The following is a 57027-nucleotide window of genomic DNA, read 5'->3' as shown; positions in this document are numbered from 1 at the left end:
CGAAGCAAACTTGGTGTCGGTCAGACCCGGCAGCAGGGCGTTGCAACGGATGCCGAATTGCGCGCATTCCTTGGCGAAGACTTTGGTCATGTTGATCACCGCTGCCTTGGTCACCGAGTAGATGCCCTGGAAGATCCCCGGCGAGATGCCATTGATCGAGGCGACGTTGATGATGCTGCCACCACCGTGTTCGCGCATTAGCTTGCCGGCTTCCACCGACATGAAGAAGTAGCCGCGAATGTTCACGTCGACGGTTTTCTGGAAGGCGCTGAGGTCGGTGTCCAGTACGTTGCAGAACTGCGGGTTGGTCGCCGCGTTGTTGACCAGAATGTCCAGGCGCCCGAACTGTTCGCGGATGCCGGCGAAGACTTGGGTGATCTGCTCCATTTCGCCGATGTGGCAGGCGATGGCGGTAGCCTTGCCGCCGGCGGCGATGATTGCGTCGGCGACGTGCTGGCAGCCATCGAGTTTGCGGCTCGAAACGATGACGTGAGCGCCTTGTTGCGCCAGCAGTTTGGCGATGGCTTCACCGATGCCACGGCTGGCGCCGGAGACGAAAGCGATCTTGCCGTCGAGGTCGAACAACTGAGTCTTGGACATGATTTTTCCTTGTTTTTGGGCCCGATCAGCGGCCGTGATCAGAGGCTGGATTTCGAGATGACTTGCAGGCTCATCTGCTCCAGCAGTTTGTTCATGTGAATGAACTGCGCGAAGCGTTTGTCCTGGGTCTGACCATGGAAGAAGCGGTAGTAGATCTGCTGCACGATGCCGGCCAGACGGAACAGGCCGTAGGTGTAGTAGAAGTCGAAATTGTCGATTTGAATGCCCGCGCGCTCGGCGTAGTAATCGACGAACTCACGGCGGGTCAGCATGCCGGGAGCGTGGCTTGGCTGGCGGCGCATCAATTGCACCGGCGCCGGGTCGTCGGCTTCGATCCAGTAGGCGAGGGTGTTGCCCAGGTCCATCAGCGGGTCGCCGAGGGTGGTCAGCTCCCAGTCCAGCACGCCGATGATCTGCATCGGGTTCTCGGGGTCGAGGATCACGTTGTCGAAGCGGTAATCGTTATGGACGATGCTCGACGTCGGGTGATCGGCCGGCATTTTGTCGTTGAGCCAGGCCTTGACCGCTTCCCACTTCGGCGCATCCGGGGTCAGGGCTTTTTCGTAGCGCTCGCTCCAGCCTTTGATTTGCCGTGCTACATAACCTTCGGGTTTGCCGAGGTCGCCCAGGCCAAAGGCCTTGTAGTCGACCTGGTGCAGTTCCACGAACTTGTCGATGAAGCTTTTGCACAGGGCTTCGGTCTTCGCTGAATCAAGGCCCAGTTCCGGCGGCAGTTCGGAGCGCAGGATGATGCCCTTGACCCGTTCCATCACATAGAATTCGGCGCCGATCACTGACTCGTCGGTGCAGTGCACATAGGCTTTGGGGCAATAGGGGAAACCGTCCCGCAGCTGATTGAGGATGCGGAATTCGCGGCCCATGTCATGGGCGGACTTGGCCTTGTGGCCGAACGGTGGCCGACGCAGGACGAATTCCTGTTCGGGGTATTCCAGCAGGTAAGTCAGGTTCGACGCACCGCCCGGAAACTGGCTGATTTTCGGCAAGCCGCTCAGGCCCGGAATGTGCGCCTTGAGGTACGGATCGATCAGGCTGGCATCGAGTTCTTCGCCGGAGCGGATACGGGTGGACTGGTCAGTAAGCGCCATGCTTATCCCTTCTGCTTATTTTGGAGGCCAGACATCATTGGCTAATCTAATGGTGCGCCGGGGCGGCCACAAGCGCGGCACGGTCTTATAGGTTAGCGTGTTGCCGGATAATCAGCGTTCCTGATGTGCACGAACAGGCTCGGCGGACTATGGTTTCAGGGGAGCGCCGCTTCCAGGAAGGAGATTCGACATGGGCTGTCCGCAAGTCTGCGCCACCGCGACCCTGCAATGCAGTTTCGGTGCGGCACCAGCGGTACTCAATGTGCTGCCGGTGAATCGCACGCTGACCGGGGGCATGCCGGCGGCGAACATCATGGACCACATTCCGCTGGTGAACGTCATGCCGTTCGGCACGTGCATGAGTATGGCCAACCCAATGGTCGCAGCCGCCACCGCTGCCGCGCTTGGCGTACTGACGCCGATGCCCTGCATCCCGGCCACCGCCACCCCCTGGATCCCCGGCGGCGCACCGACCCTGCTGCTTGGCGGCATGCCGGCCATCGATGCCAACAGCACCCTGATGTGCAATTGGGCTGGGGTTATCAAGATTGTGATGCCAGGGCAAATGCAGATGCTGATTCCCTGACTCACACGATCAAACTGTGGGAGCGGGCTTGCTCGCGAAGGCGGCGTGTCAGGCACCATCAATGTTGAAAGTGCCGGCCTCATCGCGGGCAAGCCCGCTCCCACAGGGGATTTCGGTTGAACACAGTATTGGTGTACTACTGCTCCCACAGGGGATTTTCTGTGAATGCAGTATTTGTGAACAACAGTGATCCCTGTGGGAGCGGGCTTGCCCGCGATGGGGACGTATCAACCAATACAGCGCTTCAGGCTTGCGCAGGATCACTCCAGCGCCTGAACCACCAGCGCACCCTCGAGATCGGCTTGCCTTCAGCATCCAGCGGTCGCCCATCGCTGGCAAAGCCCTGTTCCGGCTCCAGCAATTGACCATTGAGATATCGGGCCTCGACGGCAGCTTTACCATTGGGGTGAAAACGCTGATAGCGCCCGTCGCGCACGCCATCGCGGTAGAACTCGGCCTCGGCCAGTTGCCCGTCGGGAAAGTAATTGAACGCCTCGCCATGCAGCAGCCCTCGGCGGTAAGTCGCCTTGCGCTGCAGCCAGCCTTGCGGCGCATAGAAACTGGCGACTCCTTGCAGCTTGTCATGAACAAATGGCAGCTGCGCCGAGACCTTGCCGTTAGGGTGATAGAGCAGCGTAGTGCCTTGTAGCTCGCCCTGACTGTAGTGCAAATCAGCCTGCGCGCGCCCGTCATCCTTGATGTGCAACGCACCGTCGAGCTGGCCATCGAGCAAGCGACCTTTGAGGTGTTTATCGTTCTGCTGCAAGTCCAGCGGCGTGATGGCCATGGGTTCTCCTTGTCAGTTGACCTGCACCAGACCACCCTTGATGGTCAGCATGCCACCGCCATCCACGGTCTGCGAAGCGGCGGCCTTGTTGGTCAGGCTGATCCCGGCATCGTTGGTCATTGTCGTGCCGGCCTTGTTCTCCAACGAGGTACCAGCCTGATTACTCAGGGACGTACCGGCCTTTTGGCTGATCGAGGTGCTGGCCTCGGCGGCCAGATCGGCGCCGCTCTTGATCGTGAAACTGCCGCCACTTTGCAGGGTCAGGGTGCCGGTCACCTTGATGGTCAGATTGCCGTCCACTGTCAGGCTGTAATCACCGGTCACCTTGTGCGTGTAGTTGCCACCGGTGCTGTGGGTCTGGTCCGCGCCCACGGTCACCGTGCGACTGTCCTTCACATCGAGATTGTCGCTCCCCGTCTGGATGGTCACGCTACGTTTGCCTTTCTCCAGAGTGACGGTCTCGTCGCCTTCCTTCACCGTGCGCGTGCGGGCGTTCTGTACGGTCAGTGTTTCGTCGTGGCCGACAGTGGCGGTGGTGTCGTTGAGCACGTTGATCTTCAGATCTTTCTGCGCCTGGAGAAACACCTCTTCGGCGTCCTTCTTGTCCTCGAATCGCAGCTCGTTGAAACCGCCACCGCCCTTGGACGATTGGGTCTTGATCCCGGACTGGGTCTGATTGGCCGGCAACGCATAGGGCAGGGCGTTGTCGCCGTTGTAGACGCAACCGGTCACCAGCGGCCGATCGGGGTCGCCATCGATAAACGTCACAATCACTTCCTGGCCGATGCGCGGCACGAACTGCATGCCGAAACCCTTACCGCTCCAGGGCAATACCACCCGCACCCAGCAGGAACTGGCTTCGTCGTTCTTGCCATCGCGATCCCACGGGAACTGCAACTTGATCCGGCCGTATTCGTCGGTCCAGATTTCTTCACCCGACTTACCGACGACGATGGCGGTCTGGGTGTGCATTCGCGGCTTCGGTGTGGTTCTCGCCGGGCGAAAAGGTGTGGCCTTGGGGATGGCTTCGAAGCGGTTGCGATAACTGTCATGGCTGGCTTCGTGAGTCACCGCCGTCACCACCCAATCGATATTCAACGTCGAATCATCGTGCCCTGCGAGGGTGAACCAGTGCCCCGGCACCAGCCAGCGGCAATCGCTTTCACCGACAAAACGCTTCTCCTGACTGCGCAATCCATCGACACGCTGCTTGGTCAACGCATCGCCCCGGGCTTTGGCGTTGTAGCTGCCCGGGTGCTCGTACATCGACCGCGGCCCGGCGACTGCTTCGGCCTGGCTGTAGAGCGAGGTGGTCGGGGTGGTGAACTCGTAATCCGTCGCCTGATACACCCCGGCCACCGCCTGTACGCAAACCTGCCCGGAGCGGATGCCATGCAGCTCGCGTTCGCCCAACTGCTGGCCGAGGTAGCTCACCTTGGGTCCATTGGGGATTGGCACAAACGCGTCGTTGCTGTCACCCAGCACTAGCGTGTGTTTGCCGTCCTCGTGGGTGAAAAACCAGAAAATCCCTTCTTCCTCCAGCAACCGCGAAACGAAGGCGAAATCGGTTTCGCCGTACTGCACGCAGTATTCGCGTGGCGTGTAACTGCCGCTGAGCTTCAGCAGGAAATCGGTAAAACCATGAGCTTTGAACATCGTGGTGACAATGTCCGAAGTGCTGAGGTTCTGGAACACGCGGTTGTTGCTGGCCAGGGTTAGCCACCAGAGCCATGGCCGCAGTACAAGCTGATAGCGCTCGGCGGTGGCGTCGGCGGGGAGTTGGCGGATTTCGGCGACCAGGGCGTCAAGTGGACGAACTTGGGCATCGTTCTGCAGGGTGGCGGTGACGTGGGTGGCGACAGCGGTGGTCAGGGTGAGGGAGGTGCCGTCGTTGAGGCCGTTGAGGGTTTGTGTGCCCAGCGAATTGAGGGTTTCTTCGCCGGACAGTGATTCAGGGTAAAGCGCCGACAGCGAAACGGCGGTGAGGGAGAGAGTGGTGTTGCTGTCGGTCGTGCGGGGCATTGTTTAACCTTGGTTTCTGGTTATTGAAATGCAGTCTTTGAAAAAACTGTTGGTCAGCCGAACGTGCTCATTAACCGGTCTTCATAAGGTCGCGACAGGAAAAGATCTATTTCGGCGAGCAAGAAGATCTGTTCCTGGTTCCTTTATCATTGAAAGCAGTACTTCATCGGGCTAGTCGTTGAGATGGATACCGTTTATCCAATAGCCGTAAGTCATTCCGATCCAGGTTTGGCAGTTTGAGCAGGGCGGCTTTAAATGAGGCAGATAATTATGGTGCTTCTTGTACGGGCCGTCGTCTGGATAGAAAGCCATGAGGAACAGCCGATCTACGCGTTCGTCATAGGCCAAGGCGATAGAGACAGCGTTTGCTTCTGCGCAGTTAGCCAAGGGCCTCCGCAATGGGTTGTCGCCGCTACTGACGGCTGGACTGGAAATGTATTCGCTCAATCGATGCAAACGCCGATATGCCATTTCTGTATCGAGTGTTTCATGTTGTTTTTTTTGCTTGTCAAGCCGGGTGATACCTCCTGCTTCTCCGTTGTAGCCGAAGTAATAGACTCCAGAGTCCCGTGAGTAAGCGATGCACAAATCAGCATAGGCCCTGACCCAGACGTTGCCTCTATCATTGGTTTGCTCTTTAGAAGGGTCTTCCGCTCGTTGTTGTGCCGCTATATCGATAACGTGAGCTATAAACTGTTCATCCGAATAATCACTGTGTATAGGCATTTGCTTTCTCCAAAAAAGGAGTAAAACGATCGATTTATTCCGGAAAAGGGGACAAATTTTTGAGTAAAAACAAATCTGTCCCCTGTGGTCCTTTTTTTGTATTCACCAATAGGCGGTAAAGGCCGGAAGTGCGGGGAAACCCAAGGGTGCGTCTGCCACATTGTTGCCCGCGACCATTTTCGCTGTCCCGGCAGTGGTGCCTGGGTAATAGAAGGTGTAGGGCACCGTCACTGTTGCTACGCCCAGTTTTTTCTTGTGATCCAGGCTGTACGAACCTTCGTCGGCTTGAATATTGATAATGACTTTGCACGTCGCACTGTTGGCGATCAGGAAGTCGTGACAGGTCTGACAGGGAAATGCGTTTTGTGCCAGGTAGATAATGTTGGCACCTCCTCTTGCATTGAAGGCCAGCATTTCAGCGTGCTCACAGGGCTTTCTTTTATTCCCTGTTTCATAGGTTGTTTTGTCCTGTTTCCAGGTGGGTGGCGTTTTTTTTATCGCCGTTAACGTGTGAAGCACGACTTGAACTGTCATGTTTGCTCTCTCGAAATTCAGTGTTCGAACAGGGTTTTTTGACGTTACTCCAACACCCACTCCGCCAACTTCCCCGTCACCTGCGTCATCAACACATTCTCAACATCCCGTGCCCCGGCAGCACTGCACTTGGCCAACACCGCCTGCACAATCCCGGCATCAAATTCAAACTGCTTCCCGGTCGCAGCCTTGTAGCGCCCGCGCAATTTCTCCAGTTTCGCCAACACAATTCCTTCCAGCGTCACCTCATCCAACGGCCGATACGCCACCACCGTCATGCGTGCCAGAAATGCTGGCCGAAACGCTTTCAACAGAACTTTGTGCAACGCCTCGTTGAAAGCATCGGTGCCCAGTTGCGCGGTCGGTGTATCGAGCAGCAATTCAGCACCGACGTTGCTGGTGGCCAACATCACAGTATTTTTGAAGTCCACCACCAACCCGGTCCCATCCTCCATGACGCCTTTGTCGAAGACGTTGTAAAAGGCTTCGAGCACATCCGGGTGAGCCTTTTCGATTTCGTCGAGCAGCACCACCGAATAAGGTTTTCGCCGCACCGCTTCGGTGAGCACGCCGCCGCTGCCGTAACCGACATAACCGGGCGGGGCGCCTTTGAGTTGGCTGACGGTGTGGGCTTCCTGGTATTCGGAGAGGTTGATGCTGATCAGGTTGCGTTCGCCGCCGTAGAGCGCGTCGGCCAACGCATAAGCGGTTTCGGTTTTGCCCACGCCCGTGGGGCCGACCAGCAGGAATACGCCGACTGGTTTTTGCGGGTCGGTGAGGCCGGCGCGGTAGGCTTGCAGGCGTTGGGCGATGGTGTTCAGCGCAGTGCTTTGGCCCATGACCCGCAGGCCCATGCGTTGGCCGAGGGTGCGTACGGCGTGGGCTTCGTCGGCGAGCATTTTGCCCACGGGGATGCCGGTCCAGCCGGCAATCACGGCGGCCACGGTTTTTGCGTCGACCTGTTCCGGCACCAACGGATCATCCTGGCGAATGGCGTCCAGACCGGCCTCGAGTCGTACCAGTTCAGCGGCCAGATGATCGATGCGGCTGTCGGTGGCTTCGTCCGGTTTGTCGTTGTCGGCGCGCTCGCTCAAGGTGAGTAACTCGCGGCGGGTTTCCAGCAGTTCGCGCACGGCAATCCGCTCTTCGTTCCAGCGGATTTCGAGGTCGCGAATGGCTTGCACATTACCGACGGATTCGGTTTCCAGCAGGGTGATGCGTTCACGGTGATCGAGCCCTGTGGCCTGTTCACGACGCAGGCGTTCGACTTCGTCTTTGAGGCTTTGCTGGCGATGGCGCAGGCTTTCCAGCGGTGGCGGCACGTCGTGCTGGCCGAGGGCGACCCGGGCACAAGCGGTGTCGAGCACACTGATGGCTTTGTCCGGCAACTGGCGCCCGGAGATGTAGCGGTGGGACAGTTTCACCGCTTCGTGGATCGCCGCGTCGAGCACTTGCACGCCGTGGTGCTGTTCCAGTTTCGCGGCCACGCCACGGAGCATTTCCACGGCGGTGGTTTCGTCCGGCTCCTCGACTTGCACCAGTTGAAAACGCCTCGCCAGGGCCGGGTCTTTCTCGAAGTATTTTTTGTACTCAAGCCAGGTCGTGGCGGCGAGGGTGCGCAACTCGCCACGGGCCAGTGCCGGTTTGAGCAGGTTGGCCGCGTCGCTGCCACCTTCCGCGCCGCCAGCGCCAATCAGGGTGTGGGCTTCGTCGATAAACAGAATGATCGGTTTGTCGGCGCTGCGCACCGCGTCGATCACGCCTTTGAGCCGCTGTTCGAACTCGCCTTTGACCCCGGCGCCGGCCTGCAACAGGCCGAGGTCGAGTACTCGCAGGCTGACTTCCTGCAGCGACGGCGGTACATCGCCGGCGGCAATGCGCAGCGCCAGGCCTTCGACCACTGCCGTCTTGCCCACGCCCGGCGCGCCGACCAGGATCGGGTTGTTCTGTCGACGCCTGAGCAGAATGTCGATGCACTGACGAATCTCGCCATCACGCCCGACGATGGGGTCAATGCGCCCAGCATGGGCGTCGGCGGTCAGGTCCTGGGTGAACTGATCGAGTACCGAATCCTGTTTCGGCTGCGGCTTGCCGGCATTGACAGGCCGCGTGCCGCCGACGTGTTCGCGAGAGTTTTCGGTCCACTCCAGCAGGTTGCCGCGCAATGCTTCCCGCGGAATCTTCAACAGCGACGAAGCGCTATTGAGCAGCAGGCTGCGGCGTTCATCGCGGTCGAGCAAGGCCAGCAGCAGCAAGCCGGAGCGAATGCTGTCGAGACCGAGCACGCTGGCCTGAACCACTGCGTCTTCGAGCAGGCCGATGGTTTGCGCCGAGAGCGCCGGGGTGCGGGTGCTGCCGGATTTGAACAGTTCCAGGGCCTTGTTGATTTCCGCTGTCAGGGCATCGCGCTCCAGGCCGAAGCGCGGCAGCAGGTAGGCGAAGTCACCGCCTTCGATGTCCAGCAGCTCAAGCAGCAGGTGTTCGATTTCGACGTAATGATGACCCCGTTGCAGGCAGCGTTGCGCGGCCCGTTCGAGGGCGCGGCGGTTGTCCGGGTTGAGGCGTCCGATCAGGCTGGCCAGTTCCATGTTCAGGTGATCTCCAGCTGACGAAGGCGGGTTTCGATCTGTTGTACGGCGAGGCTGGTCTGGCGTTGCAGGCCGCCGTTCCAACTGAGCAAGGGCGGGGCCTGGCGACCGAGTTTCATCGGGCTGGCACCGCGTACCAACAGCACCAGGGTGCAATCCAGATCGGGGCCGAAATACAACGCACTGAGGCTGGCCAGTGCTGGATGGGACTCACCGTCCGGCAGAAATCGCACCGCCTGCGCCGAGGTCAGTGGGCCGAGGGTCAAGCGATAGCCTGCGTGTTCATCCCAGACCCGAGTGCCGGCCACGGCGCTGCGGCCCAGTTGCAGATTGCGTCCACCTGGTTGCAGGCGACTGCGACTGGCGGGTGGGATCTCCCGCCAGGCACCTTCATAGGCGCTGAGTGCGACCGGCAGTTCGAAGTGCTCGCGCACGATCGCGGCGAAGCCGGCGAGGGAGCGACGGCCGTCGGCAAACAACGCACTGCACGCCAGTACGGCGGCATCGGGAACGGCCTGACGTTCCTGCAAGGCTTTGGGTAACAACCCGGTCAGCGCCCGCAGTTGCGCCTGCACCGGGGACGCGCCTGGGGCCGTGAAGCCGACGGCAATCCGGTGTTTGCGCATCACTTTGTACAGCAGGCTGAGCAAGCGATGCTGGAACAGGTCGAGGAATTCGGCCGGTGCATGATCCTTGGCGCGGGCCCGTTGTTGCAGCCATTCCTGATAGGCGTAGGGAAGGGGGCCGTCGGGCCCGCCGAGACCAAACACCGGGGTACTGAGCGTCGGTTGCTGGCCCGCTTCCTGGGTCAGGCTTTCGATTTCGCTGGCGGAAAAAAGCGGCGTTAACGGACCGCGCAGGCGCAGGGCTTCCGCTTGAGGCGCGGTGCCGCTGCCCAGGGATTCGGCTTGCGGGTGTTCGCGTTCCAGCAGCAGCAAGGCCTGCAACAATTCGAACGCCTGTGGATCGCGCCGCAGCTTCTGACTCAGGCTCAGAGGGAGAGTGGCATGCCGGCTTGGGGTTGCCATGTCTTGACCTCCTTGTCTGACTGGACCAGGACCGTACGCACGAAGCGATTGGCCGTGGCATAGAGTGAAAAGAATTGCGCCAGCACCGCTGAAAACAACACGGCGCTGCTGCCGACGAAATGTTGCGGATCGAGTTGCAGCTGAACTTCCAGCCCATTGCGCCAGCCGCGCCACGCGTCTTCGCCGACATGGGCAATCACCCGTTCGCAGCCAAGGCTTAACAAGCCTTCAATCTGTCGCAGGGCGCTGGCCTCGTCACGCAGGTTATGCAGCTGGAGGATTTCCTTGAGGGCATCCAGCGCCTGCGGCCCCTCGACCAGTGACAAATGATTGAGGGTCAGTTGCGACACCAACCGCCAACGGGATTCGCCATCCAGTCGCGGCAGGCTTTGCGGGCTGGGTGGATTGCGCAGGCGAGCCCAGGCCACTGGCCCCGGTCGTTCAAAACCCAGTGGCGTCCCGGCGGGCAGGCTCTGAGCCAGGTGTCGGTTGGTACACAGCAATTCGGCGGTGAGGCTGTATTCGGTGGCCTCGGACAATGGGTCGAGCCGGGTATCCACCAGGCTCACCATCAGGTCGGTGCCCAGACGATTCGGGGTCATGCCGCTGACCCGTCGCGCGTGCCAGTAGCATTGCTTTTCACCGCCGATATGTTGGCTGCCGTAATAAGCGGGAACGCGCAGCACACCCTGACTGGAACTGGCACGCATCGCCCGGATGCTGTGGATCTCGACGCTATTTTCCCGGTGGCTGTCGGCGATCAGGCGGTACTCGCTGCGGGTGCCGTCCGGGCGCAGGGGCTCCGAGGTTCGTGGAAACAGATTGATCACCGGCGCACAGCCCAAGGCGAAATCGCTGGCTTGAAGGTGCAGGCGGTTGGCCGGGGCGCGGTCGAAAACGATGTACAGGTACAGCGTCTGGCTGTCGCTGGTGGCACCGGCCAACGGGATATCGAAGAAATTGAATTTGTCCGGAAAGGCAAAGTATTCGGCGAGCAGGCGCAAGCCCGGATGCACACCGTCTTCGTCCGGCAACAGCACTTCGTCGCTGGCAAAACCGACGATGTCTGGCAGCCCCGCCAGCACTTTCGGCACGCTGCCGACGGGGCCGGCCAGCACCTTCACGGCATGGGCGCCGAGCAGGTCATACAGGCAAGCGTTGATCACCGGGGAGGCGGCCAAGTGCACGCGCAACTGTTTGATCGCCAACGCAGGCCACTGGCTTTCACCGAGGCAACGCAGGCTCAGGCGCAGGGCCGAGCGCGCTTGCGCAACACCGGTCAGCGCCTGGGCTTCGTCGCTGCCCAGTAGCAGCGCTTCATTGATTTCCACCGGCCACAAGCGAACCGCGGCGCTGGTGCGAAAATGGATGCTTTCGCCTTTGCTGGTGGTGACGAACAGCGGCGTGTCCCTGGGTAACGGGTAACCGCCGGCCAGGTTGCCTTTGCTCGGGTCCGGCTCGAACTGCACGATCGCGCAGGACGGCAACGGCCGCATGGCCAGCGGGTAAAGCTGTTCGAGCAAGGCGTCGCTGAATTCGGCGTAGTCGTCATCTAGCCGCCGTTGCAGGCGTGCCGCGAGCAAGGCGAAACCTTCGAGCAGTCGTTCGACATGCGGGTCGGGGCATTCACCGGGGGACAATTCCAGGCGTCTGGCGACCTTGGGATAACGCTCGGCGAAAATGCTCCCGGCGTGCCGCAGCCAGGTCAGTTCGCGCTGGTAGTAATCGAGCAGTTGCGGGTCAATCGAGTCGCTCATGACGCACCTCAAGGCCATCGCTGACCTTCTCGATGACAAATGCCACGGGCCAGTGCTGCTGGCCGCTGCGCAACTCGCCCAGTAGCCGAATGCTCAGTTGCTGCGGATGGCCGGGGACCGGATTGACCTGAACCTCGCCCAATTGCAGGCGCGGTTCGAAGTGGGTGATGGCTTCGCGGACTTCCCGCGCCAACTGACGACGGTCATCGCTGCGCTGCTGTTGCAAGGCAGTCCAGTCAGCGATGCCGTAGTCGAGAATGCTCGGCGGGGAGGTCAGTGGACGTTGGCCGCGTCGGGTATTGAACAGGCGCAGCAACTCCGTGTGCACCGAGTCGAGCAACCCCTGGCGATCGAACACCTGCACGGTGTCGTCCTCGCTTGCGGCGAGGCGCTCGAACAACGGTGGGAGAATGCCGGTGCCTGCCATGGCCGACGCGTCCGCTTACTTGACGAGCTTGTTGGCGGCCATGTCCCAGGTCGAGGCGGCCGTGCCTTCCTTGGTGCCGTCGTCTTTCTGGGCAGTGAGTTCCCACTTGATCTTGGTGAAGTTCAGCGACAGGGTTTCCACCGGTTTGCCACCGGTACCGCCGCTGACGCTGACGTTGGACAGCACGACGTTGTTCAGGGTGTAGATGATGAACGGCATCAGCTGACCGCTGCCTTCGGCGGCGTTGCGGCCGATGGTGATTTTGGCTTCGGGGATTGGTTTGCCGGCGCAGCAATATTCGTTGAGGGAGGGCGTCGAGCTGTCGACGAATTTGGTCAGGGTGAACTCGCCGATGTGCGGCTTGCCGGAGGTACGCTCCGAGTTGCTGACGTCATTGGTCACCTGCATCGCCACGTTGTGGCTGTAGGACATGACTTCGATCTTGTCCTTGTAACCCTCGAGCAGGCTATCGCCTTTGATGTCGCCGCCGAGGTCGAGAATGATTGCATCCATCGCATGAAACTCCTGAAGATTATCGCTATAGACAAGTGGGTGAATGCCCAATGCCAATCAATTAAGCCGGACACTGAACCTGTCAAGCCGAACACTGAACCTGTGGCGAGGGAGCTTGCTCCCGCTGGACTGCGCAGCAGTCCCGTTTTTGGGGCCGCTTCGCAGCCCAGCGGGAGCAAGCTCCCTCGCCACAGGTTTCAGTGGTGCCACAGACTCCAGTGCTGCCACAGGTTTCAGCGGTCAGGCAGCTACCGGTGGCGGCAGGGTCGCGACCAGGCGGATCGACGCGGTCAGCTCTTCAAGCTGGAAGTGTGGCCGCAGGAACACCGTGGCCTTGTAGGCACCCGGTTTGCCGGCGACCTCGGTCACATCCACCCGGGCTTCACGCAACGGGTACTGCGCCTTGATCTCTTGCGGCGCGTTGTCGTTGATCAGCACGTAGTCGGCGATCCAGTTGTTGAGGTAGGTCTGCACATTGTCGCGGGTCATGAAGCTGCCGACCTTGTCGCGCATGATCACCTTCAGGTAGTGCGCGAAACGCGAGGCCGCGAGTACGTACGGCAACATCGCCGAAATCCGCGCGTTGGCGTTCGCCTCATTGGTGTTGTAGAGCTTGGACTTGTTGGTGGTCTGGCCACCGAAGAACACTGCCACGTCGCTGTTTTTCTTGTGGCACAAGGCGATGAAGCCGAGGTCGTTGAGTTCCTTCTCACGCCGGTCGGTGATCGCTACTTCGGTCGGGCATTTGAGCGACAGATCACCGGAGGTAGTACGGAAGGTATGCGCCGGCAGGCCTTCTACCGCGCCACCGCCTTCGGCACCGCGAATCGCCGCGCACCAGCCGTACTTGGCGAAGGCTTCGGTGATTCGTTGCGACAAGGCCCATGCGGCATTGCCCCACAGGTATTTGCCATGGTCGCTGCCGTTGACGTCTTCGACGTAGTTGATGCCTTCCACCGGCGACGTGTCAGGGCCGTAGGGCAGACGCAGCAGGAAATGCGGCAGCACCAGCGACACGTAGCGCGAATCTTCGCTTTCGCGGAACGAGCGCCACTTGATCAGCTCCTGGCTTTCGAAGACTTTCGACAGGTCACGCGGCACGGCCAGTTCGGTGAAGCTGTTCATGTCGAACAGCCGAGGGCTGGCGGCGGCAATAAACGGTGCGTGAGCGGCTGCGGCGACGTTCGAGAGTTTCTCCAGCAGGCCTATGTCTTGCGGGTGCCGGCCGAAGGTGTAGTCACCCACCAGCAGGCTGAACGGGTGGCCGCCGAAGGTGCCGTATTCCTCTTCATAGATCTTCTTGAACAGTGCGCTCTGGTCGAACTCGACGGCTTTTTCCAGATCGTTCTGCAGCTCTTTCTGGGTCACGTTGAGTAACCGCAGTTTCAGCCGGGAACTGGTTTCGGTGTTCTTCACCAACAGGTGCAGGCCACGCCAGGAGGCTTCGAGTTTTTGCAGGTCCGGGTGGTGCAACACTTCGTTGAGCTGAGCGCTGATCAGTTCGTCGATCTGGCTGATGCGGTCGTTGATCATCGCCACGGTGTCCTTGTCGATGGCCATGCCTTCGTCGAGTACCTGGGTGGCGAATTCCGCGAGCATGTCGCGGGCGTAATCCTGCTGGCTGTCGTCATGGGCCATGCGGCCTTTGGCGATTATTTCATCGAGCAGGGACAAGGTCTGGGCTGCACTGTCGCTGGCTTGGCTCTGCGCGGCGGATGAGGCGGGCATGGCGAATTCTCCCTAAGTGGATGAACGATCAGGCTTGCGGTTCGGCCGGTACTTCTGCATCGCTTGCGGGGGCGGGAGCGGCGGCTTCCGGACGGGCCGACTTGATCTCTTGCAGTCCCTCGGTATTGGCGATGACGTCGCGCAACAGCTTGTCCAGATCATCGTTGCCATCGAGCTTGGTCAGCAGATCGCGCAGACGCTGACGGGCTTCGAACAGACGCCGCAGCGGAGTGACCTGCTCAACCACCTTGACCGGGTCGAAGTCGTCGATGTGTTTGAAGTTGAGCTCGATGTTGAGTTTGCTGTCGTCGCCGCTGAGGGTGTTGGTGACCTGCAAGGTGGCGCGCGGACCGATCGAGGCGAGCACTTCGTTGAAGTTGTCGCGGTCGATTTCGGTGAAGCGCCGTTCATTCAATTTCGGGAGTGGCTCGAGAGGCTTGCCGGAGAGATCGGCAAGGATGCCGACAACCAATGGCAATTCTTTTTTCTCGATCGCGTTGCCGATTTCGACGTCGTAGGTAATTTGCACCCGGGGCGGGCGAACCCTGTCGAGCTTGTGCTGAGTACTTTCTGCCATGGTGGCTGACTCCGATGCATGAGGCGGGCGCAATGCATCGGGAGGCCCGTTTCATCGCATTCCCTTACTGGACCGTAGGTTAGAAAGGGAGGGCAGAGGACCTGTCATTCCTTTGACGAACCTTCCACATTCGTCGTGCCGACCGAACTACCCAAGACGCTAGAACAGGTCTATAAAAAAGCAAACAAAAAGCAATTTTGGACCGTGTCGAGAAAAGGAAAATTCATTTTGTACGCACGTTTATTTTCTTTGGTTCTAATCCTGTCACTCGCCGGGTGTTCGTTATTCGGGCCTCGTGTCGACCTCGATAACCTGACGCTGGACGTCGCGCCTCGCGCCAACGATGACACCCCGATTGCGGTGGACTTCATTGCGGTGAACGACGCGGACCTGCTCAAGCAGTTGTCGGGCATCACCGCCCGGCAGTGGTTCGCCGAACGCGAGCAGTTCCAGCGCGACTACCGACAGCTGATGACGGTCTGGGGACTGGAGCTGGTGCCCGGTCAATTCATCGACAAACAACCCTTCCCGCTGGGGGGCAAGCGGGCGGCTGGACTTTTAGTCTTCGCCAGCTATAACACTCCCGGAGCACACCGGTTACGGCTGGACGATCAGAGCAACGCCTGGCTCAAGTTCGACAGTCGCGAGATGACGCTGGTCAGTGACCATCCGAACTGAACACAGAGATTAGGATGCGCGAACAGACATGTAGGAGCCCGGCCGTATACCGGTCAGTTAAACGCGATCCATGTGGGAGCGGCGGTGCGACGATTCGACTTGCTCGCGAAGACGGCGGCACAGTCAACATTGAAGTCGCCTGACACACCGCTTTCGCGAGCAAGCCCGCTCCCACAGGTTCCGCGTCTTAACTAACAGACATTGGGCCAGGCCGCCATTTTTTGCGCGGCGCCACCAGAGGTCGAAGGGAATCGTATGAGTCTGCTACCTGACGCGGTTTGCTGGCATGAGGGCATGCAGTTATTGCCCCAGCATTTTCAGTTGCAAGGGCTGCGGGCCGAGGCGCTGGTGGCGCATTTTGCCCAGGCCTGTAATCCATGGTTCTGGGGCGTGACTCGCGTCGAGTTCGATCCTTCGGCATTGAGCGCCGGGCTCGTACGGCTGATCAATTTACAGGCGACCTTGCCGGACGGTTTGCCAGTCAATCTGCAGGCCGGTGTGGGGCCGATGCTGGAGCTCGACGTCAGTGAAGCGATCGACGCCACGGACAACGCCACCGTCACCGTTTATCTGGCGATCAGTCCGCTGTGGCGCGCCGGGCAGTTGCTGCCGCTCAAGGGCCGACTGCAATCGGTGGTCGGCGACGCGTTGCCGGATCTTACGAGCGGCGAGTACCCCGAATCGATCACGGTCTGGCGTCCGAACCCACGTTTGTGCACGCAGTTGAACAAGGCGGATTCCGTCTGCCTGCCGCTGCTGAGAATTCGCAAGGAGGGCGGCGGCTTTCTTCAATTGCCTTACACACCGCCGACGCCGTGCCTGTTGCCCGAGTCGGTAGTGGGTCGGAGCGTGGCGGCGCTGTGTGCCCGGGCGCGGGAGAAATGCATGTTCCTCGCCGGTCGTTTGCGTCAGGCGCAGCAGGCCGGCAATCAGGACGACGCGCTGGAAATTCGCCGCCAGTTGACGGCGCTCTGGGCGCGGCTGCCGGAAGTCGAAGGCCTGCTGAACAGTCGAGTGGCGACGCCTCAGGCGCTGTATGGCTTGCTGCTCGGGTTGGCTGGCGCCTGGTCGGCGCTCGATCCATTGGCCGGTGTTCCGGCGTTCGCTCCTTTGGATTTTCTTGAGTTGCAGCGCGGCTATGAAGCAGTGCTCGACTGGCTTGAAAAGACCCTCGAACTGATCCGCGCCGGTTATCGCAGCCTGGCGTTCGAACGCAATGAACAGACCTTCTCGATCCAATTGCCCGACGACCAGCCGAGCCAACGGCTGGTCATCGGTTTGCGCATGCCCAACGGTGCCAGCGAGCAGGCCGCGAACGAATGGCTGCGCGGGGCGATCATTGCGTCGCAGCCGCACATCGCACTGCTCAGTCGTCAGCGCATGAGCGGTTTGCCCCATCAGGCCATGAGTCGCAATGAACAAGTGGCCTACAGCGTCGGCGACGATACGCGGTTGTTTGTGGTGACGGCCGAAGGCCAATGGTTCGACGGGCAGTTGCCGTTGCTGATTGCCGCACCGGCTTCGAAACCGGTCAGCAGTCCATGGCAAGTGGTGTTGTTTGTCGCCCAGGCGAGTGAGAGTGCTTGATCAAGGAAGGAACGTCATATGTCTGAGGGCAATGTCGGGTCGGGTACACGAGGCCTCCACGAAGCGCCGCTGAGCAGTGCTTTTCGCCAGGCCTGGCAGCAATGGTCCCAGGATTGGAACCAGTTGCCCAAGGACAGCGAGGACGAGGCGCTGGTGGACGCGGTGGTCGAACTGTCCACGCAAATCTCCCAGCGACTCTGGCGAACCGCATTCGCCAAAGTCGGTGACGCCGCCACCGAGCAAGTCAAAGCGCTGGTCTATGCCTTTGTCGCGCTGGTCGATGAAACCTTGCTGTTCACGCCGTGGCCCGGCCAGTCGGCCTGGCAGGAAAAACCCTTGGAATCGCGGCTGTACGCCAGCCGTCAGGCCGGTGAGCGAATACCGCTGGCGATCAAGGAACTGCTGGACGAGCAGATCCCCACCACTCGCGATCTGGCCAATGTCTATTTGCAGTGTCTGGTGCTGGGATTTCAGGGGCGTCTGCGCGGCGAACAGAATCAGGCCCAGCATGAAAAATGGCGCCTGGCGTTGTTCACCTTTGCCTGGCAGCACGAGGCGGATTATGCCGACGTCAGTGCCCGGCTCGAACAGCCTTCGGCGGTGCCGCCGATGCAATTGCCGGTGCGCCTTTCGTTGCCCGACGGTTTTCGCCTGGGCTTGGGGATTCTCGCCATGGTGCTGCTGCTGACCGGGTTGGGGCAGTTGTTCTGGCGTGACATTCGTCTGGAGCTCGAACCGGTGTTGCAGATGACCGATTCTATGACCGCCTCGGAGCAAGACTCATGAGCACGCTGGGGATTATCGGCCTCATCATCGCCGTGCTGTTGGTGCTGGCGATTGTCGGGGTGGCGGTCTGGTGGTTGCGCACGCAAAGCGGTGCGGCGATTCGCAGTTTTTACCTGGCGGTGCGGCACATGGAGCAGGAGCAGGGCGCCCAGGACCGCTACCAGATTCCGTGGCTGCTGATGCTCGGCAACGAAACCCAGGGCACTCAGTTATGTACTCAGTGGCGCTTGCAGCCCACCGACAAACCCGCCTGGTTCGGTCGCTGGTGGTCGGACCCTGAGGGTGCGGTATTGGTGGTGCCACAGGCACTGTTTTTGCCGGATGAAGGCATGCACCTGCAACGCGGCGGCTGGTGGCGCTTGCTGGGATTGATCCTGCGCTTGCGCAGTCAACGTCCGCTGGACGGAGTGATCTGGACGGTGCCGGTCAGCCGACTGGGCAACGTCGAGCAAGCCGCGACCCTCGGGTTGGCGGCGCGTCGACGCTTCATCGATTTGTTGCAACGGTTCGGGCTGAGCTTGCCGGTATACGTGGTCATTACCGGCATGGAAGAGTTGCCGGGCTTTCAGGAATTGATCACCGCGCTGCCGGTCGAGGCCCGCGAACGCACGCTGGGCTGGTCGTCGCCCCACGGGACCGATGCGGTCTGGCAGGCGCAATGGAGCGATCAGGCGCTGGATCAGGTTACTCGGACCTTGGCGGATTCGATCATCGAAATCGGCGCCTTGTCCGGGCAGTTGAGCAGCGAGCTGTATGGCTTGCCGGAACGCTTCGAAGCCATGCGACGCCATCTGCAATCCTTGTTGGAACCGGTTTTCCAGGGCAATGCGCAAGGCGAGGCGCCGCGTTTTCGCGGTATCTATTTCACTGCCAATCAGCCCTCGGAAGACAGCGCCGACGGATTTTCTGCCTACGACACCGGGTTGCAGCAGAGCGCCTTCGCCCGGCAATTGTGGCAGCGGCGGGTGGTTGCCGAGCGCGGCCTGGCCCAGGTGGTGCCGCGTCTGTTACGCCTGCGCCAACGCTGGCAGCGCGTGACCGGAGCGGTGGCGCTGGTGGTCGCGCTGGTTTGGGGCGCGGGGATGCTGTGGGTCTGGCAGGATTCGGTCAAAGAGGCCCATGAACTGTCGCGCCTGCTGCAAGGGGCGCAGAAAAACTACGCGGCGGTCACCGATGAATCTCATCGGCTGGAGTCGACCCGGCGCAACGTCCAGGGTTTCTGGCGAGTGCTGGAAAAGGCGCCGGGCTGGAGCTTCACCTCAGTGGTATTTCCAACCTCCTGGTTCTCTTCGCTGGATGCGCAGTTGGCAAGCGAGTTGCGCCTGACCGCCCAAAGCCATTTGATGCTGCCGTTGCGCGACCTGTTGAGCGCGGAGCTGGCGCAACTCAAGACCATCCGCAACACCGAACGACGGGGCAACGTCGAAAGCGAAGATCCTGCTCAATGGCAAAACTACGTCAAGGCCAAGGATCTGGTGGAGCGTGCGGTGAATCTGGAACAGCAGAACCAGTGGTTCAGTCAGGCGCTGAACAACCCCAAGGCCCCCCTTGAAGACCTGGTGTTGCTGAGCAACAACGCGTTGTCGCTGAACCTAAACGTCGGCACGTTGCACCGCGCCGGTTTTTACAACCGGGCGTTATTCGATGCTGACGGCAGCGACTTGCGACCGCTGGATCTGACCGTCGAGCGTCCGGTGATCGAGGAAAATTTCCTCGGGCTCATGGAGCGCTGGCTGGACCAGTATTTCCTGGCCGACAATTTCGTGCGTCAGGCCGGTTATCTCAAGCTGCATCTGGAACGTCTGGAAGCCGGCAGTGGCAACTCCCTCACCGAACTCGAAGATTTGCGAGCACTGGTTGATGACCTGCAAACCGTGATCGGCTTGACCAATTCAGCGTGGGGCCGCGGCAAGGGCCAGGACCTGGTGCCTGGCTATCGCGAGTTGCTGGACAACGTGCGCAAAAGCGCCTTGCTCGGACCGCAACTGGAACAACAGTTGGAGATGCAGGCGGCCAAGCTGCAACAGAGCTTTCGCGATCAATGGATCGTCCAGGCCGGCTCCCGGGATAATCTATTGATTCAGCAAGGCAGCGGGCAACTGGTCTTGCAGGAACATGTGGTGCAACTCAACAACGCGGTACAGGCGTTGTTCAAGCGTGACTTTGTGGCCATCGCCTTACAGGCGGATCGCTCCGAAGCCCCGAATGGGCAAGGGCAGGGCGTTGATGGCGACGACCTCGACAGTGCGCTGAACTATTTCGCCAGCTACAAAAGTTACGCCGCCGAAGAATTGCCACGCATTCCCCCGGCGTATCGCGGGGCCTTGCTGCAAGCGGCCGAAGGCGCGGTGGTCAAGGCCATGTTGTCGAGCCTGCGCGAGCACAATGCTCAGGTCCATAGTGGCGTCTTCAATGTACAGGCCTCCCAGGCGATTGCCTTGCAGAAAGCCTTTATCGAGGTGCGTCGCAGCGATCTGGCCACGCGTTTGCAAACTGCGTTGAACCGCCGCGCCCTCGCCGAAATCGTCAGCGGCCTCGACGAAATCGTCGCCCAGCCGCTGTTCAGCGGACGCACTGAAATCAGCCAGTGGGACGGCTCCAAAAACCTCGGCCTGCAATTGTATGGCGCCAACGACGTGCCGGATTTGAAACTGAGCCTCAAGCAGCAATTCAACACCATGCTCGGCATCACCGAGCGACGCACCTCGGCGCTGGAATGGCTGAAAGTCCAGCAACAAAACCTCTCGGCGCTGGATTATGAACGCGTGACGCAGTTCAATGCGCTCAACGACGAACTGCTCAAATACAAGGAGCAGAACCCCGCCAGTTCACCGGCGCAGATCGAGCAATTGGTCAGTCGCGACTTCATCGAAATGGACGCCACGTCCTGCGGCCAGATCCTGCAAACCGCCAACCTGTCTGGCGGGCGCGGAACACTGGCGTTGCGGGCGGTGGACCTGCAACAAACCGCCATGCAACGCTGCCAGTTCCTGCAACAGCAACAGGCTGCTGCGGCGTGGAACGACCTGGCCAATTATTTCAATCAGTACCTGGCGGAGCGCTTTCCGTTTGCCAATGGCCTTCAAGCCGCCGACGCTGACCCGGCCAGGGTTCAGCATTTACTGGAGCTGATCGACAAGCGATTGCCGGTGGCACAGGCCGGATTGGTTCTGAGCCAAACCCCGGAGCGCCTGGCCGCCGAGGACTTTCTCAATCGTCTGAAGCAAGCCAGCACCTGGCTGGGCCCGATGTTTGTACGCGACAAGAGCGGTGTGTTGGGGCTGGAGATGGATGTGCGCTGGCGTACCGATCGAGAGGAAGAGCGCGGTGCCGATCAGGTGATTGCCTGGGGCTTGAATGCCGGCAATCAACAGCTCAGCTACCCCGGTGAGGCCCAGCAGAACTTGCGCTGGATGGTCGGCCAACCGATTCGGCTGACCTTGCGTTGGGCCCGAAATGGTTACCAGCGTCCGGCCAACGATCCGTTACAGCCGAGCCTGGTGGTGCGAGATCTGGAAGCCGGCTGGGAGTACAGCGGTCCGTGGTCGTTATTGCGCTTGATGCGTTCGCACGTGTCGGTGCAACGCCAGCCGAACATGGACTACACGGATTTTCCGTTGACCTTGCGCCTGCCCGTGACGACGCAGGCCAGCACCACCACCGCCGAGCAAACCCTGATGTTTGTGCGCCTGTCGTTGATGACCCAGGGCTCGAAATTGCCGCTGTCCATTCAGCCCTTGCCAACCCGGGCTCCACGCTCACCGTTCATGGTGACGAGATCGACCGCGGGCATTGAAGCCCATGACATCGAATCCCAAAAGGAGGGCCTGTGAATCAACCTTCAACGCCGTTGCCGGAACTGATCACCCAACTGCTCGAACCGATCAGCGTGGAGGCGCCCTGTGGCCAGGACCTGCGCTATGAGCCTGAGTTTGACCGGTTGCGCGAACTGCGCCGTGAGGACGACACCAGTTTGCCCACCGGGGTGTGGCAGTCGTCGATCAAGCGCGCCCAATGGCCGGAACTGGAAAAGCTGACCACCAGCCTGCTGCTCGAACGCAGCAAGGATCTGATGCTCAGCGCCTGGCTGGGTGAGGCCTGGCTGCATCAGGACGGGCTCGAAGGTTTGCCGGGCAGCCTGGCGCTGGTGGCCGGGCTATGCGAGCGCTATCCCGAGCACCTGCACCCACAGGCTGAGGACGGCGATCAGTCATGGCGGGTGATACCGCTGGAATGGCTGGCTCGACGCTACGCTGAAGTGTTGCTGACCCGAGTGCCGTTGTTCGAGCCGCGCAACAATGAATTCGATAGTTTCTGTCTGGATGCCTGGCGCCGGTTGCAGCTGCAACAGGTACAGGCCAGCGACAGTAAAACGGCCAAGACCTCGGCCGAGAACGCGCGCAACGAACAGAAGAAACTCACCGAACAGATTCGCGCCACCCCGTTGTCATTCTGGTTGCGCAGCCAGGGCACGCTGTTGCTCAGCCAACAGCACCTGCAGCGCCTGGAGGTATGGAGCGACGCGTATCTCGGCAATCAGGCCCCAGGCTTCAAAGCGCTGCAGGATGTGATCGAAGCGTTGTTGACGCTGGTTCAGGAGTTCATCGCCATGCATCCACGAAAACCAACCCCGGCGCCTGTCGAAACGCCGGCGGTGGCGACATCGAGCCCAGCCGCTGTGCCGGACCTCATCCCGGCCCCCCAGGTGTTCAGCGAGCCGGCGAATCGTGAAGAGGCGTACCGGCAATTGCTGTTGATCGCCGAGTACCTGGCGCGCACCGAACCCCACAGCCCGGTTCCGTACTTGATCAAGCGGGGCGTGGAGTGGGGCAACAAGCCTCTGAGCGAGCTGCTTGGAGAGCTGATCAGCGCCGATGCAGAATCCCGGCGACTGTGGACGCTGTTGGGCGTCCTTTAGTGCGTCCTTTAATGAGTGTTCCGGGCGGCTGCCGTCGGCGGCGGTAACGCAATCGGGGTCAGGACCGGTTGACCGGAAAAAAACGCCGCCAGGTTTTTGCCGACCAGTTCCACGGTGCCTTGGGTGGCCTCCGGGGACAATCCGGCGACATGCGGGGTCAGAATCACGTTGGCCAACCCCTTGAAGGCGTCCGGCACCTGGGGTTCATTATCGAAGACATCCAGCGCGGCACCGGCGATCCGTCGTTGTTCCAGCGCGCTGATCAGATCTGCCGTGACGATCACGCTGGCCCGCGCGATGTTGACGATGAACCCCTGGGGGCCCAAGGCGTCGAGCACCTGTCTGTTGATCAAGTGTTGAGTGCCGAGTCCGCCGGGTGCGGCGACTATCAGGAAATCCGAGTGGCGCGCCAGTTCGGTCGGCGTCGAGCAGAAGCTGTAGGGCACGTCGCTGCGATGCTGGCGGTTGTGGTAACTCACGCTCATGTCGAAGCCGTTGGCGGCACGTTTGGCGATAGCGATGCCGACGGCCCCAAGGCCGAGGATGCCCAGGCGTTTGCCCGCCAGAGAAGGGCGCATGATTTTCGGCCACTCGCCCCGACGCACGGCAGCATCGGCCCGGGGAATATCCCGCACCAGTGCCAGCAGCAGCGCCATGGCGTGGTCGGCGACGGAAGAGGCATTGACGCCGGCCCCGTTGGTGACAGTGATGCCGCGGTCGGCGGCGGCTTGCAGGTCGACGTGTTCGTACCCGGCGCCGATCACGCAGATGATCTTGAGGTTGGGCAGGGCGGCAATTTCATCGGCGCGCAGGCCCAATGGGCCGCGCGTCAGCACCGCTTCGATCTGACTGCCCTGTCGGGCGATGGCGGCGGCGCGCTCGGCCGGGGTCGGGGCCAGGATCAGATGAAACCCCTGATGTTCGAGAATCGGCAGGTATTCATTGATGGTTTCAACCAGTACCAGAACAGTTGCGGTCATGCTGGGCTCCTGCGGGCAGCGGAATGTAGGGGGCTCGAACGTCGCTTCAGATTGCTGACCTCAGAGCGGTTTGGCAATGGCCAGGGTTTTCGCTTTCGGTGTCGGAGCTGGCGGAGCCTGCGATCCTTCTAATGACAACACTAGATCAGAGCAGGGTAGATGGTGGGAGTTTGTCCGCAACTTGTAGGAGCGAGGCTTGCCCGCGAACCAGTCGCCTCGGTCCATCAGGCATTCCGCGTTATCGTTCTTCACGGGCAAGTCGGATCGCCGCACCGCTCGCTCCTACGGGCTAACCGCATCTGATCCGCACAACCATTGCTCAGCTAAGTCTTTGCTTCTGTAGCTTAATCCCGGACAATCGCGCCCCTGTTTCGGCCAGGGCGCTGCCTGTCGGTTTTTTCCGACTCGTCCTGACCGGGTGGCAAGTGACCGGAAAGCGGAGATCCGACCGGATGAATGATCAGGCCAATAGCGTCGACGAACGCTATGTAGCGGCGACACCAGCGAGCCTCGAAAGCTGGAATCGCCATGACACCACCTGGATGCTGGGCCTGTTTGGCACGGCAATCGGGGCCGGTACCCTGTTTTTACCGATCAATGCGGGGCTGGGCGGCTTCTGGCCGCTGCTGATCCTGGCATTGCTGGCGTTCCCCATGACGTTTTACGCACACCGTGGCCTGACCCGCTTTGTGTTGTCCGGCCGCGAAGGCGCCGACATCACCGAAGTGGTGGAAGAACACTTTGGCATCAAGGCCGGCGCGTTGATCACGTTGCTGTATTTCTTCGCGATCTTCCCGATCCTGCTGATTTATAGCGTGGCCCTGACCAACACCGTGGGCAGTTTCCTCGAGCATCAACTGCACATCATGCCGCCACCGCGCGCCGTGCTGTCGTTCGTATTGATTCTCGGCCTGTTGGCAGTGGTGCGCTGCGGTGAGCAGATGATCGTCAAGGCCATGAGCCTGATGGTGTATCCGTTCATCGTCGCGCTGCTGTTCCTGGCGGTGTTCCTGGTTCCGCATTGGAATGGCGGCATTCTCAGCACCGCGACCACGCTACCTGAGCCCTCGGCGTTGCTGCACACCCTGTGGCTGGCGATTCCGGTGATGGTGTTTTCGTTCAACCACTCGCCGATCATTTCGGCGTTCGCGGTGGACCAGAAGCGTCGCCATGGCGTGCATGCCCAAGAGCGCAGCTCGCAGATCCTCTCCCGCGCCCACCTCTTGATGGTGGTGATGGTGCTGTTCTTCGTCTTCAGTTGCGTGCTGACCTTGTCGCCGGCGCAATTGGCGGAAGCCAAGGCGCAGAACCTGTCGATTCTGTCGTACCTGGCCAACCACTTCAGCAACCCGACCATCGCCTTCGCGGCGCCGTTGATTGCTTTCGTGGCCATTTCCAAGTCGTTCCTGGGGCACTACATCGGCGCCAGCGAAGGCTTGAAGGGCCTGATCGTCAAGAGCGGCAAACGCCCGACACCGAAGACGCTGGACCGCATGACTGCGGCGTTCATGCTAGTGGTCTGCTGGATCGTTGCCACGCTGAACCCGAGCATTCTCGGGATGATCGAAACCCTCGGTGGCCCGGTCATCGCGGCAATCCTGTTCCTGATGCCGATGTACGCGATCCGCAAGGTTCCGGCCATGGCGCGCTTTCGTGGTCAAGCCTCTAACGTCTTCGTGACGGCGGTGGGCCTGGTGGCGATTTCGGCGTTGATCTATTCGCTGACTGCTTGAGTGCAAATCTTCCTGGCACGCTAAATACCCTGTGGGAGCGGGCTTGCCCGCGATGAGGCCGGTACATCCAACATCTATGTTGTCTGTCAGGCCGTCATCGCGGGCAAGCCCGCTCCCACATTTGTTTTGTGTGATGCATGGTTCGCGCAAATCCCTGTGGGAGCGTGGCTTGCCCGCGATGAACGATAACGCGGTCTTCCTGAAGGCATAAAAAAACGCCGCTCATCTCACGATGGGCGGCGTTTTTTATGGCGTTGTAACGTTAGGCTTGAACGACCGGGATGTTGGCGTTCGCAGCAGCTTCACGGAACTCGGCGATCTGGTCGAAGGACAGGTAGCGGTAAACATCGGCCGCCATGCTGTCGATCTTGCCAGCGTATTCCATGTACTCCTCGACGGTCGGCAGGCGACCCAGGATGGACGCAACGGACGCCAGCTCGGCCGAAGCCAGGTAGACGTTCGCGCCGTCACCCAGACGGTTCGGGAAGTTACGGGTCGATGTCGACACCACGGTGGAGTTCGGCTCTACACGTGCCTGGTTACCCATGCACAGCGAGCAGCCTGGCATTTCCATGCGTGCGCCGGCCTTGCCGTAGATGCCGTAGTAGCCTTCTTCGGTCAGCTGGTGAGCGTCCATTTTGGTCGGCGGCGACAGCCACAGACGGGTTGGCAGCTGACCCTTGACCTGTTCCAGCAACTTGCCGGCAGCGCGGAAGTGACCGATGTTGGTCATGCACGAACCGATGAACACTTCGTCGATCTTCTCGCCAGCAACGCTGGACAGCAGACGGGCGTCGTCCGGATCGTTTGGCGCGCAGAGCACAGGCTCTTTGATGTCGGCCAGGTCGATTTCGATGACTTCAGCGTATTCGGCGTCAGCATCGGCAACCATCAACTCAGGGTTGGCGATCCAGGCTTCCATCGCTTGAGCACGACGTTCCAGGGTACGCACATCACCGTAGCCTTCACCGATCATCCAGCGCAGCAGGGTGATGTTGGAGCTCAGGTACTCGGTGATCGACTCTTTCGACAGCTTGATGGTGCAACCGGCAGCCGAACGTTCGGCCGAGGCGTCGGACAGCTCGAAAGCCTGTTCGATGCTCAGGTTGTCCAGGCCTTCGATTTCCAGGATGCGGCCGGAGAAGGCGTTCTTCTTGCCTTTCTTCTCGACGGTCAGCAAGCCAGCCTGAATCGCGAAGTAAGGAATGGCGTGAACCAGGTCACGCAAGGTGACGCCCGGTTGCATCTCGCCTTTGAAACGCACCAGGATCGATTCCGGCATGTCCAGCGGCATCACGCCAGTGGCAGCGGCGAATGCGACCAGACCGGAACCGGCCGGGAACGAAATGCCCATCGGGAAACGGGTGTGCGAGTCACCACCGGTGCCGACGGTGTCCGGCAGCAGCATGCGGTTCAGCCAGCTGTGGATGATGCCGTCGCCCGGACGCAGGGAAACGCCGCCGCGGGTCATGATGAAGTCAGGCAGGGTGTGGTGGGTGGTCACGTCGATCGGCTTTGGATAAGCCGCGGTGTGGCAGAACGACTGCATCACCAGATCAGCGGAGAAGCCCAGGCACGCCAGGTCTTTCAGTTCGTCACGGGTCATTGGACCGGTGGTGTCCTGGGAACCGACGGTGGTCATCTTCGGTTCGCAGTAGGTGCCTGGACGCACACCGGCTACGCCGCACGCCTTGCCGACCATTTTTTGCGCCAGGGTGAAACCCTTGGTGCTTTCGATCGGGGCATCCGGTTTCTTGAACAGGTCGAACGCTGGCAGACCCAGTTCGGCGCGAGCCTTATCGGTCAGGCCACGGCCGATGATCAGCGGAATACGACCGCCGGCACGGACTTCGTCCAACAGCACAGGGGTCTTCATTTTGAAGGTGGTGATGACTTCGTCGGTACCGTGCTTGCAGACCTTGCCAGCGTGCGGGTACAGGTCGATCACGTCGCCCATGTTGATGTTGGTTACGTCGAACTCGATTGGCAGAGCGCCGGCATCTTCCATGGTGTTGTAGAAGATTGGAGCGATCTTGCTGCCGAAGCAGAAGCCGCCAGCACGCTTGTTCGGCACGAAAGGAACGTCGTCGCCGAAGAACCACAGCACCGAGTTGGTGGCCGATTTACGCGACGAACCGGTACCGACCACATCACCGACGTAGGCGATCGGGAAGCCACTGTTGCGCATTTCTTCGATCTGCTTCATCGGACCGATGGAGCCTTGTACGTCCGGCACGATGCCGTCGCGAGCCATTTTCAGCATGGCCAGGGCGTGCAGCGGGATGTCCGGGCGGGACCAGGCATCAGGAGCAGGGGACAGGTCGTCGGTGTTGGTTTCGCCAGTCACCTTGAACACGCGCAGGCTGATCTTGTCGGCCAGCACAGGGCGGTTCTTGAACCACTCGCCGTCGGCCCAGGATTGCAGCACGCCTTGAGCGTGAACGTTGCCGTTCTTGGCGCGTTCAGCGACGTCGTGGAAGGCGTCGAACATCAGCAGGGTGTGCTTGAGTTCTTCGGCGGCTACTGGTGCCAGTTCGGCGTCGTCCAGCAGATTGACCAGCGTCACGATGTTGTAGCCGCCCTGCATGGTGCCAAGCAGTTCAACAGCGCGTTTCTTGTCGATCAGAGGGGATTTGGCTTCGCCTTTGGCGAGGGCAGAGAGGAAACCGGCCTTTACATAGGCCGCTTCGTCCACGCCTGGCGGAACGCGATTGGTGATCAGGTCAACGAGGAAGGCTTCTTCGCCAGCCGGGGGATTCTTCAGCAGCTCGACCAGGCCTGCAGTTTGTTCGGCGTTAAGCGGCTGGGGAACGATACCCAGTGCTGCACGCTCTTCGATATGTTTGCGGTAGGCTTCAAGCACAGTTATTACCCTCATCAGTGGTCCCAAATGGGTGTCCGGGACGCTCATCCCGAAATTGCCGTACTCATGCGCTGCGTGGCGTTGTGGGCCGCTTAGCCAGAATTACCGGCAATTCCTTACAGAAGCTGCTTTCAAAGTTTTACGCCTGCAGAACGGGGAGCTGATGAGGGTTGGCGTCAGGTTTTTCACCGCTGAAAAACCCTTCGCCAACACCGCTCTGAAGGAACGACTGTGCTCGTGACGCTTTGAAAACAGCTTCTAACGGACATTGGCGCCTTAAAAGGCTGGCTGATTCTACGGCAAAAAAAAATTAAAGGTAAGTGAGGGTCTATTGGACTTTGGTGGCGAGGCGCGTTGTGGGCCTACGTGTGCGAGGCAAGGCGCGGGATGCTGCTAATGGTTGTTCCCTTGGCAAATCCCGCAACGCAGCCTCGCGCACGTAGGCCCACAACGCGGCCGTCACTAAAGTCCAATAGACCCTCCGCCCTGAATTTTGAGGGGTGATGAATGTTAGACAAAGGGCTAACATGCCAACCTGTTCTGCTTTCCCGTGTTTTGCCTACCTATGCCCAATCAGACCATCAAGACCCCCTGCGTCGGCCTCTGCTCCACTGTTTACGGTGATCTGGTGTGCCGTGGCTGCAAGCGTTTCCACCATGAAGTGATTCACTGGAATGGTTACAACGAGGAAGAAAAACGCGCGGTGTGGCTGCGTCTTGAGCAACTGTTGTCACAGGTTATGGCCAGCAAAATAGAGATTTTCGATCCCGCGTTGCTGCGTCTGCAGCTGGAACAGCGCAAGATCCGCTTTGTGCCGCATCAGTCGGAGTATTGCTGGGCATACCAGCTGATCGCCCGGGGTGCGCGGGTCATCAATAATCTGGAAGCCTACGGGATGGTGCTGCTGCCGGAGTTCCGCGACTGGAACCTGCCGGAACTGCGCGACGCCATTGATCGGGAATTTTTCCTGCTGTCTGAGGCGCATTACCAGCGCTACATTGCGCCGGGGTTTCTCAAGGATGCCTTTGGCGGGTAACCCTTAAAAGCATCGCGGGCAAGTCGAATCGTCGCACCGCCGCTCCCACAGGTTCTTCATCGAACTTGTGGGAGCGGGCTTGCCCGCGATGGCAATCTACTTGACGCCGAAAATCTCAATGCTGGGTCACGATCTCCTCCAGATGATCCATGACAGTATCCGGCTTCAGCACCAGCACATCGCTTTCCAGCGTATCCAGCACCACTTCCGCCGTATTACCGATCAGCGCCCCGGACAACCCGGTCCGCGCCACGGTGCCGATCACCGTCACCGATGCCCCCAATTTATGGGCCATATACGGAATCAACACATCCGCCGGACCTTCCGCGATATGCAGGTGGTCGTCATCAATGTCGAACTCGGCCTGAAAGGCTTTGCACTGCTCGCGATAGCGGGCCTCAATGGTTTCGCTGAGCTGAAACGTCGGGTCAGCCGCCGACAGCATCGGCGACGGGTGAGCGCTGATCACGTGCAAATGGGCCTTGGCCAGGCTGGAGATGTCGTAGCCATGATCGATGATGCTGGCATGCAAGGTGCGATGTTCGCCGTCGATGTTGCCGACATCGATAGCCGCCAGGATCACGCCGCCGGTCCAGGGTTTCGAGGTTTTCACCAGCAACACTGGAGTAGGGCAGTAGCGCAGCAGTTTCCAGTCCGCCGGGGTCAGCAGGGCTTTTTTCAGCGGGCTGTCGGGGAAATGCTGCTTGACCACCAACCCGCAGCCTTCGGCTTGCTGCACATCGACGATGGTTTCGTGCAGGCTGTCGTTCCAGGCCTGTTCGGTGGTAACGCTGTAACCATCCTCCAACAGCGCTGCCTTGAGCACGCCCAGCATGCCAGCGTGGTCATGCTTTTTATCGCAGACCAGCAGGTGCAAATGGGCCTGGGTCACGCCAGCGATCAGTTTGGCCCGCTTGAGCGCCAGGCTCTCCGAGTGCTCGGGTTCGATGACCACCAGAATGCTGCGAATGGCTTGCATGATCGGAATCTCCCTGGAAGGTAAAAAACACTGCGTTGGACAACTATAGTTGCTGGTCGGCATTCAGCGACTTGATGCATATCAACGGTTGGCGGCTGGTGGTCTGTCGGCAGGCCGGTATAATCGGCGCCCTTCGTTCTGTACCTTTTATCCGTGAGCCCCATGATCCTTCCCGAAATTCACGAATTCCTTGGCTGCCGCACGCCCGATGGCTGGGTCCAGGCCGCGCTGGCCGATCAGGAAACCCTGCTGATCGACCACAAAAACTGCGAATTCAAGGCGGCCAGCACGGCGTTGAGCCTGATTGCCAAATACCACTCCCACGTCGATCTGATCAACCTGATGTCGCGTCTGGCCCGGGAAGAGCTGGTGCACCACGAGCAGGTCATGCGGCTGATGAAAAAGCGCAAGATCGAGCTGCGTCAGCTATCCGCCGGGCGTTACGCCTCGGGGCTGCGCAAAGTGGTGCGCAGCCATGAACCGGTGAAGCTGGTGGATACGCTGGTGGTCGGCGCCTTCATCGAAGCGCGCAGCTGCGAGCGTTTCGAAGCGTTGGTGCCGCATCTGGATGAAGAACTGGGCAAGTTCTACTTCGGCCTGCTGAAAAGCGAGGCGCGGCATTTCCAGGGTTACCTGAAACTGGCCTACCAGTATGGTGACGCCAAGGACATCGCCCAGGTGATCGACAAGGTTCGTGACGCCGAGCAGGCGTTGATCGAGTCGCCGGATGTGGAGTTTCGTTTCCATAGCGGTGTTCCAGCTGCAGCGTAACCCCCCGTAGGAGCTGCCGCAGGCTGCGATCTTTTGATCTTGATCTTTGTCGGTTTCAGGGTGTGAAGCGGCTTAGCGGCTCAAACCCAGGCGCTCATGCCATTGGGCGATGGATTCTTCAGGCCAGACATCACACTGTCGCTCAGCGGGCTGCGTCTGGACTTGCACCCATGATGCTTTCGAACCGAGCATCACGTGCGTGTACTCGGGTGGCACCGGCAGCGCCGTGTCGATGACCGAGGCGAATGGGTGAACAAGGTCTGGCCATTCAGGACTGAACACCCATAATCCCGAGCCGCAAAGAGAGCAGAAATGCCGCTCGGCGGTGCTGCGGCGGGCACGTTTGTCGCCTTCTTCCTTGAGCCGCGCATGGTAAATCGAGATGTGCTTGCGACCGCGCACCTTGAGGCTGGCGGCATCGCCAGCGATGTTGATCGCATAGCCGCCACCGCCCTGGGTCTTGCGACAGATCGAGCAATAGCAGCGTTGATAAGGGTAGGGGTGGGCGCTGGTCAGGCTGAACGACACTGCGCCGCAATGGCAGGAGCCTTCGAGCTGCATGGGAACCTCCGACGGGGCTTGGGATGGCTCAAGACAGCCTAGACCGTCAGCGTTTCCGGGCAGTTGAATTCAGGGTGGCTGAGCGGCCGCTATCGCGGGCAAGCCCGCTCCCACAGGTTCCGTGGGAGGGACAAAAATCTGTGAACAGCCTTGATTTTTGTGGGAACGGGCTTGCTCGCGAAGAACGATAACGCGGTCTACCGGCCAGGCACTCGCCACAAATACCACGCCGCCACCGTCCGATAAGGGCTCCACGCCAGCCCGATTTCACTCATCTGCTTACGAGTCGGCTGTACCTCCAATCCCTTTAGCCGCCGATAACCTTCGCGCACCCCAAAGTCATCGGCCGGCAAAATGTCCGGCCGCTCCAGGCTGTAGATCAGCAGCATTTCCACCGTCCAGCGCCCGACCCCGCGCAAGGTAATCAAGCGCTCGATCAACGCTTCATCGTCCATGGCCAGGGCTGTGGCGTAATCCGGCACCACACCGTCCAGAGCTGCTTGAGCGATGCCTTGAATAGTCGCGATTTTGCTGGCAGAAAACCCGCAACCGCGCATCTGTTCGAAGTCTGTCGCCAGAATCTGCTCAGGCCTTGGAAAGGTGCTTGCCGGAAACAACGCCAGCAGCCGGCCGACAATCGCATCGCCGGCCTTGGCATGCAGTTGCTGATAGGCAATCGCCCGCACCAGCGACTCATAAGGATCGCGAGCCGCATGGGGCTGATGCAGGCAGGGGCCGATGGCGCTGATGTGGCGTTGCCAGTCGGCGTCGAGGGCCGAGAGAAATTCGCTGGCCAGTTGATAGGTATCGGGCATGGAGCATCCTGAAGCGCGGGTGACTGCGGGGAAGATTAGCCCTCACCCCGCAGCGCCGCACTCCATTGCTTGCGGTCAAACTTTGCCGGTGGGGGCCAGCAGAGCGTTCACTTGGCCATAAGTGAAGGCCTTGAGGTCGCTGCTATCGAGTTCTCCGGTTTCCAGAAAGCTTTTGGCTACCGATGCCATGGCGCCGTAGAGGAATTCGGCGATGCTCGAACCGGCGCTCAAACGGCGCACGCCGAGGGCTTGCAGTTCTTCCGGCGAAGGCAGGCCCGCGAAACCCAGCACGTTCACCGGCAGCGTCGTGCCACGGCACAGCGCTTCGATCTCATACGCCGCCGTGACGCCCGCCGCGAACAGCCCGTCGGCACCGGCCGTCTGATACAACGCAGCCCGCTTGAGTGTTTCTGCCACGCGATCTTCGGCCGGCACCAGGCCCCTGAGGTACACGTCGGTGCGAGCGTTGATAAACAGCTTCACGTCCCGGCGATTGGCGACCTGGCGAGCGATTTCGATCTTGCGGGCCAGCAGCTCGGGCGGCGAAGCACCGTCCTCGATATTGATCCCCACGGCACCGGCGGCGATGACAGCGTCGATCACTTCTGCGACCCGACCCAGGTCATCGGAATAACCGGCCTCAATGTCCACGGTCAACGGCACACTGATGACCCGGGCGATGGACTGGACGGTAGAAATCAGCCGTTCAAGCGGCAGGGTGTTGCCATCCGGGTAACCGTGAACCCAAGCCACCGCCGCACTGCTGGTGGCGACGGCCTTGCTGCCCAGCTGTTCCACCAATCGAGCCCCGGTGGCATCGGCGACGTTGGTCAGAATCAGCAGGCCGCTCTGGTGCAGTTGGTGGAATTGGTTGTCGAGTGTGTCCATCGAATGTCCTTCCTTATGACTTTCTGAAAAGAAACGGCGGATTGATCAGAATGCGAGTTGTTGGGTGATTTGCACCGCGGCGCTTTCCAGCCTGAGCAGAAACGCCTTGCGCGGCTGGCCTCCACCATAGCCGGTCAAAGAGCCATCTGCGCCGATCACCCTATGACAGGGCAGGATAATCGCCAAGCGGTTTTGTCCGTTGGCCAGGCCCACGGCGCGACTGGCGCCGGGCTTGCCGAGTTGCGCGGCGATGGCGCCATAAGTAGTGGTGTGGCCGTAGGGGATTTTCATCAGCTCGGCCCACACCTGCCGGGCGAAAGCGCTGCCGGGCAGGTGCAGTGGCACGTTGAATTCGGTTCGTTTACCAGCGAAGTATTGCGCCAGCTCTTGTTCAATCTGCTGCAAATGCCCGTTGTGCCCGGGTGCCACGGCGTAGCCATAACGGTTCTGCAACTCTTCGATTTCCTTGGTCAGTGCCGGTCGATCGAGAAACTCCAGCAGCACCAGCCCACGCTGTTCGGCCATGGCGATCATCGGCCCCAGCGGTGTGGTCAGTCGAGTGAACAGCAGTGGCTCGCTGTGGGCAGCGCGGCCGGGTGTGATGTGGAACGACTTTTGAAACGCATCGCGAAAACCGCTCAGGGATTCGTAGCCGGAGTCGAACGCAGCGTTGTCGATGGATCCGCCTTGTTTGATGCCACCGAGGGCGATACCCAGGCGTCGGCTGCGCAGCCAGGCGTGAAAGGTCATGCCGAAATGCTGCTTGAACCAGCGGCGCAGTTTCAGCGGCTCGATGCCCTCGGCGAGCAACTGGGCATCGGTCCAGCGCAGGTCGGGATCCGCGTCGACGGATTTGAGCAGCCGCTGCACCCAGTCCGGCGCAATGGCCGCGGCGTCCAGCGGCTTGCAACGCAGACAGGCCCGATAGCCCGCCGACATCGCCTCATCGGCATGGGCGAAGAACTCGACGTTTTCCGGCTTCGGTTTGCGCGCCGTACAGCCGGGGCGGCAGAAAATGCCAGTGGTTTTGACCGCGGTAAAGAACACCCCCTCGTAGGCGGTGTCGCGTTCGAGCATGGCGCGAACCATCTCGGCGTGGGGCGGAAGCACAGCGTTTTGTAGGTTCATGGGCTGAGCATATGCCGCGTCGCCCGGCGCCTCCACCGAAAAATCGACAGTGAATTTTTGTGGCCCTGAGCTACAGTCATCGGGTCACCGATAATCCTGTAAACGCTATTTTCAGGAATCTTCCTAATGCAACCGTTCACGATCAAACACATCGATCACATCGTCCTGCGCGTCAAGGATCTCGAACGAAGCATCACTTTTTACGGCGAGGTATTCGGCGCCGAACTGGTCAAGCGCCGCGACGATCTGGGCATGGTGCATCTGCGTGCGGGCACCTCGATGATCGACCTCGTCGACATCCAGGGCGAACTCGGCCGCAAGGGCGGTGCTGGCGCTGGCCACGAACGGCGCAACGTCGATCACTTCTGTCTGCGCATCGAACCATTCGACGAGGAAGCGCTGGTCAGTCACTTGCAGTCCCATGGCCTGACGCCCGAGAAAGCCGCCGTGCGTTTCGGCGCTGAAGGTAAAGGGTTGTCGATCTATTGCTTCGATCCGGACGGCAACCAGGTAGAACTGAAAGGGCCCAGCGGCTGAGTCGGGTCGCCAACTGATATCATTCGGGAGAACGTACAAACCGAGTAGAGAAAAATGAATCGTCGTAAAAAAATTCAGCAGTTATTAAAGGCTCATGCCAAAAAGGCGAGTGCCAAATTGGCACCGCCAAGCAAGTCTAAATACATTAGTAAAGCTGACCGATTGAAGCTGGCTGCTGAATCCAGTGACGACTCAATCATTACCTCTGAAAGCTGATCTATGTAGCTTAAGCACCAGCGCAATTTGCACATTGGATTCGGCTACTCGTTCCGATGGCGCGTACCGCGAGCACGCGGCCTAAGTTTCAGGCCCGTCGTGCCATCAATAGCACCGAAGCGGCAGCCGACAACAATCCCGCGCAGCAACGGTTGAAAATCCGCTTGCCCCGTGGTTCGGCGAACCAGCGGCGCATGTGCAGGCCCATGTAGGCGTAGGCGCTGATGGCGATCCATTCCAGCGTAAGGAATAAGGCGCCAAGCACGACGAATTGCGCGGCAATCGGTCGAGTCGGGTCGACGAACTGCGGCAGGAACGCGGTGAACAGCAAAATAGCCTTGGGATTACCCGCCGCCACCAGAAACTCTTGACGCGCCAGAGCGACAATCCCAATTGGCGCGCCGGTCACAACCTGCTCGGCCTCGGGATTGGAGCGCCACAGTTGCCAAGCCAGGTACAACAGGTAAGCGGCGCCAATGATTTTGATCGCGTAGAACAGCCATTCCGAGGTTTGCAGCACCACCGACAACCCGGCGGCGGCCAGGGCGATCATTCCGGCAAACGCCAGCAAGCGTCCGACGCCGGCCACGCAGGCGCGACGATAGCCATAACGGGTGGCGTTGCTGACCGACAGTAGATTGTTCGGGCCGGGGGCCATGTTCAGGGCGAAGCAGGCCGGTAGAAACAGGGTGAGGGTGGCGAGGTCCATGACGACGGCTCCAGTAACGAGAGCCGTATTTTTATCATGAGTGATGAGTGGGCCGGCCCATACAGCGGAGAGCGCAAATCGCCATACACTTGTGCTGGGTTGGTTAGCGCTAGTGCCAGTCAGCTAAGGCGCGGAACCTGTGGGAGCGGGCTTGATCGCGAAGGCGGTGTGTCAGGCAACATTAATGTTGGCAGATACTCCCTCTTCGCGAGCAAGCCCGCTCCCACATGGACTGCGTTAACTGACTGGCATTGCTTGGTTAAGGCCGTTTTTTCAACAGACGAAGCGACTAATTCTGCGGATCGATGTTGTCCAGCGCCCGGTTCACCGCCAGCTCGCCCAGCATGATGTTCTGCTGAATCCCCAGTATTGTGTTGCGATGCGGGATTTCCAGAAGGTTTGCAAAATCACTGAGCATGACGCTGGCTGATGCCAGTGATTCGCAGGCATGGGCCAGCAAGCTTTCGGTATCCATGTCGGGGGCGACGATGAACATTTTGCTGGGTTTACGGGCCGCAGCGGGTTCTTTGGGGGGCTTGAGGTAATGATCGAGCGCGCGTTCCGCCGCGTCGTGGAGCTTTTTTGAATCGATGGATTCGTAAGGGGAAACGTCGTCGTCGGTTTCCGGTGGATTAGGTGTGATCTTGAACATAATCTTCAGTTCCTTAAGTAATGCTGACACCTCATCGCGACTAAACGAATGGGTGGCGGCTGTACGCAGGTTAGTCGACCGGGGAACTGAAGAAACCGGCGCACCCGAAAGTGCCCTGCGCACAGCCACCATCAAGTGCAGGTAAGAAATACCTGTCTTACGGAGACCTGTGCAACTTCAATTACCACCGAGCGACTAAACCCGACCACTGATAGGCAGTGGCAGGGAAACGATAGAGGCCAGGGCCAAGGCGCACAAGCCGGCGGATTCTGGCGTAGTCGTAGGCAATGACGCAAGACGCTGTAGCTTTCAGGAAGTAACGCGCAGCCACATTAAACAAGCCTCCTAAACACCCAAAATCCCTGTGGGAGCGAGCTTGCTCGCGATGGCAAAGTTTTATTCAAAAGAGCCGTTGACTGACCCACCGCTATCGCGAGCAAGCTCGCTCCCACAGGGATCTCCTTCGTGATTCAGGTGGGGAGAAAAACAGGGAACAGACCACGATTGCTCGGCATTCGCCTTGAATCGCGGTCTGTCCCTTCTAACGTAAGATCAACTGGAAAGGCACGCTATTTGATCTGCACAATCACCGGACCTTCCGTCACGATCGGCGGGTTCGCGTGGATATTCGAGGCGTTTTTCTGAATCCAGTCGCGCGCGACTTTCAAGCTCGCATCGCTGCCGGCCTTGTCCGTGCAAACAGTCACCGCCGTACCGCCATCACCCGTATTCAGCAGTGTGTAACTGACCAGGCCAGGCACTGTCCGCAGGGTCGCTTCGACGTCGGCTTTGCGCTGTTCCAAAAGATCGAAAAGCTGCTTTGCGCCGGCACCCAAGTAGGTTCTTATAACTGCATACATGGTCGTCTCCTTTTGGAGTTACCGTCTTGATGCCAATCCAGATCCGTTGATGGCTGCTATCACTCAGGTTTCATTTCATCCCGATTTATTCAGCTTAGCCAAACGCCGGCGACAAGCGAAAGGCAACGACCATCGGCCACTTAAAATGGAACGAGTCGTTGTTGTGACGGTGCAATCGGGAATTTCTGCCTCTGCCCAATGAGCTTTCCCGCCTTTTAGGGTGTTTACTTCTAGTCAGGCCCTGCATGTACAGAGAGGAGAGCACGATGAGCAACGAACAGGTGGCACCTGAGACAAAAGGTGTTGCGGTGAAGTTACTTGCAACGATGGACCTCGGCCCTGAGATCGAGGGCATGGCAGGGCGCCAACTCAGAATGCGTATGGTGACCATCGAGCCTGGAGGCGTCTTCGGGCCGATTCATAACCATAAAGACAGGCCAGGCACCGTCTACATACTGCAAGGAACGATCACTGACCATCGAGATGGAGTCGCCACGGACTATGGGCCGGGAGTGGGCTGGCCCGAGGATCGGAACACCACGCACTGGCTTGAGAATAGAGGAGCGGTTCCGGCGGTGGAGATCTCGGTCGATATTGTCAGGCAAGAGTAGCTCAGGCCCGACATCTAACACGGTCGGGCTCTCGTGAAGCTAAATAGCTGCGGTGGGCAAGCGTAACGAGGCACTCTCCAGGGTTTTCCAGAGATTGCGCTTAAATCGTCGGGTTTTGGGCAGTTCCCAAAATCCCCCGCAGGAACTGCTGCAGGCTGCGATCTTTTGATCCTGACCTTCTGAAAATCAAGATCAAAAGATCGCAGCCTTCAACAGCTCCTACAGGAATCTTCCTTATCAAGCGGGACGCGGTGCTTCAACAGGCGGGGTGCCGTCGTGAAACATTGTCTTCAGTTGAGCACGCAGTTCCGGTGAGTCGGTGTGCTTGTGAACGCTGACCGCATGCTGCGCGGCGGCCTCGAGCAGTTCGTTCTCAGAGTCTGCGGACAACGCGACCGAGCATTTGGAATCGCTTGGAAACTCGCGGCAGTCGATGTATTTACGCGCCATGATCTTCTCCTCCCTACGACGAAGGCAGGCCGTGGCCTGCGTGAACGATCACTCGACGCGCCACCCCGTGCATCAAACACGATTGCAGGTCGCTTCGAGTGTGCCGACTCTTAGAGTATAGGCCCCGTCGAAAACAGCGGGCAGACCTCAATGGGGGTGTCTGCGTTGACCCCCGTAGGAGTTGCCGAAGGCTGCAATCTTTTGATCTTGGGTTGTGTTCTTTCGCCGGGCATTGACTGTTCATGGAAGGGGCGAGGGCAGTTTTCTTCAATACCGGGCGCCGGGCGCTGGTTACCGTGAGTGCTGTGTTCCTTGAATTGAAGCAGGTGTGTGATGAGTCTGATTGTTTCGATGGCAGCGTTTGCGTTGGCGGCATCCATTACCCCGGGGCCGGTGAACATTGTGGCGCTGAGTTCGGGGGCGCAGTTCGGTTTTCGCGCGAGCCAGCGGCATGTGGCGGGGGCGACCCTGGGGTTCGTGTTACTGCTTGTGCTGATGGGACTGGGGCTGCATGAACTGCTGAAACTGTGGCCGTTCATGACGCGGGTGGTGCAACTGGCCGGCGTGGCGTTTCTGTTGTTCATGGCGTTCAAATTGGCCGCTGATAACGGTCAACTCGATGCCAAGGAGTCGGGGCGGGCGCCGTCGATGCTGTATGGCGCGGTGATGCAATGGCTCAACCCGAAAGCCTGGCTGGCCTGCGTGGCGGGGATGGGCGCGTTTGTCGCCGACGGTGAGGCGCGGTTGGTGTGGCAGTTTGCGGCGGTGTATCTGGTGATCTGCTACTTGTCGGTGGGTTGCTGGGCATATGCCGGGACGTTTTTGCGCGGCTACCTGAGCAATCCGGCGGGGATGCGTTTGTTCAATCGGGTCATGGCGTTGTTGCTGGCGGTGAGTGCGGGGTACTTGCTGTTGCCGTAGGTCTGCAATAGTGGTTCCCGGCACAACTCTTATTGCCAATGCTTTCCCTGTGGGAGCGGGCTTGCCCGCGATGGCGTCTGGTCAGCCAGTAATGATGTCGAATGGACCACCGCTATCGCGGGCAAGCCCGCTCCCACAGGGATCTGTGTGGCAGCTCTACTCATCAAGATTTGTGGCGAGGGCGGTTGAGTTAGCCGCGATACTGCCCCGGTGTCGCCGCCAGATGCTGTTTGAACGCGCGCTGAAAATGCGCCTGATCGGCAAACCCGGCTTCCAGCGCCACGTCGGCAATCAACTTGCCACTGCGCAACCGATCCCGGGCGAACTGGATGCGCCGGTTGACCAGGAACGCATGGGGCGTCATGCCGTAATGCTGTTTGAAGGCACGGATCAGATAGGACGGCGACAGTTGCGCCGCCTCGCAAATGTCTTCGAGTTTGAGCATCTGTGTGCAGTTGTCGCGGATATAGTCGGCGGCCCGTTCCAGCTTGAAATTGGGTTCGCGCAGCGGTTGATCGATGGGGTTGAGCCGCTGTTGCGCCTCGGTGAAAAACTCCACCGCCGCGCTGTGCTTGTACAGCACGTCTTGCTGCCGATCGACCAATACCTCGTACAAATTCTTCAGGCCAGTAAACAGCTCGACGTCACGATTGTGAGTGATGGAAAACCGGCGAAACGCCGAGTCCTGGCTGAAACCGAGCTGATGCTGCAAATCGGTCAGCCAAGGCGTCTCGACGTACAGCATCAGGTACGACCACGGCTGGTCGTCGATCGGATTGCAGGCATGCACATCGCCCGGATTCATCAGCACCAGGGTGCCGGCGCTGACCTGATATTCCGATTGCTCGTGGATGTAGGTGCTGCGCCCGGCGGTGATTGCGCCAATGGAAAAATGCGCGTGGGAATGCCGGCTGTAGCAGACCTCGCGACCGTCAGCGATGGAACGGGCTTCGATGAAGGGCAGGGCGTCGTCGCGCCAGAAGCGCGGGGCTTTGTCTGCATCTTTGGCGACGGTGTGCTTCATCGTGGCGTCCTCGGCGGTTCAGCTTTGGAGTGTATTAGCTCTCGCCGTCAAAGGCTCGTTGCAGCGTGGCAATGTCGAGTTTTTTCATTTGCAGCATCGCTGCCATGGCACGCTGGGATTTGGCTGTGTCGGGGTCTTTCATCATGTCCATCAGCGCCACTGGCACGATCTGCCACGACACGCCGAATTTGTCCTTGAGCCAGCCGCATTGCTGGGCTTCAACGGGACCGCCCGCAGACAGGCGTCCCCAGAAATGGTCGACTTCTTCCTGAGTGTGGCAATTGACCTGGAATGAGATCGCCTCATTGAACTTGAAAACCGGGCCGCCATTAAGACCGGTGAAGCTCTGCCCATCGAGTTCGAAACTGACGGTCATCACCGAACCTTCCGGCCGGCCATGGATTTCCTGACCGGCCTTGCCGTAATGGGTGATGCCGGCGATTTTGGAATGATCGAAGACCGCGCAGTAAAACTTCGCGGCGTCCTCGGCCTGATCGTCGAACCACAGACAAGGCGTGAGTTTTTGAACGCGGTGCATGGCGGTGCTCCTCTGCGGGTTAATCACTCTGGATTATCAGCGTAGTCAGCCTGTGATCGCCCGGTGGCGCCGTAGATCGATAACTCGCAAGAAAACCGCTGCCGATCCTTCGGCAGCCGTTGAAGCAGGGCTCAGAAATCCCACTTCGTCGTCAGCTGTACACTGCGCGGCTCACCGTAGAACCCGGTGCCGAAATTGCCCAACCCCGTGTAGTAAGTCTTGTCGAACAGGTTTTTGACGTTGACGGTTGCGCTCAGGTGATCGTTGAAGCGATAGCGTGCCATCAGGTCCACCAGGTAGTAGCTGTCCTGGGTGATGCGTGAGTACTGGCCGAAGTTGACGGTATCGGAGGGGTTGGGCTGGAACACGTTGCCGAAAAACTCGCTTTGCCAGTTCACACCGCCGCCCACGGTCAGGTTTTCCCACGCGCCGGGCAGTCGATAGGTGCTGAACACGCGCACCACTTGTTCCGGGGCGGTGGTTTGCAGCACCGAGCCATAGACGTAATCGCCTTTGGCATCGCGAGTGTGGTTGTAGGTGTAGCCGGCCGACAGGTTCCAGCCTTCCATCACTTCACCGGCCAGTTCGAACTCGAAGCCTTTGGTGGTCGCGCCCTGAACGGCGGTGTACACCGACTCGGTCTCGAAGCCGCTGACGTACTGGGCGATGTTGTCCTGTTCAATGCGGAACACCGCGAAACTGGCGTTCAAGCGCCCACCGAAGTATTCGGCCTTGATGCCGGCTTCGTAGCTGTCGCCTTCCACCGGGTCGAGCAGTTGGCGCGCGGCGTCCTTGCTCATTTGCGGCTGATAGATGCTGGTGTAGCTGGTGTACAGCGAATAAGTATCGCTGAGGTCGTAGATCAGCCCGGCGTAAGGGGTGACCACGCCAGTCTGGCGATAACCGTCGCGCACGTCGGGCGTGTTCGGATCGCTGTAGTCGAGGTGGTCGCTGCCCTTGAAGTCGCTGACCCGGCCGCCGAGGATCACCGACAGATCATCGGTGGGCTTGAGGCGGGTGGCCAGGTAGGCACCGGTCTGGCGCTGGACGATGTCGTTATCGCCGACGCGCGGGATGTCCGGTTTGGGGAACTCGCCGCGCCAGTCGAAGATACTGCCGTCCAGGGCCGGATAGACCGAGCCGTGCACCGGGATGTCCTGGCGGGCGTTCATCGACATGAAACCGGCGATCAACTCATGCTCGCGACCGAACAGGCTGAAAGGACCGGTGAGGTTGATGTCGATGTTGTCCTGAACCTGATCGCCCTTGAACTTGCCCATGTACATGAACATGCCGTTACCGGTGACCGGGTCCGGATTGCCGCCGCTGGCCGAGCCGAGCAGGGTGTCGTGCTGACGGTGTTTGCGGTCGTAGCTGACTTTCAGAGTCCAGTCGTTGGCCAGTCGTTGTTCCACCGAGGCGAAAATTGTCTGGTTAGTGAAGTCGCGACGGCTCCAGTCGGTGGCCGGGTTGAAGGAACGGGAGAAGTTCGTGCGCGAGCCGTCGCTGTTGTACATCGGGAAACCGGTCCAGCTGGCGCCGCGCGAATGGGTATTTTGCTGGTCCATGCCGAAGGTCAGCAGGGTGTCCGGGGTCAGGTCGGCTTCGAGGATGCCGTAGGCGATGTCCTTGGTGTTCTGGTAGTGATCCATGTAGGCGCTGCGATCCTGATAGACCCCGACGAACCGCCCGCGTACGTTGCCGCTTTCAGTCAGCGGGCCGGAAATGTCGCCTTCGCTGCGATAGTTGTCCCAGGAGCCGACCGTGCCGGCAATCGATGCCTTGAATGCTTTGGTCGGGCGCTTGCGGATCAGGTTGACGGTGGCCGAGGGATCGCCCGAGCCGGTCATCAGGCCTGTTGCGCCTTTGATGATTTCAACGCGGTCGAAGGTCGCCATGTCGGTGCTGGTGGTGCCGTAATCGTAGACGCCGTCGTAGTCGGTGTTGACGCCGTCGTACTGGAAATTGGTGATCGGCAGGCCTCGGCTGGAAAACTCCCAGCGTTCGCTGTCGTAGTTCTGCACGCTGATGCCGGGGGCGCGGCGCAGGGTATCGGCGATGCTGGTGGAGCCTTGGTCGTCCATTTGCTGACGGGTGATGACGGTCACCGACTGCGGTGTTTCGCGCAGGGACAACGGCAGGCCGGTGGCCGAAGAGGTCGAGCCGGTGGTGTAGGAATGAGTGTCTTCAGTGGTGGCGCCCAGGCTTTGGCCGGAGATGGTCGTGGCGCCCAGTTCCAGCGCGCCTTGCGACGCAGGCGCTGCTTGCAACACATAGCCACCGTTGCCTTGGGGGCTGGCTTGCAGGCCGCTGCCTTGCAACAGATGCTGCAACGCTTGCGAGTCGGTGTAGTCGCCATCGAGGCCGGGGCTGCGCTTGCCGGCCGCGAGGTCGTTGTGACCGGCGAGGAAGACTCCGCTCTGCTCGGCGAAGCGATTGAGTACGCTTGCCAATGGTCCCGCCGCTATCGCGTAATGGCGTGTCCGGGGGCTGGTCTGTTCACTGGTGCCCGTGGTGTCTGCTTGAGCGAACGGCGCTGAAAAACTCAGGAATGCGGCCGGCAGGGCCAGCGCCAATGGGCGCAGGGCAAAACGAGTACGGGTGAAGGCGTTGCGTGACATGGCGTTCCCTGGAATCAGTTCGATCGGCAATGTGAGGTGCTTCTGAGGGGTTAACCGAACGAGAAAGGCAAAAGGGAACCGATTGCCGAAAAAGAGTTTTTTCTACTCAGGCTTTCGGGCCGACGCTGACCCACCAGGGGAAGGTCTTTTGCACCCGGATCGGCAATGCCGCTTCCAGCAGGCGCAATGCCTGATCGGTGTCCTTGAGCGGGAACGAGCCCATCACCGGCAGCTCGGCGACGACCGGATCGCAGTGCAAATGTCCCGGTCGGTAGCGGTTCAATTCGTCGATCAACTGGCCCAGTGGCAGGTTGTCTGCCAGCAGCAGGCCATGGCGCCAGGATTCCCGTGAGGGGCTGGCGGCGGTGCTCAGCGCCATTGCGCTGTCGTTGAACGCCAGTTGCCGGCCGGCCTCGACAACCTGCAATGCGCCCTGACGGGTGCGAACTTCAACCGCGCCTTCATAGACGTTCAGCAACGTCTGTCGATCCTCCAGACGAACACTGAAGCGGGTACCCAACGCCCGCAGTCGCCCTTGGGCGGTTTCCACCAGAAACGGTCGGCCGGGGTCCTTGGCGGTGTCGATCAACACTTCGCCGCACTGCAACTGCAGCAAGCGTTGTATGGCATCGAAGCGGACATTCAGCGCACTGAGTGCATTCAGCCAGATCCGGCTGCCGTCGTTGAGCACGGTTTCGCGGGTTTCCCCGGTCCCGGTAGCGAGGTCGGCAGTGAACCGCCCGAGTGTTTCCGGCAGCGGCGTGCCGCGCCAGGCCGCCCATCCTGTCAGGCTGCCGGCAGTGAGGATCAGCAGGCTCTTGAGGGTCTGGCGGCGACTGATTGGCGAGCGGCCGGTGCTGCGCAGGACTTGGCTGACAGCCTGTTGCTCGCTCTCGTGTTGCAGCGCAGTGAAGCGCTGGCCGACCCGTTCGATGTAGCGCCAGGCGTCCTGATGGTCGGCACTTTGGGCCAGCCACGCCTGCCAGCTCAAGCGTTCGTGATCGGCCACTTGTGGGTCGTGGAGTTGCACATACCACTGGGCCGCTTGCTCGAGGCTGGCATGGCTGAGTTTTTTCAAGGGGATGGCGGGCATGGGGTTATTCAATCAGCAACCCATCGAGCTCGGCCTCGAGGATCGCGCAATGCATCATGGCCTGGGCCAGGTACTTCTTGACCATGCGCTCGCTCACGCCGATCTCGCTGGCGATGAGTCGGTAGGGCATGCCATGCAACTGAGCCAGGATAAATGCATCGCTGACCCGTTTGGGCAAGCGCTGCAGCAGGGCGTCCACTTCGTGCAAGGTCTCGACGATGATCGCCCGCTGTTCCGGTGAAGGTTGCAAGTCGGGAGGTCGTGCGGCGACGGTCTGCAGCCACGCTTGCTCCAACTGCCGACGACGCCAGTGATCAATGCACAAACCGCGAGCAATGGTCGCCAGATAGGAGCGTTCGCGAACATCGCAGTCAAACGCCTGCGGGCGCTTGAGCACTCGCATGAAGGTGTCATGAGCCAGGTCAGCGGCATCCATCGCATTGCTGAGGCGTCGACGCAACAACTCGTACAGCCATTGGTGGTGGCAGGTATAGAGGTTTTGAACCGAAGAAAAGTCAGCGATTGTCATTGAGAGCACACGTCCGTGGCGACCGGCGTCGCGGTGCAAATAAGAATTGGTCGCGATTAAAGCAAATGGCCGGAAGTCTCGCAAATGATATTGGTTTGCTTTTAGGTGGGCCTGGCCCAGCTTTCCGATCAACCCGCGTAGAGCGACCGGTGGTCGATGAACATGGCTTGTGAGTCAAATTGCGCTTAGCTGTATGGATAACCCTGTGGCGAGGGGGCTTGCCCCCGTTGGACTGCGAAGCTGTCCTAAAACCTGCAATCTCGTTCTGCCAAGCACACCGCATGCACTGGATTTGCGACTGCTTCGCAGCCGAACGGGGCGGTGCGGCGATCCGACAAGCCCCCTCGCCACGAGGCGCCCCTTCAGAACACCGTGAGTCTGAGGAAACCCGCAATGCTGACCCTTAATATCAATGGCAAGAACCAGGAACTGGATGTCCCCGCGGACATGCCGTTGCTCTGGGTGCTGCGCGATGTCGCGCACCTGACGGGCACCAAATTCGGTTGCGGCATGGCCCAGTGTGGCGCTTGCACCGTACACGTCGACGGCGCGCCGCTGCGCTCCTGCATCACGCCCGCCACGGCGGTGGCCCACGGGCAGAAAATTCTCACCATCGAAGGCTTGTCCGCCGATGGCTCGCACCCGGTCCAGCAAGCCTGGGCCGAACTCGACGTGGTCCAGTGTGGTTATTGCCAATCGGGGCAGATCATGTCGGCGGCAGCGTTGCTGGCGAAGATCCCCAAACCCACCGACAGCGACATCGACCAGGCGCTGTCCGGCAACATCTGCCGCTGCGGCACCTACCCAAGAATCCGCGCCGCGGTTAAACGCGCCGCCGAGATCGGTTGATACCACGTCGAAGGGAGCTGACCCATGAACAGAATCAACCCTGTCTCGCGTCGCGGTTTTCTCAAGGGCAGTGCGGTGTTGGGCGGCGGTCTGGTGGTGGCGTTTGTCATCCCGGGTGCCAATCGCTTTGCCCTCGGCGCCGAGAATCAAGGAAACGTCTTCGCACCCAATGCCTTTTTACGCATTGGCAACGACAACAGCATCACCGTACTGCTCGGCCATTCTGAAATGGGCCAGGGCATCTGGACCGGCCTGACCATGTTGATCGCCGAAGAGCTGGACGCCGACTGGTCGAAAATCCGCGTCGAACATGCACCGGCCTCAGCGGCCGATTATGGCCTGCCGGCGTTTGGCGGAATGCAGATCACCGGCGGTTCGACGTCGACCTGGATGGAGTTCGACCGCTATCGTCAGGCCGGAGCGGCGGCGCGCTTGATGCTGATCGAGGCGGCGGCCAAGCGATTCGACGTGGCACCTTCACAGATTCGCACCGAGTCGGGCGTGGTCATTGCCGGCGACAAACGCGCCACTTACGGCGAACTGGCGGATGACGCCGCCAAGTTACCGGTGCCGGATCCGGCCTCGATCAAGTTCAAGGACGCCAAGGACTGGAAGGTCATCGGCAAACCCACCAAGCGCCTCGACACTCCGGAGAAAATCACCGGGCAGGCGAAGTTCGGCATGGACGTGCAATTCGACGGGCTCATGACGGCGCTGGTCGCTCGCCCGCCGGTGTTCGGTGGCAGCGTCAAATCCTTCGAAGGCGCCGAGGCGCTGGCGGTGCCGGGCGTGCACAAAGTGGTGCAGGTGCCCACGGGTGTCGCGGTGATTGCCGATCATTATTGGGCGGCGAAGCTGGGGCGCGATGCGCTGAAGGTCGAATGGGACCTGGGGCCGAACGCCGGGCTGGATAGCCAACAGTTGCTGGAGAGCTTCCGCAAACTCGCCGCCACGCCCGGCACTTCCGCCAGTAAGGCCGGGGATGCGACGGCGACGCTAGGCAAAGCGGCGAAGACGATTGAGGCTGAATACAGCGTGCCATACCTGGCTCACGCGCCGATGGAACCGCTCAATTGCACGGTGAAAATATCCAAGGACAAATGCGAAATCTGGACCGGCACGCAGTTTCAGACGCTGGATCAGATGATCGCGGGGAAGATCACCGGGCTCAAACCCGAACAGGTTGAGATCCACACCCAATTCCTCGGTGGCGGCTTCGGGCGTCGGGCTAACCCTACCTCGGATTTTGTCAGCGAAGCCGTGTACGTCGCCAAGGCAGCGGGCGGGCCGGTGAAAACCGTCTGGGCCCGAGAGGATGACATTCGCGGCGGTTACTACCGCTCGGCGTTCTTGCATCAGGCGCGCATCGGGCTGGGTGCCGACGGGATGCCAATGGCCTGGAAGCATGTGCTGGTCGGGCAGTCGATTCTGACGGGAACGTCGTTCGCGGCGACCATGGTCAAGGACGGCGTCGACAAAACCTCTGTCGAAGGCGTGGCCGACAGTCCTTACCTTGAGCGGCTGGCCAACCACCAGGTCGAACTGCATTCACCGCAAACCGGCATCAGCGTGCTGTGGCTGCGCTCGGTGGGGCACACCCACACGGCATTCGTCATGGAGTCGTTGATCGATGAGCTGGCAGACGCCGCCGGCAAGGATCCGGTGGAATACCGACGGGCTCTGCTCAAGGCGCATCCACGGCATCTGGGCGTGCTGAATCTGGCGGTGGAAAAAGCCAACTGGAAAGCACCCTTGCCGGACGGCCACGCATTGGGCGTTGCCGTGCATGAGTCCTTTGGCAGTTATGTCGCCCAAGTGGCCGAGGTGTCGCAGGATAACTTGGCGATTCGCGTGCACCGGGTGGTGTGCGCGGTGGATTGCGGCATTGCGGTCAACCCGCAGGGCATCGCCGCGCAGATGGAGTCGGGCATCACCTTCGGTCTCGGATTTACCTTGCACAGCAAACTGACGTTCAAGAACGGTCAGGTGGAACAGTCCAATTATCATGACTATCAGGTCCTGCGCCTGAACGAGATGCCGGTGGTCGAAGTGCATATCGTCCCCAGCAGCGACAAGCCCGGTGGCATCGGCGAAGTCGGTGTACCGCCCGTGGCGCCGGCAGTGGCGAACGCGGTGTTTGCCCTGACCGGGCAGCGTCTGCGGGAACTGCCGTTGCAACTGTCGGGGGTGTGAGATGAGACGACATGTGTTTCTTGGCGCGGTGATGCTGATCGGTCTGGGTGGCTATGCCTCGGACCTGTTCGCTGATGATAAAGAGGCGGTGAAGGCGTTCGACACGGTGCAGAAAGTGTTCCAGAGCCCTCGTTGTCAGAACTGTCATATCCCCGGCGATTCGCCGCTGCAGTTCGACGCCGGTATTCCTCACGCAATGAATGTGGTTCGCGGAATGGATGGCAAGGGCGCGGCCGGTTTGCCGTGTGCTACATGTCATGCCGAAAGCAATCCGCCGGCCAGTTATGGCCCTCACGCGCCGCCCGGAGCGCCGCATTGGAGCCTGCCGCCGGCCGCGCACAAAATGGCCTGGATCGGCCTGCCAGCCGACAAGTTGTGCGCGATGATCAAGGACCGTTCCAGTAATGGCGACCGTGATTTTGCGGCGCTGATCAAGCACGTCAGCGACGATAAGCTGGTGCTTTGGGGCTGGAATCCGGGCGAGGGGCGGGCGCCGGTGCCGGTGCCCCACGACATCTTCGTCACCCAGTTCAAACTCTGGGCCGATGCTGGAGGGCCGTGTCCGGTGGCAGGTAGCTGACCAGCGGCGCGTTTATAGGGAGTCATATCGGGTGTGAGCGACTCTAACGTTCATATCCATCAAGGAGTGAGTGATGTTAACCCCAGGCAAACCGCTCAAACCCGGCACTGGCGCAGACATGCGTGCGCCGAATGCACTCGACAGCGCAATACAGGATCGCGATGTATTGCGCGACCTGGCGCGCAAGGCTGAGCAAGCGCTGATGGGCGTGCAGATGGCGAGCATGGATGAATTGACCCTGCTCTCCAATCGTCATGGCTTTGAGGCCTTGGCTCAATTGGGGCTGGAGGCCTGTCAGCAGTTGGGCAAACCCGCGACCCTGCTGTTTTTCGACCTTGATGACTTCAAGCGCATCAACCAGCTGTACGGTCGCGCCGAGGGCGACGATGCCCTGAAAACCTTCGCCGATGTGCTACGCATCGCCTTTCGTGAAAGCGATGTGATCGGCCGGCTCGGCAGCGATGAGTTTGCTGCCTTGTTGACCGGCGCCGACGCCGTGGAAATCGCCGCGATCAGAGCGCGCCTCGAAGAAATACTCGATGAACGCAATGCCACGGCGCATCGTGGCTATGACATTCGCTTCAGTATCGGGCAGATCGAGTTTGATTCTCGGTTGCACCAGACGGCGGAAGACTTGCTGGCTTTGGCCGATAAGGCGATGCGCGCCCGGGAGTTCGATGCTCGTCATTGTTGAATGATGGAGCTGGCGTCAATGGTCGGGCGGATCATTTGGCGAACAATTGATCGATATTCTTGAACGCCTTGAACTCCAGGGCGTTGCCGCAGGGGTCGAAGAGAAACATCGTCGCTTGTTCGCCCACCAATCCCTGAAAGCGGATACCCGGTTCGATCACGAAGCGCGTGCCAAGGGCTTTCAAGCGCTCGGCCAGCGTCTCCCATTCCTCCATCCCCAATACCACACCGAAATGCGGCACCGGTACGTCGTGGCCATCCACGGCGTTGGTATGGGCGGCTTCCTGAGAAGCGTTCTTCGGTGCCAGATGAATCACCAGTTGATGGCCAAAAAAGTTGAAGTCGACCCAGTGGTCGCTGGAGCGACCTTCTTCCAGACCGAACACTTCGCCATAGAAACGCCGGGCAGCGGCTAAGTCGTAAACCGGGATAGCCAAGTGAAAAGGGGACAGTTGCATCGGACGTGCCTCGACGGGTTGAGCGTTAAGACCGAGTTTAGTCCTGTGCTTTTTGATTGAAAGACGATAGTTTTTGCAGCGAGCCCAAATTATTTCGATCAATTGGTGAGCCCATGCTGCGCGAATTGAAAACATTCATTGCCGTGACACGTCATGGCACGTTCGCTGCGGCAGGCATGCATATTGGTCTGACCCAGTCAGCGGTCAGCGCGCAGATTCGCAATCTCGAACAGGCATTGGGCATTCGCCTGTTCGATCGCACCGGCCGTCAGGCGATTCTCAACGCGGCGGGGCAGCGGGCGTTGCCGATGGCTCGGGAAATCCTTGAGACCTTCAGCCGCATGGCCGTCAGTGATAGCGTCGGCGAGTTTCGTGGCGAATTGAAGATCGGCGCGGTGGCCACCGTCCAGACCGGGTTGTTGCCGCGCGCGCTTTTGCGCCTCCGGCAACAGGCACCGTTGCTGGAGGCGAAGCTGGTGCCCGGGGTGTCCCTGAATCTGTTGAGTCAGGTGGACACCGGCGAGGTGGACTTGGCGATTCTGATCAAGCCGCCGTTTGAATTACCCAAGGAATTGTCGGTGCAAGTCATTCGCCGGGAGCCGTTTGTGCTGATCGTACCGGCAGATCTTGAGGGCGTCGATCCGCTGCAGTTGCTCGCCCACCATCCCCACGTACGTTACGACCGCAATTCTTTCGGTGGTCGCCTGGTGACTCGCTTTTTGCGCGAGCAGCAGATTGATGTACAGGTGGCTCTGGAGCTGGATGAGCTGGAAGCGATCGTCAAAATGGTCGAATGCGGGCTGGGCGTTTCGCTATTGCCCGAGGCGGGGCTGTGGCTTGAGCATGGGGCGAAGGTGCGGATCATCCCGTTGGGTGAGCTGACGTTCTACCGGGAGATCGTGCTGTTGCAGCGTTACAGCCAGCGTACACAGCCGATCCAGCAGTTGTTTGCGCGGTGTTTGACACAGATCGACGACTGAACACCTTCCCCTGTGAGAGTAGTGAACACAAAATCTGTGTGCGGCGCGGACTATTGTGGGAGCGGGCTTGCCCGCGATGAGGTCATCACATCCAACATTGATGTTGCCTGACACTCTGCAATCGCGGGCAAGCCCGCTCCCACATTAGTTGATCGAGTGCGCTGCAAGATTGCAGGCATAAAAAACCCGCCTGAAGAGGCGGGTTTTTTAACGGCTAACCGAAGATCACTCTTCGATGTTGCCCATGGCGGTGGTGTTGAAGCCGCCGTCTACGTACATGATTTCGCCGCTGATGCCGGACGCCAGGTCCGAGCACAGGAAGGCGCCGGCGTTGCCGACTTCGTCGATGGTGACGTTACGACGCAGCGGAGTTTGCGCTTCGTTGGCAGCCAGCATCTTACGGAAGTTCTTGATGCCGGAAGCGGCGAGGGTGCGGATCGGGCCAGCCGATACGCAGTTCACGCGGGTGCCATCCGGGCCCAGGGAGCCGGCCAGGTAACGCACGCCAGCTTCCAGAGAAGCCTTGGCCATGCCCATTACGTTGTAGTTTGGCATGGTGCGCTCGGCACCCAGGTACGACAGGGTCAGCAGGCTGCCATTGCGGCCTTTCATCATTTCGCGGCCAGCCTTGGCCAGGGCCACGAAGCTGTAGGCGCTGATGTCGTGAGCGATGCGGAAACCTTCACGGGTGGTGGCTTCGGTGAAGTCGCCATCCAGTTGGTCGCCCGGGGCGAAGCCGACGGAGTGCACGATGCAATCCAGGCCGTCCCACTTCTTGCTCAACTCTTCGAAGACCTTGGCGATTTCTTCATCGCTGGCCACGTCGCACGGGAAGCACAGCTCAGGGCTCGAACCCCAGCCTTGTGCGAATTCTTCGACACGACCCTTGAGTTTGTCGTTCTGATAAGTGAAGGCAAGCTCAGCGCCCTCGCGATGCATGGCGGCAGCGATGCCGGATGCGATGGACAGCTTGCTGGCGACACCGACGATCAGTACGCGCTTACCGGCGAGAAAACCCATGTGTTGCTCCTCTTTTCAGGTTTATTGCGCAGTGGCTGGTGCCAGAAAAGCGGCTTCCAGCAACTGCTGTGTATACGGATGTTGGGGGGCGGCAAAGATACTTTGCGCGTCTCCCTGTTCGACCACTTGGCCATGCTTGACCACCATCAACTGGTGGCTCAGCGCTTTGACGACAGCCAGGTCATGGCTGATAAACAAATACGTCAGGTTGTACTTGGTTTGCAGTGAACGTAGCAGCTCCACCACTTGGCGTTGCACGGTCCGGTCGAGGGCCGAAGTCGGCTCGTCCAGCAGAATCAACGCCGGTTTTAGCACTAATGCCCGGGCAATGGCGATTCTCTGCCGTTGCCCACCGGAAAATTCGTGGGGGTAGCGGTGCCGGGTTTCCGGGTCCAGACCTACCTCCTTGAGTGCCGCAATAATCGCTTGTTCCTGTGCTGCCTCAGTGCCCATCTTGTGGATTCGCAGGCCTTCGCCGACGATCTGGCTCACACACATCCGTGGGCTCAGGCTGCCGAAGGGGTCCTGGAACACCACCTGCATCTCCCGCCGCAGCGGTCGAACTTCACTCTGCGTCAGGCAGTCTAGCTGCTTGCCTTCAAAACGGATGGTGCCTTTGCTACCGATCAGCCGCAATATTGCCAGGCCGAGCGTCGACTTGCCGGATCCGCTTTCTCCCACAATCCCTAGAGTCTGGCCCTGGGGCAGGCTGAAATTGATACCGTCTACCGCTTTGATATGGTCCACGGTCTTTTTCAGAAAGCCTTTCTTGATCGGGAACCAGACTTTCAGGTCCTCGACCTGCAGCAATGGCGGGCCAATCACATTGGTCGCCGGTTTGCCGCTGGGCTCCGCTGCCAGCAGTTCCCGCGTGTACGGATGCTGCGGCGCGCGGAACAATTCTTCGCACGATGCCTGTTCGACGATGCAACCGCGCTGCATGACACATACGCGATGCGCAATTCTTCGTACAAGGTTCAAATCATGACTGATCAGTAACAACGCCATGCCCAGACGGGCCTGCAATTCCTTGAGCAGTTCGAGAATTTTCAGTTGAACGGTCACGTCCAGCGCCGTGGTCGGTTCGTCGGCGATCAGCAATTCCGGCTCATTGGCCAGGGCCATCGCGATCATTACCCGCTGGCGCTGGCCACCGGATAATTCGTGGGGCAGGGCCTTGAGACGCTTCTCCGGTTCGGGGATGCCGACCATTTCCAGCAGTTCCAGCGTGCGTTTGGTCGCGACTTTGCCGGTCAGGCCTTTGTGGATGCCCAAGACTTCGTTGATCTGTTTTTCGATCGAATGCAGCGGATTGAGCGAGGTCATCGGCTCCTGGAAGATCATCGCAATCCGGTTGCCGCGGATGTGGCGAATGGTTTTCTCTTTCAGGTCCAGCAGATTCCGGTCGGAATAAGTGATAGTGCCGGACGGATGCCGGGCGAGCGGGTAGGGCAGCAGTCGCAGGATCGAGTGGGCGGTCACCGATTTGCCGGAGCCGCTTTCGCCCACCAGCGCCAGGGTTTCGCCGCGCTTGATATCGAAGCTCACGCCTTCGACCACCCGCTGAACACGCTCGCCAACGACAAACTCGACAGCCAGGTCGCGCACTTCGATCAGATTGTCCTGATTCATTTCACTTCCTCGGGTCGAAGGCATCGCGAGCGGACTCGCCGATGAACACCAGCAGACTCAACATCAGCGCCAGCACCGCAAACGCACTCATACCGAGCCACGGCGCTTGCAAGTTGGATTTGCCCTGGGCCACCAGTTCACCCAGGGACGGCGCGCCCGGCGGCAGGCCGAAGCCGAGAAAATCCAGGGCGGTCAGCGTGCCGATGGCGCCGGTCAGGATGAACGGCATGAAGGTCATGGTCGAGACCATGGCGTTGGGCAAGATGTGGCGGAACATGATCGCACCATTGCGCATACCCAGCGCCCGGGCCGCGCGCACGTATTCAAGGTTACGGCCGCGCAGGAACTCGGCGCGTACCACATCCACCAGGCTCATCCACGAGAACAGCAGCATGATCCCCAGCAGCCACCAGAAGTTCGGCTGCACGAAACTGGCCAGAATGATCAGCAAATACAGCACCGGCAACCCGGACCATATCTCCAGAAAACGTTGCCCGGCCAGATCGACCCAGCCGCCATAAAAACCCTGCAAAGCCCCGGCGATCACGCCGATGATCGAGCTGAGAATGGTCAGCGTCAAAGCGAACAGCACCGAAATCCGGAAGCCATAAATAACCCGGGCCAGCACATCGCGGCCCTGATCGTCGGTGCCCAGCAGGTTGTCGGCCGAGGGCGGCGCAGGGGCCGGAACTTTCAGGTCGTAGTTGATGCTCTGGTAGCTGTAGGGAATCGGCGCCCACAAGACCCAGGCGTCCTTGGCCTTGAGCAGTTCGCGGATGTACGGGCTCTTGTAGTTGGCTTCCAGCGGGAATTCGCCGCCGAACGCGGTTTCCGGGTAGCGCTTGAGTGCCGGGAAGTACCAGGCGTTGTCGTAGTGCACCACCAGCGGTTTGTCGTTGGCGATCAACTCGGCGCCAAGGCTTGCGCCGAACAGGATCAGGAACAGCCACAGCGACCACCAGCCACGCTTGTTGGCCTTGAACAGTTCGAAACGTCGGCGATTGAGAGGAGACAGGTTCATCTCAATGCTCCCGACTTTCGAAGTCGATGCGCGGATCGACAAAGGTGTAAGTGAGGTCGCCGATCAGCTTCACCACCAACCCCAGCAGGGTGAAGATGAACAGCGTGCCGAACACCACCGGGTAGTCACGGTTGATCGCCGCTTCGAAACTCATCAGGCCCATGCCGTCGAGGGAGAAAATCACTTCCACCAGCAACGAACCGGTGAAAAAGATCCCGATGAAGGCTGAAGGGAAACCGGCGATCACCAACAGCATGGCGTTGCGAAACACATGGCCGTACAGCACGCGATGGCGGGTCAGGCCCTTGGCCTTGGCGGTGACCACATACTGCTTGTTGATTTCATCGAGGAAGCTGTTCTTGGTCAGCAGCGTCATGGTGGCGAAGTTGCCGATTACCAATGCGGTCACTGGTAATGCCAGGTGCCAGAAATAATCGAGGATCTTGCCGCCGGTGCTGAGCTCATCGAAGTTGTTCGAGGTCAGGCCCCGTAGTGGGAACCAGTCGAAATAGCTGCCGCCGGCGAACACCACGATCAACAGGATGGCGAACAGGAACGCCGGAATCGCGTAGCCGACGATGATTGCCGAACTGGTCCAGACGTCGAAGTGGCTGCCGTGTCGCGTCGCCTTGGCGATCCCCAGCGGGATCGACACCAGGTACATGATCAGCGTGCTCCACAGCCCGAGGGAGATCGACACCGGCATCTTTTCCTTGATCAGGTCGATGACCTTGGCGTCACGAAAGAAGCTGTCGCCGAAATCCAGGGTGGCGTAGTTCTTGATCATGATCCACAAACGTTCCGGCGCCGATTTATCAAAGCCGTACATGTGCTCGATTTCCTTGACCAGCGCCGGGTCCAGGCCTTGGGCGCCGCGATAGGCCGAGCCCGCCACCGACACTTCGGCACCGCCGCCGGCAATTCGGCTGGTGGCGCCCTCGAAGCCTTCGAGCTTGGCGATCATCTGTTCCACCGGCCCACCGGGAGCCGCCTGGATGATCACGAAGTTGATCAGCAAAATGCCGAGCAGGGTCGGGATGATCAGCAGCAGTCGCCGAAAAATATACGCCAGCATCTGATTACTCCGTGCCCGCAGGGTCGGCTTGCAGTTTGGTTTCGACTTCTATCGGCAATGTCGCGTTGGGCTTGACCCACCAGGTATTGATGCCGATGTCATATTTGGGCGAAACCTTCGGGTGGCCGATGTGGCTCCAGTACGCCACGCGCCAGGTCTTGATGTGCCAGTTGGGGATCACGTAATAGCCCCATTGCAGCACCCGGTCCAGCGCTCGGGCGTGGGCCACCAGGCTTTGGCGCGAATCGGCGTTGATCAGTTGCTCGACCAGTTGGTCCACCACCGGATCTTTCAAACCCATGGAGTTGCGGCTGCCGGGTTTGTCGGCGGCGTCGGTCATCCAGTACTCACGCTGTTCGTTACCCGGTGAGTTGGACTGCGGGAAGCTGCCGACGATCATGTCAAAATCCCGGGAGCGCACGCGGTTGATGTATTGCGAGACGTCGACCCGACGGATCACCAGATCAATGCCCAAATCACTGAGGTTGCGCTTGAACGGCAGCAGTATCCGCTCGAACTCGGTCTGGGCCAGTAGAAATTCGATGGTCACCGGTTTGCCGTTGGCGTCGACCATTTTGTCGTCGACGATCCGCCAGCCGGCCTCTTGCAGCAATTGCCAGGCTTGGCGCTGCTGGATGCGGATCATGCCGCTGGCGTCGGTCACCGGGTTCTGGAATGCCTCGCCGAACACTTGCTCGGGAATCTTGCCGCGGAACGGGTCGAGGATCGCCAGTTGATCGGCGTCCGGCAGGCCGGTGGCGGCCATTTCCGAGTTTTCGAAAAAACTTCGGGTGCGAGCGTAGGCGCCGTTGAACAGTTGTTTGTTGGTCCATTCGAAGTCCAGCAACAGGGTCAGCGCGTGGCGCACGCGCACATCCTGAAACACCGGGCGGCGCAGGTTGAACACGAAGCCTTGCATGCCAGTGGGGTTGCCGTTCGGGATTTCTTCCTTGATCAGCCGACCTTCGGTCACTGCCGGAATGTTGTAGGCCTTGGCCCAGTTTTTCGCGGCCGATTCCAGCCAGTAGTCGAACTGGCCGGCCTTGAGCGCTTCCAGCGCGAC

The 57027-nt window shown here is 60.0% G+C and carries 53 protein-coding genes (2 of these 53 running past the window's edge); 18 read left to right on the top strand and 35 right to left on the bottom strand.

What is annotated here, in order from left to right; translation table 11 throughout:
- Together AB3226_RS02030 and AB3226_RS02025 are read right to left on the bottom strand one after the other, a co-directional pair.
- Nucleotides 1–600, bottom strand: partial view of an SDR family oxidoreductase gene (locus AB3226_RS02030; protein WP_030130434.1) — the 5' portion only. 168 nt of this gene lie to the left of the window's left edge; only the first 600 of its 768 coding nucleotides appear in the window; it begins with the start codon at nt 598–600; its stop codon lies beyond the left edge, outside the window.
- Nucleotides 601–638: 38 nt separating this feature from the next.
- Nucleotides 639–1706 carry a phosphotransferase family protein gene (locus AB3226_RS02025; RefSeq protein ID WP_367371800.1) on the bottom strand — a complete coding sequence of 356 codons (1068 nt, stop codon included), beginning with the start codon at nt 1704–1706 and terminating at the stop codon, nt 639–641.
- Between the two features lie 190 nt (nt 1707–1896).
- Between AB3226_RS02025 and AB3226_RS02020 the strand changes: the two genes are divergently transcribed.
- The gene (locus AB3226_RS02020) at nt 1897–2292 is read left to right on the top strand and encodes a DUF4280 domain-containing protein (RefSeq protein WP_007899527.1); all 396 of its coding nucleotides are present in this window, start codon (nt 1897–1899) and stop codon (nt 2290–2292) included.
- 244 nt (nt 2293–2536) lie between these two features.
- Here AB3226_RS02020 and AB3226_RS02015 read toward each other — a convergent pair whose 3' ends face one another.
- The 11 genes from AB3226_RS02015 to tssB all read right to left on the bottom strand — a co-directional run bounded on the left by AB3226_RS02015 (nt 2537) and on the right by tssB (nt 14979).
- Nucleotides 2537–3079, bottom strand: coding sequence for a toxin-antitoxin system YwqK family antitoxin (locus AB3226_RS02015; protein WP_367371799.1), 543 nt, complete (start codon nt 3077–3079; stop codon nt 2537–2539).
- A 12-nt stretch (nt 3080–3091) separates the two neighbouring features.
- Nucleotides 3092–5101 (bottom strand): type VI secretion system tip protein TssI/VgrG, encoded by a 2010-nt coding sequence (tssI, locus tag AB3226_RS02010; protein ID WP_367371798.1) that lies wholly within the window; start codon nt 5099–5101, stop codon nt 3092–3094.
- A gap of 171 nt (nt 5102–5272) precedes the next feature.
- Nucleotides 5273–5827, bottom strand: a complete 555-nt coding sequence (locus tag AB3226_RS02005; protein ID WP_367371797.1) for a hypothetical protein — start codon at nt 5825–5827, stop codon at nt 5273–5275.
- Between the two features lie 102 nt (nt 5828–5929).
- Entirely contained in the window at nt 5930–6361 is a 432-nt protein-coding gene (locus tag AB3226_RS02000; RefSeq protein WP_367371796.1) for a hypothetical protein, read from the bottom strand.
- Nucleotides 6362–6405: 44 nt separating this feature from the next.
- Nucleotides 6406–8949, bottom strand: coding sequence for a type VI secretion system ATPase TssH (gene tssH, locus AB3226_RS01995; RefSeq protein WP_367371795.1), 2544 nt, complete (start codon nt 8947–8949; stop codon nt 6406–6408).
- Nucleotides 8950–8951: 2 nt separating this feature from the next.
- Entirely contained in the window at nt 8952–9977 is a 1026-nt protein-coding gene (gene tssG, locus AB3226_RS01990) for a type VI secretion system baseplate subunit TssG (protein WP_367371794.1), read from the bottom strand.
- Nucleotides 9941–11734: a type VI secretion system baseplate subunit TssF gene (tssF, locus tag AB3226_RS01985; protein WP_367371793.1), complete on the bottom strand. Its 1794-nt coding sequence runs from the start codon at nt 11732–11734 to the stop codon at nt 9941–9943. The genes tssG and tssF overlap by 37 nt, the downstream gene beginning before the upstream one ends.
- Entirely contained in the window at nt 11718–12161 is a 444-nt protein-coding gene (gene tssE / locus AB3226_RS01980) for a type VI secretion system baseplate subunit TssE (RefSeq protein WP_367371792.1), read from the bottom strand. Before tssE ends, tssF begins: the two co-directional genes overlap by 17 nt.
- A gap of 15 nt (nt 12162–12176) precedes the next feature.
- Complete coding sequence (locus AB3226_RS01975; protein WP_223487444.1) at nt 12177–12674, bottom strand: Hcp family type VI secretion system effector; 498 nt, start codon at nt 12672–12674, stop codon at nt 12177–12179.
- 240 nt (nt 12675–12914) lie between these two features.
- Nucleotides 12915–14402: a type VI secretion system contractile sheath large subunit gene (tssC, locus tag AB3226_RS01970; RefSeq protein ID WP_367371791.1), complete on the bottom strand. Its 1488-nt coding sequence runs from the start codon at nt 14400–14402 to the stop codon at nt 12915–12917.
- Nucleotides 14403–14430: 28 nt separating this feature from the next.
- Complete coding sequence (tssB, locus tag AB3226_RS01965; protein ID WP_367371790.1) at nt 14431–14979, bottom strand: type VI secretion system contractile sheath small subunit; 549 nt, start codon at nt 14977–14979, stop codon at nt 14431–14433.
- Between the two features lie 228 nt (nt 14980–15207).
- Between tssB and AB3226_RS01960 the strand changes: the two genes are divergently transcribed.
- From AB3226_RS01960 to tssA, 5 genes are all read left to right on the top strand, one after another.
- Complete coding sequence (locus tag AB3226_RS01960) at nt 15208–15657, top strand: type VI secretion protein (protein WP_367371789.1); 450 nt, start codon at nt 15208–15210, stop codon at nt 15655–15657.
- 255 nt (nt 15658–15912) lie between these two features.
- Nucleotides 15913–17244 (top strand): type VI secretion system baseplate subunit TssK, encoded by a 1332-nt coding sequence (gene tssK / locus AB3226_RS01955; protein WP_367371788.1) that lies wholly within the window; start codon nt 15913–15915, stop codon nt 17242–17244.
- Nucleotides 17245–17262: 18 nt separating this feature from the next.
- Nucleotides 17263–18030 (top strand): DotU family type IV/VI secretion system protein, encoded by a 768-nt coding sequence (locus AB3226_RS01950; protein ID WP_367371787.1) that lies wholly within the window; start codon nt 17263–17265, stop codon nt 18028–18030.
- Nucleotides 18027–21863 carry a type VI secretion system protein gene (locus AB3226_RS01945; protein WP_367371786.1) on the top strand — a complete coding sequence of 1279 codons (3837 nt, stop codon included), beginning with the start codon at nt 18027–18029 and terminating at the stop codon, nt 21861–21863. Before AB3226_RS01950 ends, AB3226_RS01945 begins: the two co-directional genes overlap by 4 nt.
- Nucleotides 21860–22948, top strand: a complete 1089-nt coding sequence (gene tssA / locus AB3226_RS01940) for a type VI secretion system protein TssA (RefSeq protein ID WP_367371785.1) — start codon at nt 21860–21862, stop codon at nt 22946–22948. Before AB3226_RS01945 ends, tssA begins: the two co-directional genes overlap by 4 nt.
- An 8-nt stretch (nt 22949–22956) precedes the next feature.
- Here the strand turns inward: tssA and AB3226_RS01935 are convergent, their stop codons facing one another.
- Nucleotides 22957–23928: a 2-hydroxyacid dehydrogenase gene (locus tag AB3226_RS01935; protein WP_367371784.1), complete on the bottom strand. Its 972-nt coding sequence runs from the start codon at nt 23926–23928 to the stop codon at nt 22957–22959.
- 452 nt (nt 23929–24380) lie between these two features.
- On the opposite strand from AB3226_RS01935, the gene AB3226_RS01930 reads away from it, so the two are divergent.
- The gene (locus AB3226_RS01930; protein ID WP_367371783.1) at nt 24381–25661 is read left to right on the top strand and encodes a serine/threonine transporter; all 1281 of its coding nucleotides are present in this window, start codon (nt 24381–24383) and stop codon (nt 25659–25661) included.
- A gap of 262 nt (nt 25662–25923) precedes the next feature.
- On the opposite strand, the gene acnB is transcribed toward AB3226_RS01930, so the two are convergent.
- Nucleotides 25924–28524 carry a bifunctional aconitate hydratase 2/2-methylisocitrate dehydratase gene (acnB, locus tag AB3226_RS01925; RefSeq protein WP_367375733.1) on the bottom strand — a complete coding sequence of 867 codons (2601 nt, stop codon included), beginning with the start codon at nt 28522–28524 and terminating at the stop codon, nt 25924–25926.
- A 565-nt stretch (nt 28525–29089) separates the two neighbouring features.
- Between acnB and AB3226_RS01920 the strand changes: the two genes are divergently transcribed.
- Entirely contained in the window at nt 29090–29560 is a 471-nt protein-coding gene (locus tag AB3226_RS01920; protein ID WP_030130429.1) for a DUF1289 domain-containing protein, read from the top strand.
- Between the two features lie 115 nt (nt 29561–29675).
- On the opposite strand, the gene AB3226_RS01915 is transcribed toward AB3226_RS01920, so the two are convergent.
- Nucleotides 29676–30539, bottom strand: a complete 864-nt coding sequence (locus AB3226_RS01915) for a universal stress protein (RefSeq protein ID WP_367371782.1) — start codon at nt 30537–30539, stop codon at nt 29676–29678.
- Nucleotides 30540–30701: 162 nt separating this feature from the next.
- On the opposite strand from AB3226_RS01915, the gene AB3226_RS01910 reads away from it, so the two are divergent.
- The gene (locus AB3226_RS01910; RefSeq protein WP_007906324.1) at nt 30702–31310 is read left to right on the top strand and encodes a tRNA-(ms[2]io[6]A)-hydroxylase; all 609 of its coding nucleotides are present in this window, start codon (nt 30702–30704) and stop codon (nt 31308–31310) included.
- A 72-nt stretch (nt 31311–31382) separates the two neighbouring features.
- Here the strand turns inward: AB3226_RS01910 and AB3226_RS01905 are convergent, their stop codons facing one another.
- The 4 genes from AB3226_RS01905 to AB3226_RS01890 all read right to left on the bottom strand — a co-directional run bounded on the left by AB3226_RS01905 (nt 31383) and on the right by AB3226_RS01890 (nt 34702).
- Complete coding sequence (locus tag AB3226_RS01905; RefSeq protein WP_367371781.1) at nt 31383–31871, bottom strand: GFA family protein; 489 nt, start codon at nt 31869–31871, stop codon at nt 31383–31385.
- 197 nt (nt 31872–32068) lie between these two features.
- Complete coding sequence (locus AB3226_RS01900) at nt 32069–32686, bottom strand: DNA-3-methyladenine glycosylase (RefSeq protein ID WP_367371780.1); 618 nt, start codon at nt 32684–32686, stop codon at nt 32069–32071.
- 75 nt (nt 32687–32761) lie between these two features.
- On the bottom strand, nt 32762–33574 hold the full coding sequence (locus tag AB3226_RS01895; protein WP_367371779.1) for an isocitrate lyase/phosphoenolpyruvate mutase family protein: 813 nt from the start codon (nt 33572–33574) through the stop codon (nt 32762–32764).
- A gap of 45 nt (nt 33575–33619) precedes the next feature.
- Nucleotides 33620–34702 carry a bifunctional transcriptional activator/DNA repair enzyme AdaA gene (locus AB3226_RS01890; RefSeq protein ID WP_367371778.1) on the bottom strand — a complete coding sequence of 361 codons (1083 nt, stop codon included), beginning with the start codon at nt 34700–34702 and terminating at the stop codon, nt 33620–33622.
- A gap of 126 nt (nt 34703–34828) precedes the next feature.
- Between AB3226_RS01890 and AB3226_RS01885 the strand changes: the two genes are divergently transcribed.
- Both AB3226_RS01885 and AB3226_RS01880 read left to right on the top strand, forming a co-directional pair.
- On the top strand, nt 34829–35239 hold the full coding sequence (locus tag AB3226_RS01885) for a VOC family protein (protein ID WP_367371777.1): 411 nt from the start codon (nt 34829–34831) through the stop codon (nt 35237–35239).
- A gap of 54 nt (nt 35240–35293) precedes the next feature.
- On the top strand, nt 35294–35455 hold the full coding sequence (locus AB3226_RS01880) for a DUF2986 domain-containing protein (RefSeq protein WP_367371776.1): 162 nt from the start codon (nt 35294–35296) through the stop codon (nt 35453–35455).
- Nucleotides 35456–35543: 88 nt separating this feature from the next.
- Here AB3226_RS01880 and AB3226_RS01875 read toward each other — a convergent pair whose 3' ends face one another.
- From AB3226_RS01875 to AB3226_RS01865, 3 genes are all read right to left on the bottom strand, one after another.
- Nucleotides 35544–36164, bottom strand: a complete 621-nt coding sequence (locus AB3226_RS01875; RefSeq protein WP_367371775.1) for a LysE family translocator — start codon at nt 36162–36164, stop codon at nt 35544–35546.
- 289 nt (nt 36165–36453) lie between these two features.
- The gene (locus tag AB3226_RS01870) at nt 36454–36816 is read right to left on the bottom strand and encodes a DUF6124 family protein (protein ID WP_367371774.1); all 363 of its coding nucleotides are present in this window, start codon (nt 36814–36816) and stop codon (nt 36454–36456) included.
- A 569-nt stretch (nt 36817–37385) separates the two neighbouring features.
- Entirely contained in the window at nt 37386–37676 is a 291-nt protein-coding gene (locus tag AB3226_RS01865; protein WP_052964247.1) for a hypothetical protein, read from the bottom strand.
- 266 nt (nt 37677–37942) lie between these two features.
- On the opposite strand from AB3226_RS01865, the gene AB3226_RS01860 reads away from it, so the two are divergent.
- On the top strand, nt 37943–38287 hold the full coding sequence (locus AB3226_RS01860; protein ID WP_367371773.1) for a cupin domain-containing protein: 345 nt from the start codon (nt 37943–37945) through the stop codon (nt 38285–38287).
- A 237-nt stretch (nt 38288–38524) separates the two neighbouring features.
- On the opposite strand, the gene AB3226_RS01855 is transcribed toward AB3226_RS01860, so the two are convergent.
- Entirely contained in the window at nt 38525–38737 is a 213-nt protein-coding gene (locus AB3226_RS01855) for a DUF1059 domain-containing protein (protein ID WP_008074349.1), read from the bottom strand.
- 333 nt (nt 38738–39070) lie between these two features.
- Between AB3226_RS01855 and AB3226_RS01850 the strand changes: the two genes are divergently transcribed.
- Entirely contained in the window at nt 39071–39658 is a 588-nt protein-coding gene (locus AB3226_RS01850) for a LysE family translocator (RefSeq protein WP_367371772.1), read from the top strand.
- 190 nt (nt 39659–39848) lie between these two features.
- Here the strand turns inward: AB3226_RS01850 and AB3226_RS01845 are convergent, their stop codons facing one another.
- The 5 genes from AB3226_RS01845 to AB3226_RS01825 all read right to left on the bottom strand — a co-directional run bounded on the left by AB3226_RS01845 (nt 39849) and on the right by AB3226_RS01825 (nt 45463).
- Nucleotides 39849–40682, bottom strand: a complete 834-nt coding sequence (locus tag AB3226_RS01845) for a helix-turn-helix domain-containing protein (RefSeq protein ID WP_367371771.1) — start codon at nt 40680–40682, stop codon at nt 39849–39851.
- Nucleotides 40683–40716: 34 nt separating this feature from the next.
- The gene (locus tag AB3226_RS01840) at nt 40717–41220 is read right to left on the bottom strand and encodes a VOC family protein (protein ID WP_367371770.1); all 504 of its coding nucleotides are present in this window, start codon (nt 41218–41220) and stop codon (nt 40717–40719) included.
- Nucleotides 41221–41351: 131 nt separating this feature from the next.
- On the bottom strand, nt 41352–43841 hold the full coding sequence (locus AB3226_RS01835) for a TonB-dependent siderophore receptor (RefSeq protein ID WP_367371769.1): 2490 nt from the start codon (nt 43839–43841) through the stop codon (nt 41352–41354).
- A 106-nt stretch (nt 43842–43947) separates the two neighbouring features.
- Nucleotides 43948–44934, bottom strand: a complete 987-nt coding sequence (locus AB3226_RS01830) for a FecR domain-containing protein (protein WP_367371768.1) — start codon at nt 44932–44934, stop codon at nt 43948–43950.
- 4 nt (nt 44935–44938) lie between these two features.
- Nucleotides 44939–45463, bottom strand: coding sequence for a sigma-70 family RNA polymerase sigma factor (locus tag AB3226_RS01825; RefSeq protein WP_367371767.1), 525 nt, complete (start codon nt 45461–45463; stop codon nt 44939–44941).
- A 393-nt stretch (nt 45464–45856) separates the two neighbouring features.
- Between AB3226_RS01825 and AB3226_RS01820 the strand changes: the two genes are divergently transcribed.
- The 4 genes from AB3226_RS01820 (at nt 45857) to AB3226_RS01805 (ending at nt 49779) form a co-directional block, all read left to right on the top strand.
- Complete coding sequence (locus tag AB3226_RS01820) at nt 45857–46312, top strand: (2Fe-2S)-binding protein (RefSeq protein ID WP_367371766.1); 456 nt, start codon at nt 45857–45859, stop codon at nt 46310–46312.
- Nucleotides 46313–46336: 24 nt separating this feature from the next.
- Nucleotides 46337–48505 carry a molybdopterin cofactor-binding domain-containing protein gene (locus tag AB3226_RS01815; RefSeq protein ID WP_367371765.1) on the top strand — a complete coding sequence of 723 codons (2169 nt, stop codon included), beginning with the start codon at nt 46337–46339 and terminating at the stop codon, nt 48503–48505.
- Between the two features lies 1 nt (nt 48506).
- Nucleotides 48507–49085: a hypothetical protein gene (locus tag AB3226_RS01810; protein WP_367371764.1), complete on the top strand. Its 579-nt coding sequence runs from the start codon at nt 48507–48509 to the stop codon at nt 49083–49085.
- A gap of 73 nt (nt 49086–49158) precedes the next feature.
- A complete protein-coding gene (locus AB3226_RS01805; protein WP_367371763.1) occupies nt 49159–49779 on the top strand; it encodes a GGDEF domain-containing protein in 621 nt (206 codons plus the stop codon).
- Between the two features lie 31 nt (nt 49780–49810).
- Here the strand turns inward: AB3226_RS01805 and AB3226_RS01800 are convergent, their stop codons facing one another.
- Nucleotides 49811–50236 (bottom strand): VOC family protein, encoded by a 426-nt coding sequence (locus tag AB3226_RS01800; RefSeq protein ID WP_052964256.1) that lies wholly within the window; start codon nt 50234–50236, stop codon nt 49811–49813.
- 113 nt (nt 50237–50349) lie between these two features.
- Between AB3226_RS01800 and AB3226_RS01795 the strand changes: the two genes are divergently transcribed.
- The gene (locus AB3226_RS01795) at nt 50350–51216 is read left to right on the top strand and encodes a LysR family transcriptional regulator (protein ID WP_367371762.1); all 867 of its coding nucleotides are present in this window, start codon (nt 50350–50352) and stop codon (nt 51214–51216) included.
- A 225-nt stretch (nt 51217–51441) separates the two neighbouring features.
- On the opposite strand, the gene fabI is transcribed toward AB3226_RS01795, so the two are convergent.
- The 5 genes in view from fabI to AB3226_RS01770 are tightly spaced (at most 21 nt apart) and all read right to left on the bottom strand, a layout consistent with a single transcriptional unit that may run on beyond the window.
- Nucleotides 51442–52236: an enoyl-ACP reductase FabI gene (fabI, locus tag AB3226_RS01790; protein WP_090282903.1), complete on the bottom strand. Its 795-nt coding sequence runs from the start codon at nt 52234–52236 to the stop codon at nt 51442–51444.
- A 21-nt stretch (nt 52237–52257) separates the two neighbouring features.
- A complete protein-coding gene (locus tag AB3226_RS01785) occupies nt 52258–53868 on the bottom strand; it encodes an ABC transporter ATP-binding protein (protein WP_367371761.1) in 1611 nt (536 codons plus the stop codon).
- 1 nt (nt 53869) lies between these two features.
- On the bottom strand, nt 53870–54889 hold the full coding sequence (locus tag AB3226_RS01780) for an ABC transporter permease (RefSeq protein WP_237886085.1): 1020 nt from the start codon (nt 54887–54889) through the stop codon (nt 53870–53872).
- 1 nt (nt 54890) lies between these two features.
- Nucleotides 54891–55964, bottom strand: coding sequence for a microcin C ABC transporter permease YejB (locus AB3226_RS01775; protein ID WP_123495110.1), 1074 nt, complete (start codon nt 55962–55964; stop codon nt 54891–54893).
- A 4-nt stretch (nt 55965–55968) separates the two neighbouring features.
- Nucleotides 55969–57027, bottom strand: partial view of an extracellular solute-binding protein gene (locus AB3226_RS01770; RefSeq protein WP_367371760.1) — the 3' portion only. The gene runs 783 nt beyond the window's last position; 1059 of the gene's 1842 nt are visible here — the last part of the coding sequence; the start codon falls outside the window, past its right edge; it ends in the stop codon at nt 55969–55971.

This window comes from Pseudomonas lini (genome assembly GCF_964063345.1).
GTDB classification, from domain to species: Bacteria; Pseudomonadota; Gammaproteobacteria; order Pseudomonadales; family Pseudomonadaceae; genus Aquipseudomonas; species Aquipseudomonas lini_B.
This window is presented reverse-complemented; position numbering and strand designations above follow the sequence as displayed.

Coding starts and splice junctions, on each gene's coding strand:
- AB3226_RS01850 (WP_367371772.1), top strand. CDS start 39,071: ATGAGTCTGATTGTTTCGATGGCAGCGTTTGCGTTGGCGGCATCCATT.
- AB3226_RS01835 (WP_367371769.1), bottom strand. CDS start 43,841: ATGTCACGCAACGCCTTCACCCGTACTCGTTTTGCCCTGCGCCCATTG.
- tssB (WP_367371790.1), bottom strand. CDS start 14,979: ATGGCAGAAAGTACTCAGCACAAGCTCGACAGGGTTCGCCCGCCCCGG.
- AB3226_RS01935 (WP_367371784.1), bottom strand. CDS start 23,928: ATGACCGCAACTGTTCTGGTACTGGTTGAAACCATCAATGAATACCTG.
- AB3226_RS02015 (WP_367371799.1), bottom strand. CDS start 3,079: ATGGCCATCACGCCGCTGGACTTGCAGCAGAACGATAAACACCTCAAA.
- AB3226_RS01840 (WP_367371770.1), bottom strand. CDS start 41,220: ATGCACCGCGTTCAAAAACTCACGCCTTGTCTGTGGTTCGACGATCAG.
- AB3226_RS01950 (WP_367371787.1), top strand. CDS start 17,263: ATGTCTGAGGGCAATGTCGGGTCGGGTACACGAGGCCTCCACGAAGCG.
- AB3226_RS01855 (WP_008074349.1), bottom strand. CDS start 38,737: ATGGCGCGTAAATACATCGACTGCCGCGAGTTTCCAAGCGATTCCAAA.
- AB3226_RS01780 (WP_237886085.1), bottom strand. CDS start 54,889: ATGAACCTGTCTCCTCTCAATCGCCGACGTTTCGAACTGTTCAAGGCC.
- AB3226_RS02000 (WP_367371796.1), bottom strand. CDS start 6,361: ATGACAGTTCAAGTCGTGCTTCACACGTTAACGGCGATAAAAAAAACG.
- fabI (WP_090282903.1), bottom strand. CDS start 52,236: ATGGGTTTTCTCGCCGGTAAGCGCGTACTGATCGTCGGTGTCGCCAGC.
- AB3226_RS01775 (WP_123495110.1), bottom strand. CDS start 55,964: ATGCTGGCGTATATTTTTCGGCGACTGCTGCTGATCATCCCGACCCTG.
- AB3226_RS02020 (WP_007899527.1), top strand. CDS start 1,897: ATGGGCTGTCCGCAAGTCTGCGCCACCGCGACCCTGCAATGCAGTTTC.
- AB3226_RS01845 (WP_367371771.1), bottom strand. CDS start 40,682: ATGAAGCACACCGTCGCCAAAGATGCAGACAAAGCCCCGCGCTTCTGG.
- AB3226_RS01810 (WP_367371764.1), top strand. CDS start 48,507: ATGAGACGACATGTGTTTCTTGGCGCGGTGATGCTGATCGGTCTGGGT.
- AB3226_RS01885 (WP_367371777.1), top strand. CDS start 34,829: ATGCAACCGTTCACGATCAAACACATCGATCACATCGTCCTGCGCGTC.
- AB3226_RS01785 (WP_367371761.1), bottom strand. CDS start 53,868: ATGAATCAGGACAATCTGATCGAAGTGCGCGACCTGGCTGTCGAGTTT.
- AB3226_RS01865 (WP_052964247.1), bottom strand. CDS start 37,676: ATGTATGCAGTTATAAGAACCTACTTGGGTGCCGGCGCAAAGCAGCTT.
- AB3226_RS01860 (WP_367371773.1), top strand. CDS start 37,943: ATGAGCAACGAACAGGTGGCACCTGAGACAAAAGGTGTTGCGGTGAAG.
- AB3226_RS01900 (WP_367371780.1), bottom strand. CDS start 32,686: ATGCCCGATACCTATCAACTGGCCAGCGAATTTCTCTCGGCCCTCGAC.
- AB3226_RS01880 (WP_367371776.1), top strand. CDS start 35,294: ATGAATCGTCGTAAAAAAATTCAGCAGTTATTAAAGGCTCATGCCAAA.
- AB3226_RS01920 (WP_030130429.1), top strand. CDS start 29,090: ATGCCCAATCAGACCATCAAGACCCCCTGCGTCGGCCTCTGCTCCACT.
- AB3226_RS01930 (WP_367371783.1), top strand. CDS start 24,381: ATGAATGATCAGGCCAATAGCGTCGACGAACGCTATGTAGCGGCGACA.
- AB3226_RS02025 (WP_367371800.1), bottom strand. CDS start 1,706: ATGGCGCTTACTGACCAGTCCACCCGTATCCGCTCCGGCGAAGAACTC.
- AB3226_RS01875 (WP_367371775.1), bottom strand. CDS start 36,164: ATGGACCTCGCCACCCTCACCCTGTTTCTACCGGCCTGCTTCGCCCTG.
- AB3226_RS02005 (WP_367371797.1), bottom strand. CDS start 5,827: ATGCCTATACACAGTGATTATTCGGATGAACAGTTTATAGCTCACGTT.
- tssK (WP_367371788.1), top strand. CDS start 15,913: ATGAGTCTGCTACCTGACGCGGTTTGCTGGCATGAGGGCATGCAGTTA.
- AB3226_RS01905 (WP_367371781.1), bottom strand. CDS start 31,871: ATGCAGCTCGAAGGCTCCTGCCATTGCGGCGCAGTGTCGTTCAGCCTG.
- tssC (WP_367371791.1), bottom strand. CDS start 14,402: ATGCCCGCCTCATCCGCCGCGCAGAGCCAAGCCAGCGACAGTGCAGCC.
- AB3226_RS01895 (WP_367371779.1), bottom strand. CDS start 33,574: ATGGACACACTCGACAACCAATTCCACCAACTGCACCAGAGCGGCCTG.
- AB3226_RS01975 (WP_223487444.1), bottom strand. CDS start 12,674: ATGGATGCAATCATTCTCGACCTCGGCGGCGACATCAAAGGCGATAGC.
- AB3226_RS01820 (WP_367371766.1), top strand. CDS start 45,857: ATGCTGACCCTTAATATCAATGGCAAGAACCAGGAACTGGATGTCCCC.
- AB3226_RS01830 (WP_367371768.1), bottom strand. CDS start 44,934: ATGCCCGCCATCCCCTTGAAAAAACTCAGCCATGCCAGCCTCGAGCAA.
- tssG (WP_367371794.1), bottom strand. CDS start 9,977: ATGGCAACCCCAAGCCGGCATGCCACTCTCCCTCTGAGCCTGAGTCAG.
- tssH (WP_367371795.1), bottom strand. CDS start 8,949: ATGGAACTGGCCAGCCTGATCGGACGCCTCAACCCGGACAACCGCCGC.
- tssE (WP_367371792.1), bottom strand. CDS start 12,161: ATGGCAGGCACCGGCATTCTCCCACCGTTGTTCGAGCGCCTCGCCGCA.
- AB3226_RS01825 (WP_367371767.1), bottom strand. CDS start 45,463: ATGACAATCGCTGACTTTTCTTCGGTTCAAAACCTCTATACCTGCCAC.
- AB3226_RS01815 (WP_367371765.1), top strand. CDS start 46,337: ATGAACAGAATCAACCCTGTCTCGCGTCGCGGTTTTCTCAAGGGCAGT.
- AB3226_RS01945 (WP_367371786.1), top strand. CDS start 18,027: ATGAGCACGCTGGGGATTATCGGCCTCATCATCGCCGTGCTGTTGGTG.
- AB3226_RS01870 (WP_367371774.1), bottom strand. CDS start 36,816: ATGTTCAAGATCACACCTAATCCACCGGAAACCGACGACGACGTTTCC.
- AB3226_RS01890 (WP_367371778.1), bottom strand. CDS start 34,702: ATGAACCTACAAAACGCTGTGCTTCCGCCCCACGCCGAGATGGTTCGC.
- AB3226_RS01800 (WP_052964256.1), bottom strand. CDS start 50,236: ATGCAACTGTCCCCTTTTCACTTGGCTATCCCGGTTTACGACTTAGCC.
- AB3226_RS01805 (WP_367371763.1), top strand. CDS start 49,159: ATGTTAACCCCAGGCAAACCGCTCAAACCCGGCACTGGCGCAGACATG.
- tssF (WP_367371793.1), bottom strand. CDS start 11,734: ATGAGCGACTCGATTGACCCGCAACTGCTCGATTACTACCAGCGCGAA.
- tssI (WP_367371798.1), bottom strand. CDS start 5,101: ATGCCCCGCACGACCGACAGCAACACCACTCTCTCCCTCACCGCCGTT.
- AB3226_RS01795 (WP_367371762.1), top strand. CDS start 50,350: ATGCTGCGCGAATTGAAAACATTCATTGCCGTGACACGTCATGGCACG.
- AB3226_RS01910 (WP_007906324.1), top strand. CDS start 30,702: ATGATCCTTCCCGAAATTCACGAATTCCTTGGCTGCCGCACGCCCGAT.
- AB3226_RS01915 (WP_367371782.1), bottom strand. CDS start 30,539: ATGCAAGCCATTCGCAGCATTCTGGTGGTCATCGAACCCGAGCACTCG.